We start from the raw sequence: 47,500 nt of genomic DNA on the forward strand, positions 1-47,500 counted from the left end.
TAACTATAACGGTCCTAAGGTAGCGAAATTCCTTGTCGGGTAAGTTCCGACCCGCACGAAAGGTGTAACGATTTGGGCACTGTCTCAACCAGAGACTCGGTGAAATTATAGTACCTGTGAAGATGCAGGTTACCCGCGACAGGACGGAAAGACCCCGTGGAGCTTTACTGTAGCCTGATATTGAATTTTGGTACAGTTTGTACAGGATAGGCGGGAGCCATTGAAACCGGAGCGCTAGCTTCGGTGGAGGCGCTGGTGGGATACCGCCCTGACTGTATTGAAATTCTAACCTACGGGTCTTATCGACCCGGGAGACAGTGTCAGGTGGGCAGTTTGACTGGGGCGGTCGCCTCCTAAAGTGTAACGGAGGCGCCCAAAGGTTCCCTCAGAATGGTTGGAAATCATTCGTAGAGTGCAAAGGCATAAGGGAGCTTGACTGCGAGACCTACAAGTCGAGCAGGGACGAAAGTCGGGCTTAGTGATCCGGTGGTTCCGCATGGAAGGGCCATCGCTCAACGGATAAAAGCTACCCCGGGGATAACAGGCTTATCTCCCCCAAGAGTCCACATCGACGGGGAGGTTTGGCACCTCGATGTCGGCTCATCGCATCCTGGGGCTGTAGTCGGTCCCAAGGGTTGGGCTGTTCGCCCATTAAAGCGGTACGCGAGCTGGGTTCAGAACGTCGTGAGACAGTTCGGTCCCTATCCGTCGTGGGCGTAGGAAATTTGAGAGGAGCTGTCCTTAGTACGAGAGGACCGGGATGGACGCACCGCTGGTGTACCAGTTGTTCTGCCAAGGGCATAGCTGGGTAGCTATGTGCGGAAGGGATAAGTGCTGAAAGCATCTAAGCATGAAGCCCCCCTCAAGATGAGATTTCCCATAGCGTAAGCTAGTAAGATCCCTGAAAGATGATCAGGTTGATAGGTTCGAGGTGGAAGCATGGTGACATGTGGAGCTGACGAATACTAATAGATCGAGGACTTAACCATATAATATGTAGCAATGTTATCTAGTTTTGAAGGAATATGCCTTCATAGTTTGGTGATGATGGCAGAGAGGTCACACCCGTTCCCATACCGAACACGGAAGTTAAGCTCTCTAGCGCCGATGGTAGTTGGGACCTTGTCCCTGTGAGAGTAGGACGTCGCCAAGCAACTAAAAACACAAGTCATTTGACTTGTGTTTTTTTGTATTGTTAAAAAGAATGGGAAAGAAGTAATGGAAATACAAACACGTTGCCCAAGAGTTAATCATATTATATAAAAGATGGGTGTATATTTTTCTGTAAATTGTTAAGGATTAGAAGTATAAAATAGGTTCACTTAAATAGGGAGGGAAGATTATGAAATTACAAAGTGAAGTTTGTATTGTTTGTGAGACAAAAAGAAAAGAAGGTATATATGTTTATAATAATTTAATATGCCATGAATGTGAAAAGGATATGGTGAATACAGAGACAGATGATCCGAAATATATATATTATTTAAAGCAGCTTCGAAAATTAGAAGTATCATATTTTTAAATAGGCATATGCCTATTATTTTTTTTGTTCTGTATAATAGATAGAGAATGAATAATAAGGAAGAGATGTAGATGAATCAAAATCGTATGCCTTTATATGAGGCGTTAATAGAGTTTAAAGAAAGAGGGCCGTTATCCTTTCATGTTCCTGGTCATAAGAATGGTTTAAACTTCCCTCAGGAGGCAATAAGAGAGTTTAAAGGTATTCTATCTATTGATGTAACTGAATTAGCAGGACTAGATGATTTGCATAGTCCGTTTGAATGTATAGATGAGGCACAACAATTATTGGCTGAAGTTTATAATACAAAGAGAAGTTATTTTTTAATTAATGGTTCAACAGTCGGGAACTTAGCAATGATTTTGTCTTGTTGCGGGGAACATGATATTGTTCTTGTACAAAGAAATTGTCATAAATCAATTATTAATGGTTTAAAACTTGCGGGAGCAAATCCCATTTTTTTAGATCCATGGATTGATGAAGCTTATAACGTACCAGTGGGAGTTCGTAATGAAATTATTAAGAACGCAATTGGAAAGTATCCAAATGCGAAAGCACTTATTTTAACGCATCCTAATTATTATGGTATGGGGATGGATCTAGAGGCAAGCATCGCTTTTGCACATGCACATAAAATCCCTGTTTTGGTAGATGAGGCACATGGGGCACATCTATGTTTGGGAGAACCATTTCCGAAGTCAGCATTAACATATGGTGCAGATATTGTAGTTCATTCTGCACATAAAACATTACCCGCAATGACAATGGGTTCCTATTTACATATAAATAGTCATTTAGTAGACGAAGATAAGGTTACTACTTATTTAAGTATGCTACAATCTAGTAGTCCATCGTATCCAATTATGGCTTCCTTGGATATAGCACGCTTTACAATGGCGCGTATAAAAGAAGAAGGTCACAGTGAAATTGTTGAGTTTTTACGAAGATTTAAGGAACAATTACGTTCTATTCCCCAAATCACCATTTTAGAATATCCGTTGCAAGATGAGTTAAAGGTCACCGTACAAACTCGTTGTCAGTTATCAGGGTACGAATTACAGTCTGTATTTGAAAAGGTCGGTATATATACAGAGATGGCTGATCCGTACAATGTCCTATTTATTTTACCCTTACAAGTAAATGAGGGATATATGAAGGTTATAGAGATGATCCGAGTAGCATTGCAACATTATGAGGTGAAAGACAAGAGGGAATCTATTCGTTATACTTATAATGGTGAATTCTCTCTTTTACCGTATACGTATAAACAACTAGACGGATATGAAACAAAGATAGTATCTATAGAAGAGGCTGTTGGAATGATAGCGGCGGAAATGGTGATTCCGTATCCACCTGGAATTCCATTAATTATGTATGGAGAGAGAATTACTTCAGAGCATAAAGAGCAAATTATGTATTTAGAAAGAGCAGGAGCTCGTTTTCAAGGTAATACGAAATATATGAAAGTGTATGATATAGAAAGTAGGTTTTAGGATGAAGGGATTATTTGTAACAATTGAGGGCCCAGAAGGTTCAGGTAAAACAACGTTAATTAAAAGCTTATTGCCATATTTTGAACAAAAAGCACAGAAGGTAATGGCGACAAGGGAACCAGGCGGTATTGCAATTTCTGAGGACATTAGGACGATTTTACATAAACAAGAATATACGATGATGGAAGCACGTACAGAAGCGCTTCTTTATGCTGCTGCGCGCAGACAACATTTAGTAGAAAAAGTTATGCCAGCACTTAATGAGAACTACCTCGTGTTATGTGATCGTTTTATAGATAGCTCTTTAGCATACCAAGGCTATGCAAGAGGATTGGGTATGGATAAGGTATTTGAAATAAATCGTTTCGCAACAGAGGACTGTATGCCTAGTTTAACAATTTATCTAGACATTGAGCCTGAGGTTGGTTTGGCTCGGATTGAAAAAGATGCAGGACGTGAAGTAAATCGACTAGATATGGAAGATATCTCTTTCCATAAACGTGTGCGCGAAGGGTATTTACAAGTTGTAGAACGTTTCTCGGATCGTATTGTATTGGTAAATGCTGATCAACCGATGGAAAAACTTATAGAAGAAGTTGTTCAGATTATAGAAGATAAATTGTTATAATAGAAGGAAAGAATGAAATAAGTGAGGTATGCATTATGACGAAGACGTGGGAGCAGCTTTCTGCTATACAACCCATCGGTGTAAAAATGTTGATGAATAGCATTGCAAAAGAGCGTATATCCCACGCTTACTTGTTAGAGGGAGGGAAAGGGACAGGAAAGTTTGCGACAGCAATTCAAATGGCAAAGAGTTTCCTCTGTTCTGAGCGGAATGGAGTAGAGCCCTGTCATGTATGTACAAACTGTAAGCGAATTGATTCAGGTAACCACCCTAACTTACATATTGTAAAACCAGACGGATTATCTATTAAGAAGCAGCAAATTCATGATTTGCAAGAAGAGTTTTCAAAAACAGGATTAGAGGCAAATAAAAAATTATATATTATTGAGCACGCAGATCGTATGACAGCAAATGCGGCAAATACACTTTTGAAATTTTTAGAAGAACCAAGTAGTGATACAACTGCTATTTTACTTACTGAACAAAGTCATCAAATTTTAAATACGATTTTATCTCGCTGCCAAGTTGTTACGTTTAGACCGTTACCTACGGAATCTTTAATTAGAAGATTACAGGATGAAGGGATTACAGCATCTTTATCGACACTTGCTGCTCAACTTACAAATAGTTTTGATGAAGCTTTAGCTTTATGTAGTGATGAATGGTTTGCACAAGCACGAGCTTTAGTGATAAAATTATGTGAAGCGCTCGAAAAAGATAAAACCTCTATTTTTTTTGTACAAGAAAAATGGGGAAAACACTTTGGAGAGAAAGAACAATTACAGCAAGGTTTAGATATGTTACTCCTTATTTATAAGGATTTATTATATGTTCAACTTGGAGAAGAAGATCGTCTTGTTTTTCATGAGCAGAAAGAGATGTTTGAATCGTTTTCCTATGCTCAGAAGCGCATTGTATCAGCTCTCTTTAATATATTAGAGGCAAAAAATAGAATCAACGCTAATGTAAATGCGCAGCTTGTGTTCGAACAGTTAGTGTTGCGGTTGCAGGAGGGATGACCGTTTTGTATGATGTAGTAGGTGTTCGCTTTAAGAAGGCCGGAAAGGTATATTACTTTGATCCAAACCAGTTCGATATCTCTGAAAATGAGTTTGTCATTGTAGAAACGGTAAGAGGTATTGAATACGGAAAAGTAGTTATTACCAAAAAACAAGTTGATGAAAACGACGTTGTATTACCGCTAAAAAAGGTTATTCGTATTGCAAATGAAAATGATCGTACCATTGTTGAAGAGAACAAACATGCTGCCAAAGAAGCATATCAAGTCTGTCAACAAAAGGTAGTAGAGCATAATCTTGATATGAAACTTGTAGATGTAGAGTATACATTCGATCGTAATAAGATTATTTTCTATTTTACTGCGGATGGTCGGATCGATTTCCGCGAACTAGTGAAGGACTTAGCCGCAATTTTTAGAACAAGAATTGAACTAAGACAAATTGGTGTTCGTGATGAAGCGAAGATGCTAGGTGGTATTGGTCCATGTGGTCGTATGCTTTGTTGTTCTACTTTTTTAGGGGATTTTGAACCTGTATCCATTAAAATGGCAAAGGATCAAAATTTATCATTAAATCCTGCAAAAATCTCTGGTTTATGTGGTCGCTTAATGTGTTGCTTAAAATATGAGAATGATGAATATGAGGCAGCAAAGGAACAACTTCCTGATTTAGATCAACGTATACAAACCCCGCATGGTACTGGCCGTGTTATCGGATTAAATATTTTAGAAAGATTAATTCAAGTGGAACTAGTAGACAAGGAACGGATAGTAGAATATACGTTAGATGAGTTAGTGAATAAAGGGGTCGTTTCGAGTCAAACCACAGATTAATGAGGTGGGTGCTTGTGGAGAAAAAAGATATTTTTGAATCGGTTTCTAGTATGGAAGAGCAAATTGGACATTTATATAAACAGTTGGGAGAATTAAAACAGCATCTTGCAGAGTTGTTGGAAGAAAACCAGCATATAAAAATGGAAAATAACAATTTGCGACACCGTTTTGAAGAAGTGCAGAATAAAGAAAAACAAAAAACTCAAAAACGTAAAGAAGTGAAGCCGAAAACAGATATTGGTGAAGGCTATGACAATTTAGCCAGACTATATCAAGAAGGTTTTCATATTTGCAATCTACATTATGGAAGTGTACGTAAAGAGGGAGATTGTTTGTTCTGCCTTTCATTCTTAAATAAAAAGTGAAATTACCTTTCCAATTATAATTGGAAAGGTAATTTTTTATACATGAAATAGGGTAGGTTAAGGGTAAGAAAAGGAGCAGTATATGAATTTATATGAAGATGAACGTTTAGATTACTTATTAGCACAAGACATGAAGATTATACAAAGCCCATCAGTATTTAATTTTTCTTTAGATGCCGTTTTACTCGCAGATTTTGCATGGGTACCAATTCAAAAGGGGAATTTACTTGATTTGTGTACAGGTAACGCGGTTGTTCCCCTTCTATTAAGTACAAGAACAAAAGGAAATATTACTGGTGTGGAAATTCAAGAACGCTTATATGATATGGGAGTAAGAAGTGTTCAATACAATGGGTTGGAAGAAAGAATTCACCTCATACATGGAGATTTGAAAGATATGCCAGAGAAACTTGGGCGTCATCAATATGATGTTGTTACATGCAATCCACCATATTTTCAAACACCTCAAACTTCAGAGAAAAATATGAATGAACATTTAGCGATAGCTCGTCATGAAATTATGTGTACATTAGAAGATGTTGTATCTGCAAGTAGTCAGTTAGTAAAACAAGGTGGGAAAGTAGCGTTTGTACATCGTCCAGGGCGATTACTAGACATTGTCACATTAATGCGTAAATATAAAATTGAACCAAAGCGTGTGCAATTTGTTTATCCTAAGGTTGGAAAAGAAGCAAATACATTGTTAATTGAAGGAATTAAGGATGGAAATGCAGATTTGAAAATTTTACCGCCTCTCGTTGTATATGAGAACAATAACGAATATACAAAGGAGCTACGTTCAATTTTATATGGAGAAGAATAAGCACTTTTTTTATGTGGTAGAGTGCTCTGATGGAAGTTATTATGCTGGATATACAAACCATATAGAAAAGAGAATTCAGACTCATAATAGCGGCAAAGGGGCTAAGTATACACGCGTCAGGCTTCCTGTTGTTTTAAAATATGTAGAGACCCACGATGATAAGCGTACAGCTATGCAAGCGGAGTATTACTTTAAGCAATTAACGAGAAAACAAAAAGAGGCATATATGCAAAAAGGAGAACGCTATGTGGCAACAAAAAAGCTTTCAACAAAATGAAAAGGGAGTTTTATATTTAGTACCAACTCCTATTGGAAATCTAGAAGATATGACATTTCGTGCAATCCGAATTTTAAAAGAAGTTGATTTAATTGCTGCTGAAGATACGAGACAAACGAAAAAACTTTGTAATTATTTTGAAATTGAAACACCTGTCACGAGTTATCATGAGCACAATAAAGAAGTAAGTGGGAAGAAACTGTTAGAGAAATTAGAGGATGGAAAGAATGTAGCACTTGTTAGTGACGCTGGTATGCCGTGTATTTCTGATCCAGGTTACGATATTGTCGTTGAGGCAGTAGCTGAGCAATATCATGTAATTCCGCTTCCTGGAGCAAATGCAGCCCTTACAGCATTAATTGCATCCGGTCTTGAAACAAAGCAGTTTTATTTCTATGGTTTCTTGCAGAGAAACAAAAAGGAACGGAAGATGGAGTTAGAAAAGCTTCGTTATGTACAAACTACAATGATGTTTTATGAAGCACCTCATCGTTTAGATGATACTTTAATTTCGATGCAGGAAGTGTTGGGAAATAGAGAGATTGTATTATGTCGAGAGTTAACGAAAAAATTTGAGGAATTTATTCGAGGAACAATCGAAGAAGCAATTGAGTGGACGAAGCAAAATGAAGTACGTGGTGAGTTTTGTATTTTAGTATCTGGTTCAACAGAAGAACCTGCTCCAGAAGAACAATGGTGGGAATCTCTTTCGGTATATGATCATATTGAATATTATATAAATGAAAAAAGTATGAATTCAAAAGAAGCGATTAAAACAGTCGCTAAAGATCGAGATTTGTCGAAAAGAGATGTATATCAAATCTATCATGTCGATAAAAAATAAGCTTCTCATAATTGAGAAGCTTATTTTGCTGTTTCGATATAATCTTGAAGTTCGTTTAAGATTTGTTCAGCGCCTTCTTTGCTTAAGATGATTTTACCTTCAGCTAAAGAAAGGTTACCGTCAGATACTTCACCAGTTACTTGGCAAGTCATGTTTGGTTTATATTTCTTTAAGATGATTTTTTCGTCATCAACATAGATTTCAAGAGCGTCCTTTTCTGCAATACCTAAAGTACGGCGTAATTCGATTGGAATTACTACACGACCTAATTCATCAACTTTACGAACAATACCAGTAGATTTCATAATTTTTTTCCTCCTAAATAAATAGTTTATAAGTTTCGAGTCTATTTTTAGATTCGTCATTTTTCGACAAAATACCCTATGGACATATGATACCAATCATTTACATTTCCGTCAATTCTTAAATTCTATATTTTTTAAAAAGATTTATAGATTTCTTATTTCTTATATATAATAGATTGAGAGGAAATTCCACAATTATTTACATTATTTTCTGAAAAAATAATAAATTAAAAGTGGATATTGTATATTTTTTTTGAAATATGAGCAATAGATGATAAAGATATTGAGCATTAAGACCTAAATTGAAAATTAGGTTGGCGTAAAGAAGATAAGTTAGATTTGGGCTGCTCGTAAAAGCCCAATTAACGTAGGCTAATAATTAGTGGGGAGGAACAAAAACCCTACTGATTAAAGTTTCACTTTATATATGAGTTTTTGATATACTGTTTATAAATACATATGAGGTTATTCGGGAGGTCCAAAACAATGACAGAGGAAAATAAGTCCTTTTATATTACTACCCCAATTTATTATCCAAGTGGAAAATTACACATTGGACATGCTTATACGACAGTAGCAGGAGATGCGATGGCACGATATAAGCGTATGCAAGGTTATAATGTGCATTATTTAACAGGAACTGATGAGCATGGACAGAAGATCCAAAAGAAAGCAGAAGAGTTAAATATTACGCCACAGGCATATGTTGATAACATTGTTGCAGGAATTAAAGAGCTTTGGGAGAAGATGGATATTTCTTATGATGATTTTATTCGTACAACTGAAGATCGTCATAAAGATGTTGTCGAAAAAATCTTTAAACAATTAGTAGATCAAGGTGACATTTATCTTGATGAATATGAAGGTTGGTATTCTGTACAAGATGAGACGTTCTATACAGAGCATCAATTAGTAGATCCAATTATGGAAGGCGACAAAGTAGTTGGAGGAAAAAGCCCAGATAGTGGTCATGATGTAGAACTTGTTCGTGAAGAATCTTATTTCTTTAGAATGGGTAAATATGTCGACAGACTATTAAAGTTCTATGAAGATAATCCACATTTCATTCAGCCGGAGTCTCGTAAAAATGAAATGATTAATAATTTTATTAAACCGGGATTAGAAGATTTAGCAGTTTCTCGTACTTCATTTGACTGGGGAGTTCGTGTTCCTGGTAACCCAAAACACGTTATTTACGTGTGGGTTGACGCATTATCTAACTATATTACGGCGTTAGGTTATGGAACAGCAAATGAAGAGAAATATAAAAAATTCTGGCCTGCAGATGTGCATTTAGTTGGGAAAGAAATTGTTCGTTTCCATACAATTTATTGGCCGATAATTTTAATGGCATTAGATTTACCTCTTCCGAAGAAAGTCTTTGCTCATGGCTGGATTTTAATGAAGGATGGAAAGATGAGTAAGTCAAAAGGAAACGTAGTAGATCCAGTTACATTAATCGATCGTTACGGATTAGATGCATTACGTTATTACCTACTTCGTGAAGTTCCATTTGGATCTGATGGCGTATTTACACCAGAAGGATTTGTGGAGCGTATTAATTTCGACTTAGCAAATGACTTAGGTAATTTATTAAATCGTACAGTAGCTATGATTGATAAGTACTTTAACAGAGAAATCCCTGCATTTAAAGCAAATGTGACGGAATTTGATGAAACGTTAGTAGCGTTTGCACAAGATACTTTGAAAAAAGTAGAAGAAGCAATGGAGAATATGGAGTTCTCTGTAGCGTTAGGATCTATTTGGCAACTAGTTAGTCGTACGAATAAATATATTGATGAAACACAACCATGGGTATTAGCAAAAGATGAGAATGATCGTGAAAAGTTAGCCTCTGTAATGGCTCATTTAGCAGAAGTACTTCGTCAAACAGGTATTATGCTTATGCCATTCTTAACAGTAGCACCAAGCAAGATGTTTGCTCAGCTTGGCCTTACTGATGAAGCTCATAAATCTTGGGAAAGTCTATCTACAATTGGCTGCATTCCAGCTGGAACAAAAGTAGAAAAAGGAAACCCAATTTTCCCTCGTTTAGAAATGGAAGTGGAAGTAGAGTACATTAAAGAACAAATGAAAAGCTCTGCTCCTAAAGTAGAAGAGAAAAAAGAAGAAGAACCGAAGGCAGAAGAAATTACAATTGATGATTTCTTTAAAGTAGAATTACGCGTAGCTGAAGTACTATCTGCTGAACCTGTGAAAAAAGCAGACAAGCTGTTAAAAATTCAACTAGACTTAGGTACAGAAAAGCGTCAAGTTGTTTCTGGAATTGCAAAATTCTATTCGCCGGAAGACTTAAAAGGTAAAAAGGTTATTTGTGTAACAAACTTAAAACCTGTAAAATTACGCGGTGAATTATCGCAAGGTATGATTTTAGCGGGTGAAGAGAATGGCGTATTGTCATTAGCATCAATTGACCAAAATCTACCAAATGGTACAAAAATCAAGTAATTAAGACAAGAAAAGAGATGTTTCACGTGTAACATGTGTGAAGCGTCTTTTTTCTTTTTACACTCTCTATTTTTGCATTAAGATTGTAGTATTGTTATCGTTAAGTTATTAAAGAACTTATTTTTGTAGAATAAACTTGATTTCAATATAAAAGGAGTTATGTATTATGTTGTTTGATACACATTCACATTTGAATGCAGAGCAATTCGAAGGAGATTTGCAAGAGGTTATTGCCCGAATGAAAGAAGCGGGAGTTACTTATACAGTTGTTGTTGGCTTTGATGAAGTAACGATAAAAAAGGCGATGGAATTAGCTGAAGCCTATGATTTTATTTACGCTGCGGTTGGGTGGCACCCAGTTGATGCGATCGACATGACAGAAGAACATTTAGCTTGGTTAGAAGAACTTGCTTCTCATCCTAAAGTCGTTGCACTTGGAGAAATGGGCTTAGATTATCACTGGGATAAGTCTCCAAAAGAAATACAGAAAGAAGTATTCCGTAAACAAATTGCATTAGCGAAAAAAGTAAAATTGCCGATTATTATACATAACCGCGATGCAACTCAAGATATTGTTGATATTCTAGAAGAAGAGAATGCAGCTGAAGTAGGAGGCATTATGCATTGCTTTAGCGGCAGCGTAGAGGTAGCAGAGCGATGTGTTGATATGAACTTTTTAATTTCGTTAGGTGGACCAGTTACATTTAAAAACGCTAAGAAGCCGAAAGAGGTTGCTACGGAGATTCCATTAGAGAAATTGTTAATAGAGACGGATTGTCCGTATTTAACACCGCATCCATTTCGAGGGAAACGAAATGAACCGAGTTATGTAAAACTCGTGGCAGAAGAAATTGCGAATTTAAAAGGAATTTCTTATGAGGAAGTAGCAGAAATGACAACTAAAAATGCAAAAGTTTTATTTGGTGTTGAATAAAAAAGAATGGGGAAACCTGTTCTTTTTTATTTTGAGAAAAACTAGTAGAAGTGATGAAGAAAATAAATGTGAATGATGAAGTGTTACAATAAGGACAGAGAACAAAGATTTTTCTATTCTATTTTTTAAAATATAAGAATGGGGAAAATAATAATGGAAAAGTCGTCATTTTTTTGTTTTACTAAGTAGAGACGAAATGAGTGTGGAGGCAAGCATGAAAATAAAAGAGATTATCGTTGTAGAAGGTAAAGATGATACAGTTGCGATTAAGCGTGCTGTTGATGCGGATACAATTGAAACGAACGGTTCAGCAATCGGTGATCATGTTATTGAGCAAGTTAAATTAGCGCAGCAAAAAAGGGGCGTTATTATTTTCACAGATCCGGATTATCCTGGAGAGCGTATTCGAAAAATTATTTCTGACAAGGTTCCTGGCTGTAAGCATGCCTTTTTACCGAAGGAAGAAGCGCTTGCTAAAAGGAAAAAGGGTGTTGGGATCGAACACGCTTCTAATGAGTCGATTCGCCGCGCTCTAGAGAATATACATGAAGAAATGGAAGCTTACACAAGTGAAATTAGTTGGAGTGATTTAGTCGATGCAGGCTTAGTGGGCGGAGAAATGGCAAAGAGCCGCAGAGAAAGAATGGGTAAGCTATTAAAGATTGGTTATACAAATGCAAAACAGTTACATAAACGATTACAGATGTTTCAAGTTTCAAAGGAATCATTTGCAGAAGCTTATAAGCAAGTAATACAGGAGGAAAAAAAATGAAGGATATCGCAACGCCAAATCGTACAAAAGACATTGTTGAAAAGTATGGATTTTCATTCAAAAAAAGTTTAGGACAAAACTTTTTAATTGATACAAATGTATTAAATCGTATTGTCGATCATGCAGAAATTGGTTCAGAAAGTGGTGCAATTGAAATTGGACCAGGTATTGGTGCATTAACAGAGCAATTAGCAAAGCGTGCTAAAAAAGTAGTGGCTTTTGAAATTGATCAAAGACTATTACCAATTTTAGATGAGACGTTAGCGCCATATGGTAACGTTACAGTTATTAATAAAGACGTACTAAAAGCAGATGTACATGAAGTATTTAATGAGCAATTTGAAGAAGGGCAAGATGTAATGGTAGTAGCTAACTTACCATACTATATTACAACGCCAATTTTATTTAAATTGCTTGAAGAAAAGTTACCAGTTCGTGGATTTGTTGTTATGATGCAAAAAGAAGTTGGAGATCGTTTAGCTGCTAAACCTGGAACGAAAGAGTATGGTTCTTTATCGATTGCTATTCAGTATTATACAGAAGTTGAAACAGTTATGACTGTACCGCGTACAGTGTTTGTACCACAGCCAAATGTTGATTCTGCAATTATTCGCCTTCTAAAGCGTCCGAAACCGGTTGTAGAGGTGACAGATGAAACATTCTTCTTTGAAGTAGTACGAGCAAGTTTCGCACAGCGCCGTAAAACTTTGATGAATAATTTATCAAATAATTTAAATGGTTTCCCGAAAGATAAGGAATTATTGGATCGAATTTTAACAGAAGTAGGAATTGATCCAAAGCGAAGAGGCGAAACGCTATCTATTGAAGAGTTTGCAACATTAAGTAATGCATTAGTTCTTCATAAATTATCATAAGAATATGAAAGGGACAGTTCAAGTTGAACTGTCCCTTTTGTCACCTTTCTCTCTTTAAATTCATACTTTAAAAACAGGTAAGATGGCCTAATGAGTTTGGAGGTAGGAGAATGGTTTTACATGTTGGAGAATTAGTGGAACGATATTCTCATAAGAGGGATATTCTTTTTCGTATTATAGAAATAAAAGGCGAGATAGCTATATTGTTTGGAGAGGAAATTAGACTGGTGGCGGATGCGCCACTTGAAGATTTAATTAGTATAGATCAAAGAGAACATAAAAAAAGGGTGAAGCGTGAGAAAGAAACAATGGAGCGCACGTATCGTTTGTTTCAACAAGATTATGTACTGATGAAACAAAGGCATGAACATACTTCAACTGGTGGATACACAAGTGAGGTGAATTATTTTCAAATGCCGGGACGTGTATTGCATATAGATGGAGACCCTTTATATTTGCGCAAGTGCTTAGATTTATATAATAAAATTGGCGTTCCTGTTCAAGGTATTCATTGTAAAGAAACGGAGATGCATGAAAAAGTAGTAGACTTAATAGATCACTTTCGCCCAGACATTCTCGTTATTACAGGGCATGATGCATATACAAAATCAAAAGGAGTGAAGGGAGATTTAGCGGCATATAGGCATTCAAGACATTTTGTACAGGCTGTTCGTGAAGTGCGAAAAAAATATCCATCATTGGATCAACTTGTTATTTTTGCTGGGGCATGTCAATCACATTTTGAGGCACTAATTCGTGCAGGGGCCAATTTCGCTAGTTCACCATCTAGAATTAATATTCATGCACTAGATCCTGTATATGTAGTTGGTAAAATTAGTTTTACTTCATTTATGGAGAGAGTCAATGTATGGGATGTCGTACGTAATACAATTACTGGTGAAAAGGGACTAGGTGGAATTGAAACGAGAGGGATTTTACGAACGGGATTACCTTTTCAACATTACGAAGAGTAAGCAGGATACATATGTATCTTGCTTTTTTGTATGGAAGGATTTAAATGAATTTGGATAAAAAGAGGTAAGAACGTGCAGACTACGTAATGATACTTTTACAATATAGTATTTCTTCTATCTATTCAAACGCAGGATGATATTAGCTGTGAATCGCGGTTAATAATTAGGATAGATATATTGTGCTTTAAGTGTTCAATCTAAATTACAGCGAGGTGTAGCGAAGTATATGTCAAAACGTTTAGATGAAATTAAAAGCGAATTAGATCACCATCTTGGACAGCGACTTATGTTAAAAGCAAATAGTGGAAGAAGAAAAACTGTGGAGCAATCAGGTGTACTAGCAGAAACATACCGTTCCGTTTTTGTTGTACAATTAGATCAACAAGAAGATGCGTTGCAACGTGTATCTTATAGTTATGCAGATGTTTTAACAGAGACAGTAGAGTTAACATTTTATGGAGACCCTCATAATGAGGTCATTTTATAATCCGTATATCATTACATATATTCCCATAAATGAAAAGCTATATTATTTTGCATACTAACTATACCGTAGCAAAATAAGGAGGGACTCTGCATTGAGTAGACGAAGAGGTGTCATGTCAAACCAATTTAAAGAAGAGCTAGCAAAAGAGCTTGGCTTTTATGATGTTGTTCAGAAAGAAGGATGGGGCGGAATTCGTGCGAAAGATGCTGGTAACATGGTGAAACGTGCTATAGAAATTGCAGAACAGCAATTAATGAAACGAAACCAGTAGTTGTAAGATACTTTCTATGCTACGGTAGCCGAGGAGACATTCCTCGGCTTTTTGTACTCTAAAAGGTGCCATCATTTTACATAAGTAGTTTCATTCTGAATGCTTTTCGTTATAATTAGGGAAGTGTCATCGTCTTACTATAAATTTATGGTAAAATAAACGATAAAAGATTGAGTACATAGAGTGGGTGAATAGATTGAAGCTACTAGTGAAAGCACCAGCAAAGATTAATCTGTCGTTAGATGTACTGGGAAAAAGACAAGACGGATATCATGAAGTGAAAATGATTATGACAACCATTGATTTAGCAGATCGTCTAGAACTAACGGAATTAGCAGAAGACCGTATTGAAATTTTATCCCATAATCGGTATGTCCCAGACGACCAACGAAATTTAGCTTATCAGGCAGCGAAATTATTAAAAGAGAAGTTTAATGTAAAAAAAGGTGTATCTATTACTATTGAAAAAACGATTCCAGTAGCAGCTGGATTAGCAGGTGGAAGTAGTGATGCAGCAGCCACATTACGTGGTCTTAATAAATTATGGAATTTAGGGCTTACAATTGATGAGTTAGCAGAGCTTGGCGCAGAAATTGGATCAGATGTATCGTTCTGTGTATACGGAGGCACAGCAATTGCCACTGGAAGAGGAGAGAAAATTGAGCATATAAAGACTCCGCCTTCTTGTTGGGTTATTTTAGCGAAACCACATATAGGTGTATCTACTGCTGATGTGTATGGAAATTTAAAGTTAAATCGAGTTACACATCCGAATGTAGATAAAATGGTTGATGTCATAAATTCTGGTGATTATAAAGGAATTTGTGATACTGTTGGTAACGTTTTAGAAGATGTAACATTTGGAATGCATCCTGAAGTTGCCCGTATTAAATCACAGATGAAGCGATTTGGAGCGGATGCTGTATTAATGAGTGGAAGTGGTCCAACTGTATTTGGACTTGTACACCATGATTCACGAATGCATCGCATTTATAACGGATTAAAAGGATTTTGTGAACAAGTCTATGCGGTACGTTTATTAGGAGAGCGAGAAACGCTTGAATAAAGACGTATAATACGTTATGATTTGTTTAGAATATTCGTGATTTGAGGTGAGAGTATGAAAATTAGAAGAAGTACAAGATTAGTCGATATGACTTATTACTTGCTACAAAACCCTCGTCAGCTAGTATCTCTCACTTTTTTTGCTGAAAGGTATCAATCGGCTAAGTCTTCCATTAGTGAAGATTTAGTTATTATTAAGCAAACGTTTGAACAACAAGGGGTCGGCACATTGCAAACGATACCAGGAGCAGCAGGAGGAGTGAAATATATACCGTATATAAGTGAAGAAGAGGCAGATCTAATTATTGATGAGCTTTGTGGCTTATTTGAAAACCCAGATCGTATTTTGCCTGGCGGTTACTTATACATGACAGATTTATTGAGTAATCCTCGCCATATTAATGGCGCAGGTCGTTTGTTTGCTTCTGTTTTTGCTAGGCAACCAATTGATGCAGTTATGACGGTGGCAACGAAGGGGATTCCACTTGCTTATGCAGTGGCAAATTACTTAGATGTACCAGTTGTAATTGCAAGGAAAGATAATAAGGTAACAGAAGGTCCGACTGTTAGTATTAACTATGTGTCGGGTTCTTCTAAACGAATTCAAACAATGACGTTAGCAAAACGCAGTCTTCCAGAAGGGTCGAATGTTTTAATTATTGATGACTTCATGAAAGCTGGCGGAACAATTCAAGGTATGATGAGTATGTTAGAAGAGTTCAAGGCTAATGTTGTTGGTATTGGTGTATTAGTAGAATCCACAGATATTGAAGAACGACTAATTAATAATTTTGTATCATTAATTCGTCTATCGGAAGTTGATGTGAAAGAAAAAACGATTCAAGTGGAAAAAGGGAATTATTCTCTTGCGCCATTTGATGAAGGGCTTGTAGAGGCGGAATAAAAGATAGAGCAGATAGCTCTATCTTTTTTATTTTATTTATAGATTATAAAATAGATGGACAAACTGCCTTTCGTACACTATTTTTAAAGAGTAAAATAAATAATAAAAGGGTGAAAAGTATGAAAGTTGTTCAAACAAGCAAGGCACCACAAGCAATTGGACCTTATTCACAGGGGATTATTGTAAATAACATGTTCTATAGCTCAGGACAAATTCCATTGACGGCAAATGGGGAGCTTGTAACAGGAGATGTAACAGTACAAACAGAACAAGTATTTCAAAATTTACAAGCGGTATTAGAGGAAGCAGGTGCTTCATTTGATACAGTCGTAAAAACAACAGTATTTTTAAAGGACATGGATGATTTTAATGCTGTGAATGAAGTGTATAGCTCTTATTTCTCTACTCATAAACCAGCTCGATCTTGTGTGCAAGTAGCAAAATTACCGAAAGATGTTTCCGTTGAAATTGAAGTAATCGCCCTAGTTAAGTAACCTTTTGTAAGCGATAACCTCCACTAATCTCTATATTCAACTACTTTAAAAATTTTTATCTTAAAAATTTTTAAAAAATTAAAGGGAAAATAGAAAATTTGTGGAATTTATACAAATATATCGCTTATTTAGAAAAGGGTGGTGAACACAAGATGGAAGTGACTGACGTAAGATTACGCCGCGTAAACACAGAAGGCCGCATGAGAGCAATTGCCTCTATTACTCTAGACCATGAATTTGTTGTTCATGATATTCGTGTAATTGATGGTAATAATGGATTATTTGTAGCAATGCCAAGTAAACGTACTCCAGATGGAGAGTTCCGTGACATTGCACATCCAATTAATTCTGGTACACGCTCTAAAATTCAAGATGCGGTTTTAACAGAGTATCATCGTTTAGGCGAGTTAGAAGAGGTTGAGTTTGAAGAAGCGGGTGCTTCGTAAAATTCGAATGAAAAGGGCTTTTGACAAAAAGCCTTATAATTTTGTAGCAAACTCCTGTAAGCATTTACAGGGGTTTGTTTTTTTTTGCTTTATATTTGGAAACTGCATAATTTATTAACATAAAAAGAAGAAACTACTAATTTTTTCAAAATCATTTTAAATAGTATAGCTTATTTCTTAAAAAAGATACTAAAGAGTAAAACATCTTATAAGAATTATGGTAAAATTTAATAGTTAAAATGTGTTTCTTGAAATATATGATGATTTAGGATAATATCTTTAATGGATAAATAGGTTGCGATGGAGGGTCTATATGTCAAACAGATTTGCAGTGATTCTAGCTGCAGGTAAAGGCACACGTATGAAGTCTAAGCTATACAAAGTGCTGCATCCTGTATGTGGAAAACCTATGGTACAACACGTAGTCGATCAAGTATCTCAATTAGGATTGCAGAAACTTGTAACGGTTGTTGGACATGGTGCTGAAATGGTACAAGAACAGCTAGGGAACGTAAGTGAATTTGCATTACAAGCAGAACAACTTGGTACAGCACATGCTGTAGATCAAGCTGCAAGTGTACTTGCAAATGAAGAAGGAACAACTTTAGTTATTTGTGGTGATACGCCTCTAATAACTGCTGAAACAATGGAAGCATTACTTCAGCAACATAAAGAAGCAGGAGCAATGGCGACGGTGCTAACAGCATACATAGAAGAGCCTGCTGGATATGGCCGTATTGTTCGTAATGAGAATGGTCATGTTGAAAAGATTGTTGAGCATAAAGATGCAAATGAGAAAGAATTAGCTATTAAAGAAATCAATACAGGTACGTATTGTTTTGATAATAAGGCTTTATTTGCTTCACTTTCTAAAGTTTCAAATGATAACGTGCAAGGTGAATATTACCTTCCAGATGTTATTGAGATTTTAAAAAATGAAGGTCATATCGTATCAGCTTATCAAACAGAGCAGTTCGACGAAACGTTAGGTGTTAACGACAGAGTCGCTCTATCGCAAGCGGAAATTATTATGAAAAACCGTATCAACCGAAAGAACATGGTAAACGGTGTTACAATTATTGATCCAAGTAACACTTATATTTCTGCTGATGCAGTTATCGGTAGTGATACAGTTCTTCATCCAGGAACAATTATTGAGGGGAACACTGTAATTGGCTCTGATTGTGAAATTGGACCGCATACAGTAATTCGCGATAGTGAAATTGGAGATCGTACGACAATTCGACAATCTACTGTACATGATAGTAAGCTTGGTACAGAAGTATCGGTTGGTCCATTTGCACATATTCGCCCAGATTCAGTTATTGGAGACGAAGTACGCGTTGGAAACTTCGTGGAAATCAAAAAAACTGTCTTTGGTAATAGAAGTAAAGCTTCACACTTGAGTTATATCGGGGATGCACAAGTTGGAGAAGACGTGAATCTTGGTTGTGGTTCAATTACGGTGAACTATGACGGTAAGAATAAATTCAAAACTGTGATTGGTAATGGGGTATTTATTGGATGTAATTCAAACCTTGTTGCTCCAGTAACAGTTGAAGATGGTGCTTATGTGGCAGCAGGCTCTACAATTACAGAGAATGTTCCATCAAAAGCATTATCGGTAGCACGTGCACGTCAAGTTAACAAAGAAGACTATGTTGATCAATTGCTGAATAAGAAAAAATCATAATGTGGAGGGTTAATCTAGATGTCGACTCAATATCTAAATTCTAATTTGAAAGTATTCTCTTTAAACTCTAATAAGGAACTTGCTGAGCAGATTGCAAAGCATATTGGAGTAGGGCTAGGAAAATGTTCTGTTGATCGTTTTAGTGATGGAGAAGTTCAAATTAACATTGAAGAAAGTATCCGTGGTTGCGATGTATTCATTATTCAATCTACAAGCTTCCCAGTAAACGAACATATCATGGAATTACTTATTATGATTGATGCATTAAAACGTGCATCTGCGAAAACAATTAATATTGTTATTCCTTACTATGGTTATGCGCGTCAAGACCGTAAAGCGCGTTCTCGTGAACCAATTACATCGAAACTTGTAGCAAACTTGCTTGAAACAGCAGGTGCAACTCGTGTAATCACTCTAGATTTACATGCTCCACAAATTCAAGGGTTCTTTGATATCCCAATCGACCACTTAATGGGTGTACCGATTCTTTCAGATTACTTTGAAACAAAAGGTCTTAAAGATATCGTAATCGTGTCTCCTGACCATGGTGGTGTAACTCGTGCAAGAAAAATGGCAGATCGTCTAAAAGCGCCAATCGCTATTATTGATAAGCGTCGTCCTCGCCCGAACGTATCAGAGGTAATGAACATTATCGGTAATATTGAAGGTAAAACAGCGATTTTAATTGATGACATCATTGATACAGCTGGTACAATTACATTAGCAGCAAACGCTCTTGTTGAGAACGGTGCTTCTGAAGTATATGCTTGCTGTACACACCCAGTATTATCTGGTCCAGCAATTGAGCGTATTCAAAATTCAAATATTAAAGAGTTAGTTGTAACGAACTCTATCGTATTACCAGAAGAGAAGAAAATCGACAAAGTACATGAACTTTCAGTTGCTCCATTAATCGGAGAAGCAATCATTCGTGTATACGAAGAAGAATCTGTGAGTGTATTATTCAATTAATTGGATAGAATGAGACGTAACCAAAATTGGTTACGTCTTTTCGTATCGAAAAAAGAAAGTAGTGGTACAAGAATGAAATTGATAGTAGGACTTGGGAACCCAGGTAGAGAATATGAATTAACAAGGCATAATATTGGATTTATGGCCATTGATGAACTTGCGAAGCGTTGGAACATTTCTTTGAATGAACAAAAATTTAAAGGTGTATTTGGTGCAGGGTTTGTTAATGGAGAAAAGGTAATCTTATTAAAGCCGCTAACATACATGAACTTATCTGGGGAAAGTATTCGTCCACTCATGGATTATTATAAAATTGATGTTGAGGACTTCGTTGTTATGTACGACGATTTGGACATTCCTGTAGGTAAATTGCGTCTTCGCATGAAAGGTAGTGCTGGTGGACATAATGGTGTAAAGTCAACGATTTCGCACCTAGGAACACAAGAATTTCAACGTATCCGTATGGGAATCGATCGCCCGAAAAATGGAATGAAGGTAGTCGATTATGTATTAGGACGCTTTACATCTGAAGAGATTCCGGATGTTAACCATTCTATTGAAAAAGCAGCGGATGCATGTGAAGAGTGGCTAAATAAGCCTTTTCTCCAAATCATGAATACTTTCAATAGTTAAAAATGAGATTGGGAATATTTCTCTTTTGTTTTACCCATACTAGTAGTAATTGAATTTTTAGGAGGCTAGTATGGAAGGGTATTATTATTGCAGACACTGCGGAGGTAATGTAGGCTCCATTAACGCAGAAAAAGTATATAGCGACGTTTTATTTCAACTAACAGAGCAAGAAGTAGTAGAAATGATTCATTTTCATGAAAATGGAAATATATATATAAAAACGATTTGTGAATCGTGTCAAGAAACGCTCGCATCTTATCCTGAGTATTATGAGTATGAAAAATTTCTGCAATAAAATGTTGTCGCTTTGGCATGTCCAAAGCATTTTTCTGTTTTCCTTTTCCGAAATATTTGCATAAAATAGAATGACTTGCTCTTTATGTTGAGAGGAGTTTTAAAAATGATAGGTTTATTAGAGCAATTTTATAAAAATGAAGAGATACAATCGGTTATTAATGGATTAGAAGATGGGTTAAAAGAACAACTTATATCAGGGATGGCAACGTCTTCTCGTTCGTTATTAATGGCGGCTTTATATAAAAAAACAAAAAAATCACAATTAATCGTGACACATAACTTATACCAAGCACAAAAAGTACATGAAGATTTAGTGGCGTTACTTGGTGAAAAAGATGTGTGGCTATATCCAGTGAATGAACTGATAGCATCGGAAATTGGGGTTGCAAGTCCAGAATTGAAGGCGCAACGTATAGAAGTGTTAAATCGCTTGGCTGCGGGAGAGAATGGAATCATTGTAGCGCCAGTGGCAGGATTGCGTAGATTTTTACCAATAAAAGAATTGTGGAAGCAAAAGCAAGTTGAAATCAATCTAGGGCAAGAGATTGATTTAGATGCGCTCTTGCATACTTTACATCATATTGGCTATGAACGTAAGTCGATGGTAGAAGCTCCAGGGGAGTTCAGTTTGCGTGGGGGAATATTAGATATTTATCCTTTAACTGAAGAACTACCATTTCGTATTGAATTCTTTGATACAGAAGTCGATTCTATTCGATTATTTGATGTGGATGAACAGCGTTCTCAAGGTAAAAAAGAAAGCGTTAGGTTTGGTCCGGCAACAGAGTTTTTATTTTCACAGGAAGAATTAAAATCAGGAATTCAGCATCTTGAAGAAGGTTTAACTAAGACGATGCAAAAACTTTCTGATGATAAACTAAAGACTACAGTGCTTGAGACGGTAAGTCATGAAATTGAGATGTTGAAAAACGGGCAAAGTATAGAACAGATGTTTAAATACTTATCTATTTTCTATAAAGAACCTGCTAGTCTGATAGATTATTTACCAGAAGACGGTGTTGTAATTTTAGACGAGATTTCCCGTATTCAAGAAACAGCATCGCATCTTGAAACAGAAGAGGCGGAATGGTATATATCACTTCTTGGTGAAGGAACAATTATTCAAGATTTATCTTTCTCTCACCCATTCGAGGGGTTTCTTCATCATAAAAAAAGAAGTTTTGTATATTTAACGTTATTCTTGCGTCATATCGCACACACACATCCGCAAAATATTGTTAATGTAACATGTAAAACAATGCAAGATTTCCATGGACAGATGAATTTGTTAAAAACAGAAATTGATAGATGGAATGAAGGGCATTTTACGACTGTTGTACTTGGAACAGATGATGAACGTGTGAAAAAATTACAACATATTTTAAGTGATTATGATATTGAGGCAGATATTGTAGAAGGTACAGATATCTTATTGCCTGGAAGGTTACAAATTGCTGTAGGTGATTTACATGCAGGATTTGAAATGCCGATGCAAAAGCTTGTTGTCATTACTGAAAAGGAGCTTTTTCATAAGAAAGTTAAAAAATCACAACGTAAACAAAAGTTATCGAATGCTGAACGTATTAAAAGTTATTCGGAATTAAAAGTTGGAGATTATGTAGTTCACGTAAATCATGGTATAGGTAAATTTTTAGGTATTGAGACATTAGAGATTAATGGTGTTCACAAAGATTATTTAAATATTAAATATCAAGGTAATGATAAGCTATACGTTCCAATTGAACAAATTGATCAAGTCCAAAAATATGTAGGATCTGAAGGTAAGGATCCGAAAGTTTATAAATTAGGCGGTAATGATTGGAAAAAGGTTAAAACGAAAGTTGAAAAATCTGTACAAGACATTGCGGATGACCTAATTAAACTATATGCTGAGCGCGAAGCTTCAAAAGGCTATGCATATACGCCAGATACGGCAGAACAACAAGAGTTCGAATCCTCTTTCCCATATCAAGAGACAGAGGATCAGTTACGTTCTATTGACGAGATTAAAAAAGATATGGAACGCGGACGCCCGATGGATAGGCTCCTTTGTGGTGACGTAGGGTATGGAAAGACTGAAGTGGCTATTCGTGCGGCATTTAAAGCAATTATGGATGAAAAACAAGTTGCAATTTTAGTACCGACAACGATTCTTGCGCAGCAACACTATGAAACAATTCGAGAGCGTTTTCAAGATTATCCGATCAATATAGGCTTATTAAGTAGATTCCGTACGAGAAAACAACAAAATGAAACAATTAAGGGCTTAAAGGATGGAACAGTAGATATTGTAATCGGAACACATCGTATTTTATCTAAAGATGTTACGTATAAAGATTTAGGGCTTCTTATTATTGATGAAGAACAAAGATTTGGTGTAACACATAAAGAAAAAATTAAACAATTGAAGGCAAATGTTGACGTATTAACATTAACGGCAACTCCGATTCCGCGGACGCTTCATATGTCTATGCTTGGTGTGCGCGACTTATCTGTTATTGAGACACCACCAGAAAATCGTTTCCCAGTCCAAACGTATGTAGTCGAGTATAATCCAGCGTTAATGCGAGAGGCAATAGAGCGAGAGCTTGCAAGAGGTGGTCAAGTTTACTTCCTATATAACCGTGTAGAGGATATTGAAAGAAAAGCAGATGAAATTTCGATGTTAGTTCCAGATGCCCGCGTAACGTACGCACATGGGAAAATGAACGAAAGCGAATTAGAGTCTGTTATGCTATCATTTTTAGAAGGACAGCATGATGTTCTTGTAAGTACAACAATTATTGAGACGGGTGTAGATATTCCGAATGTAAATACGTTAATTGTATTTGATGCAGATCGTATGGGATTATCACAGTTGTATCAGCTTCGTGGGCGTGTTGGACGTTCTAATCGTGTTGCGTATGCATACTTTGCATATAAACGTGACAAAGTGCTGTCAGAGGTTGCAGAGAAGCGTCTACAAGCAATTAAAGAGTTCACGGAACTTGGATCTGGTTTCAAAATTGCGATGAGAGATTTATCTATTCGTGGAGCAGGTAATTTGTTAGGGGCAGAACAGCATGGATTTATTGATTCTGTCGGATTTGATCTATATTCGCAAATGTTAAAAGATGCAATTGAACAGCGTAGAGGAACAGATGGGGCTGAAAATATAGTTAATGTTGAAATTGACTTAGAGGTAGATGCATATTTACCAGATGCTTATATTTCAGATAGTAAGCAAAAAATTATGATGTATAAACAATTTAGAGGTGTTTCTGCAATTGAGGATATTGAAGAATTGCAGGAAGAAATGATCGATAGATTTGGCGATTATCCACAAGAAGTTGGTTATTTATTACAAATTGCAAATATTAAAGTGTTGGCAATGAAAGAACAAATTGAATTAATTAAACAGAATAAATTTGAAGTAACATTCCTGTTTTCTGAACAAGCAAGTCAAAATATTGATGGTGGAAAATTATTCATGCTCGGAAATAGTTTTGGACGTATGATCGGTTTAGGAATGGAAGGATCACAATTGAAAATTGTTATGAAAACAAATGGCTTAGAGACATCGAAGTGGTTAACAATTGCTGAAAATTTATTAAAAGGCTTACCAGATGTAAAAAAAGAAGTAATAAATGCCTAAAATAAGATAAAAAAATACAATTCGACGTGCATAGAAGAACTAATGTGTAAAATACTATGTCTAACAGTTGGTGATTTTTACATGAACAGGTAAATTCACCACTTTGATCATCAGTAGAAAGTGAGGCAGCATTAGAATGAAAGCAACTGGAATCGTACGTCGAATTGATGATTTAGGCAGGGTAGTAATCCCGAAGGAAATTCGTAGAACTTTACGTATTCGAGAAGGAGACCCACTAGAAATATTTGTTGATCGCGATGGAGAGGTAATTTTAAAGAAGTATTCTCCAATTAGTGAGCTAGGTGATTTTGCGAAAGAATATGCTGATGCTTTATATGACAGCTTAGGACATAATGTGCTTGTGTGTGATCGAGATTCTATCATCGCAGTATCAGGCGTATCGAAAAAAGAATACTTAAATAAAAGTGTTGGCGATCTAATTGAAAAAACGATGGAAGAACGAAAGTCTGTTATTATGACGGATGAAAGTGATATTTCCATTATTGATGGTGTAACAGAAAAGGTTCATTCTTATACAGTTGGACCGATTGTTGCAAACGGAGATCCGATTGGAGCCGTCATTATTTTTTCAAAAGAAGCCATTATAAGCGAGATCGAGCATAAAGCGGTTAATACTGCTGCCAGTTTCTTAGCGAAACAAATGGAACAGTAAGGGTATATTGATTTTAGAAGTAGCAATCTTTCCTAATTATGATCTTTCTTTTTGAGAAATCAATTATTTGGAGATATATGTATATTGAATGAAGGTAGCACTTTGCTACCTTTTTTCGTTGAATATTTTTAACATTTAGGAACTCATTATTACCCGTGTTGGTAAGGGAGTTTGTTCTTTTCTTTATGATATAATACGAGAGGTGAGAATAGAAAAAGGAGTTTTCTTGTATGGAAGCGAAGAAGTATCAAGCCTTTTGGCGTGGGGCTATTATATTAACGATTGCAAGTTTCGTTACAAAAGTATTAAGCGCTTTTTACCGTATTCCATATCAAAATATAGCGGGGGATATTGGGTTTTATATTTACCAACAAATTTACCCGTTTTATGGATTTTGTTTAATTTTAGCTACTTATGGATTTCCTGTTATCATTTCGAAAATGGTTGCAGAACGACTAGAGCGGGGAAAACAAAAAGAAGCAGAAGAAATTATTTGTGTATCTTTTTGGTTCTTATTAGGGATTGGTTTTATAGGCTTCTTTACACTGTTTTTTGGGGCCGAAACAATTGCGGTAGCTATGGGCGATATACACTTAGATAAGTTACTACGTGTTATTTCATTTTCATTCTTATTGATGCCATTTTTGTCTGTAGCAAGAGGGTATTTTCAAGGATTCAATAATATGATGCCAACGGCTGTTTCGCAAGTAATAGAACAAACAATTCGAGTTTCTATTATTGTATTTTTATCGCTATTCCTAATTGCTCACGGATTTGATTTATATACAGTTGGTGCAGGGGCTATGTTAGGCTCAATTGCGGGTGGACTTATTGGGATTATTGTACTTATATTGTATATGCGTCAAGATTTTCGTTCTATATTCTTCAAAAGTGCAGCGAGAATTAAGGGTAAAAGGAAGATAGTTAAAATCCTTTTTTGGCAGGGGTTAGCGATTTGTGTTAGTAATTTAGTGCTTATTTTTATACAGATGGCTGATTCAGTGTCCTTTTACAGCTTACTTATTGGTACGGGAGAACAGGCTGAAAATGCAAAGGTATTAAAGGGTGTTTATGATAGAAGTATTCCGCTAATGCAATTAGGTACTGTTGTGACGACTTCTTTCTCGTTGTCACTTATTCCGATTATTACAGCGGCGAAGGAAAGAGGAGATCTTTCCTTTATTCAAGAAAAGGTAAAGTTAGCAATGAAAATAACATTTGTTATTGGACTTGCAGCAGCTATTGGACTAACTTGTATTATTCAACCTACCAATATTATGTTGTTTGAAAACAGTGATGGATCAGATGTTTTATCTATTTTATCGTTATCTATTTTATTTAGTTCATTGTCAATTACGACAGCTTCTATTTTACAAGGATTAGGGCAAACGTTTAAGCCAGCGTTATTTGTTGTATTTGGAGGTTGCTTAAAGTTAGCGTTAAATTATATATTCATGCCTTATTTTGGTGTGAAAGGTGCAGCTTTTGCGACTTTATGTGCGTTAATTATAATCTCTGGATTAAATAGTTTGTTGCTTACGAGAGCTGTATCAGGGTCACTTATCAATAAGCGAAATATGTTAGGGATAGTAATTAGTGGTATCTGTATGGGGTTTGTATTAATGATGTTCACACGTGTGTTACAGATGTCTGGATTAGTAATTAATACGGAACATAGAGGAAGCGCGACGCTTGAAGCGTTGTTAGGTGTAGCCATCGGCGGATTGACATATATGTTTTTTATTTTGAAATTACGTGTATTTACAAAAAAAGAATTAGGAACCGTTATGAAACAAGAGAAAAAAGAAGGTTCATTGAAGAAGAGTGGATAGAGGTGACTGGTTGTGAGTGGAATCATTACTATTTTAGGTTTAGGAGCTGGTGAATTAGATCAGCTAACGATGGGGGTATATCGAAAAATAAAAGAAGCAGACCATCTGTTTGTTAGAACGAAGGAACATCCAGTTATAGAAGAATTGGAGAAAGAAGGCGTACAATATACGTCTTTTGATGCTGTATATGAAGCGCATGATACGTTTGAAATTGTATATGAAACAATTGCGAATAAATTGCTAGAACAAGCTGAAGGTACAGAAATTATCTATGCTGTTCCCGGGCATCCACTTGTAGCAGAAAGAACAGTTCAGCTACTGTTAGAAAAAGGAGAAGTTTCAAATGTTGAAGTGCGAATTGAGGGTGGACAAAGTTTCCTTGATCCTATGTTTGCAAGTCTAAAGATTGATCCGATTGAAGGATTCCAATTACTTGATGCTACATCATTTGAAAGAGGGCAATTAGAACTGCGTCAACATTTAATCTTTTGCCAAGTATATGATGCATTCGTTGCATCTGATGTGAAATTAACATTAATGGAGATGTTACCAGATGATTATGAAGTGTATATCGTAACAGCTGCAGGAACTTCATTTGAACAAGTAAAGAAGGTACCGTTGTACATGTTAGATCATGAAACGGAATTGAATAATTTAACGAGTGTGTACGTGCCGCCAGTTCAGGAGCGTGCGTCCTTGTATCAACAGTTTGATGTTCTTAGAGAAATTATTGCGGAACTTCGTGGTCCAAATGGTTGTCCGTGGGATAAAAAGCAAACACATCAATCATTAAAGAAATATTTAATTGAGGAAGCTTATGAAGTGTTGGAAGCAATCGATGAAGAGGATGATGATCACTTAGTAGAAGAATTAGGTGATATATTATTACAAGTTATGCTTCATGCTCAAATCGGAGAAGATGAAGGTTGGTTCTCTATAGATGATATCATTCGAACTCTATCTGAGAAAATGGTTCGTCGCCATCCGCATGTGTTTGGAAATACGGATGTAAACAGCGCTGATGAAGTGATTGCAAATTGGGAAGAAATTAAAAAACAAGAAAAAGGATTCGTGAAAGAATCTGTTTTAAATGGCGTTCCAAAAAGTTTGCCGCAGTTACTACGCGCCTATGAAATTCAGAAGAAAGCTGGTAAGGTTGGATTTGATTGGGTTGATGTGCAACCGATGATAGAGAAAGTTTTGGAAGAATGGCAAGAGTTCCAACAAGAGGTTACAAATATGGATGAGGAAAAGATGCTGGGTGAGTTTGGTGATTTACTATTTGCATTTGTTAATATAGCTCGTCATTACAAAATAGATCCAGAAGAGGCGTTACGTTCAACTAATGAGAAATTTACTGGTCGTTTTTTATACATGGAGGCAAAAGTAGCTGAAATGAATAAAGAGATGAAAGATTTATCATTAGAACAGTTAGATGTTTTATGGGAAGAAGCGAAACAAACAGAGCGTTAATAGGGGGATTTGATATGCGTCTAGATAAGTTTTTAAAAGTATCACGTTTAATTAAAAGAAGAACATTAGCGAAAGAAGTAGCTGATCAAGGAAGAATATCTATTAATGGTCAAGTGGCAAAAGCGAGTTCTGATGTGAAAGTAGCTGACGAATTAACAATTCGTTTTGGTCAAAAAATAGTGACTGTGAAAATAAATGAATTAAAAGAAACAACTAAAAAAGAAGATGCAGCAAATATGTATAGCTTAGTTCGTGAAGAAAAAGTAAAAGCGGAAGAAGGCTTGTTCTAAAATCATGTATCCCCTCATACATTACTATTAGCTAGTAAAAACCTATGGGGGGATTTACGTGAATAATGGTTACTCACCTACGTCTTCTAATCAACAAAATGTTTCTGTAGAGCATGACATTATTATGCGTGGCAGGCGTATAATTGATATTACCGGTGTGAAGCAGGTAGAGAGTTTTGATAGCGAAGAGTTTTTACTAGAGACCGTAATGGGTTTTTTAACGATTCGTGGTCAAAATTTACAAATGAAAAATTTAGATGTGGAAAAAGGTATTGTGTCGATTAAAGGGAAAGTTAATGAGATGCTGTATATTGATGAAAATCAAGGGGAAAAAACTAAAGGTTTCTTTAGTAAGTTGTTTAAATGAGCTTAACAATTCAGTTGTATACAATGCTTTCAATGATTGGGATGGGTGCTTGGATTGGAGCGTCTTTAGATACATATCAACGTTTTTTAAAGCGCCAAGAACGTAAACGTTGGCTTGTATTTATACATGATATATTATTTTGGATTGTCCAAGCATTATTCGTCTTTTATGTATTGCTTCTCGTAAATGAAGCTGAGCTACGTATATATGTGTTTTTGGCATTATTATGTGGTTTTGCGGCATATCAAAGCTTATTGAAGGCACTATACATGAAGCTGTTAAATTTTCTCATCTATATTTTTATGCAAACAACATATTTTTTTGTTCGAATTATACAGCTACTCATGATAAAACCTGTTATTATTATAGCGCAGCTATTTATTGCATTTATATTATTCTTATTTCGTATACTGCTTTCAATTGGACATGTGTTATGGAAAATGGTGATTTGGATATTACTTTTCATATGGAAAGTTTTTTTCTGGCCTGTTCGATTTATTGCTTCGCTCATATGGAAACTTCTCCCTAATCGTGTTAAACTTTTTATAGTGAAACATATAGGGTTCCTGCAATATATAGCAAAATTGAAGGGACATATCTTCCAACTATGGGAGCATATAAAAAAGAAGTTAGGGGGACCTCGGAAATGAGGGAACTGAGACAAAGAACAATCGAAAAACAGAGTCCAAATCCTGTTAAAGAGCATATAATACAAACGGATGAGAACAGGAAGCGACTTTATCGCCGTTTAGCGGTTTTTCTTGTCTTTACTTTTACAATTATTGCGAGTATTAGTGTAACGTTTTATCAACAAAACAGTTCCATTAAAGCAAAAGAAGCAAAAGTTAAGGACATGAAAAAAGAACTGGATTCATTAACGAATAAAGAAAAAAGTCTAAAAGACGAAGTTCAAAAGTTAAATGATGAAGAGTACGTATTAAAGATTGCTAGAAGGGATTATTTCTTCTCTGGTAAAGGGGAGATAATTTTTCCTGTTTCTAAGTAGAGTATGTCTTATTGACACTATATTTTAGGATTATATATAATAAAGTAAAATTTGACTTTTTAACCACTAAGGAGGAGCATTTTTTTTATGTCAATCGAGGTAGGCAGCAAGTTACAGGGTAAAGTAACAGGTATTACAAATTTTGGGGCTTTTGTGGAGCTGCCAGAGGGCTTAACGGGTCTTGTTCATATTAGTGAAGTTGCTGATAACTATGTAAAAGATATTAACGATCACTTAAAAGTGGGCGACCAAGTAGAAGTAAAAGTTATTAATGTTGAAAAAGATGGAAAGATTGGTTTATCTATCAAAAAAGCGAAAGAACGTGAAAAAACAGAAGGAGATCGTCCACGTGGTGAATACCAACGCGGTGGCGATCAACAACGTTCTGGACGTCCACAACGTAATAATCGCTCTTTCAACAGAGATAATCGCGGTGGCGGTAACGACCGAGCTCCGAAAGAAACATTTGAGCAAAAGATGGCACGCTTCTTAAAAGATAGCGAAGATCGTTTAACTTCTTTAAAGCGTAACACAGAGTCTAAACGTGGTGGCCGTGGCGCGCGTCGCGGATAATAAGGACGTTTAGTTTTTAACATATAGAGAGGTACCCAGAGTAATGTCTCAGGGTGCTTTTTTATATGTAAAAAATATTTTCAAAAAAGTTTTTGAGATGTGTTGACTTTAATTAGTATCTGATGTAAGATACTAATTGTCCGTTAAATAAGACGACATGGCGGTGTAGCTCAGCTGGCTAGAGCGTACGGTTCATACCCGTGAGGTCGGGGGTTCGATCCCCTCCGCCGCTATATTTAATTTAACGGCCCGTTGGTCAAGTGGTTAAGACACCGCCCTTTCACGGCGGTAACACGGGTTCGAATCCCGTACGGGTCATCTAAAAAGATCATGCAAATTTGCATGATCTTTTTTTGTTAAATAAATTAAGATATACAACACTTCTACAAAATCACCCTATATTTTCTGAATGTTTAATTAAAATCTCGAAAATAACTTACATACCCTGTATATCTGTAGAGTTATTTCGAATAAAAAGTCGAACGATTATAAAAGTGAAAACTGTTGTTTTGACAAAAAAACCAACAATCATCTTTTATAATGACAGTAATTAAACTATGCAGGTGGTGTTAAAAATATGCCTAAAGCAGGAAGGAATACTATGAATACAAGTGCATTGGCAATGAATGAGAGTCAGCTTGATGGAATAAAGTGGACGAGTAAGTTGCGAATGAAATTTGAGCAAGTTTTCTTTAGATGGGGATTTATTATTGTTGTTATTGGTTTTCTTTTGGGACGAGCATATATATTAACAAATATTTTACCGTTTGCACTGCCATTTTTTGCTGCTGTTTATGTTATGAAGCGGGATAAGATGCCGCTAGCATTTTTAGCTCTAATGGGAGGAGCTCTTTCAGTATCGATAGATAATTTGTTTTTTACCTTTGCATCTATCTTTACCTTCTTCATTTATAATATCTTCTTTAGTCGATTTACACGTAAAACTGTTGGACTTGTTCCATTTCAAGTATTTATCTCCGCATTAACCGCACACTTAGTTGTTGTATATTTTGCACAACAAACTGTCACCATGTACGATTTACTCGTTAGTACCATTGAGGCTGGGCTTAGTTTTGTATTAACTATGATATTTTTACAAAGTGTCCCACTTTTAGTGGAAAGGAAAGGAAAACAACAGGCATTAGAGACGGAAGAAATTGTTTGTTTGATTATATTACTAGCATCTGTTCTAACGGGTACAACAGATTGGTTTGTATATGATGCTTCTATTCAACATATTTTTACAAGGTATTTAGTGCTAGTATTTGCATTTATTGCGGGTGCTGCCACAGGGTCTACAGTGGGGGTTGTAACAGGACTAATATTAAGTTTAGCAAATGTGTCTAGCTTGTCTCAGCTTAGCCTTCTTGCTTTTTCTGGATTGCTTGGTGGATTGTTAAAAGAAGGAAAGCGTTTAGGTGTTAGTTTAGGTTTATTAATTGGGACAAGCTTAATTACATTATATGTAGACAAACAGACAAATATTGTAACAACTTTAATTGAGTCAGGTGTAGCGATTGTTATCTTCTTATTAACACCGAAGCTTGTTTTGGATCGTATTGCTAAATTTATGCCAGGTACACAAGAGCATTCGCAAGATCAACAACAATATTTAAGAAGGATGCGTGATGTTACAGCAAATAAAATCAACCAATTTGCAAATGTATTTGCTGCTTTATCTAATAGCTTTTCTGTATATGGGTATGTAGAGGAAGAAGATAAAGAGACAGAAGCAGATTTGTTTTTGAGTACAATTACTGCGAAAACATGTCAAACATGCTTTAAAAAGGATCAATGCTGGGTAGTGAATTTTGATAAAACGTACGATTATATGAAACAAATAATGAATGAAACGGAAGAAGGAACCCTGCAACATAATCGTAAATTAGTTCGTGAGTGGGACAAGCATTGTGTGAGAGGGAAAAAAGTGACGGATTTAGTAGCCGGTGAATTAGATCACTTCTATGAGGGACAAAAATTACGAAAACAAATGAAGGAAAATCGTAGAATAGTAGCGGAGCAACTATTAGGTGTATCAAAGGTTATGGAGGATTTTGCTAAGGAGATACAACGAGAGCGTGAAAATCATCAAGTGCAGGAAGAACAGATTATGCAAGCGTTCCGAGATTTTGGTGTCGAAGTAGAGCATGTTGATATTTATTGTTTAGATAGAGGAAGTATTGATATTGAAATGTTAATTCCAGTTGCATCTAATGAACATGGTGAGTGTGAAAAGTTAGTTGCACCGATGCTTTCAGATATCCTTAAAGAAAATATTGTCGTTAAACATGAAGAAAAGTCTTCTTATCCAAATGGCCATAGTTTAATATCATTTGGTTCGGCGAAGACGTATTCTCTTGATACAGGATTGGCTACAGCTGCAAAAGGCGGTGGATTTGTTTCGGGTGACTCTTATGCGATGATGGATTTAAGTGTTGGTAAATATGCACTTGCGATTAGTGATGGTATGGGTAATGGGCAAAGAGCTCATATGGAAAGTAAGGAAACGGTGAAATTATTACAAAAAATACTCCAATCAGGCATTGATGAAGAAATAGCAATTAAGTCTATCAATTCAATTCTTTCTTTGAGAACGACAGAAGAAATGTTTACGACATTAGATTTAGCTATGGTAGATTTGCGGGATGCGAGTGCAAGGTTTTTAAAGATTGGATCAACGCCGAGTTTTGTTAAACGCGCAAATAATATTTTGAAAATTGAAGCAAGTAATTTGCCGATGGGAATCATCGAAGATGTTGAAGTTGATGTGGTGGGTGAACAATTAAAAACGGGCGATATTCTTATTATGATGAGCGATGGGATTTTTGAAGGAGCACAGCATGTGGAGAATCATGAATTGTGGATGAAACGAAAAATTAAAGAATTGCAAACCGAAGACCCGCAAGAAATTGCTGATATCATTATGGAAGAAGTGATTCGCTCTTGTGATGGTTATATAAATGATGATATGACTATTGTAGTGGCAAAAGTGAAGAAAAATATGCCGAAGTGGGCTACGATCCCGATTGTAGGAATGCAAGCGCAGTAAAATGTAAGTGGAATGTTTATCTATAATTTGATTTTAAAAACCTAGGTGAATACCTAGGTTTTTTTGTGGGAAAAGGTAATGTTATTAATTTTGTGAATATACACGGAGGATGTAAGATAAAAATGTAATTTTTGTATATCTTTTTTTTGCACAATGTTTGTAAAAGTTGTACCATTGTAGACAAGGTGACTAAGGTTGCTGTTCTTGTTTAATGAAAGGTGATTGCGAAGTTGAAAGATACATTTGTTGAAAAAGTAGATGACTTTGTAAAGCAGCATGATGTATTAAAGAATGATTCAACAATTGTTGTGGGAGTTTCTGGTGGTCCTGACTCGTTAGCGCTTTTGTATTATTTATTAGAAAAAAGAGCGGAAAAACAGTTGGAAATTGTAGTTGCTCATGTGGATCATATGTTTAGAGGTGATGAATCTTATGAGGATTTACAGTTTGTGCAGGGCCTTTGTGAAGAACTGGGAATTATTTGTGAAACGATAAGGATTAATGTATCACAATATCAACAGCAATACGGAATGAATGCACAGGTTGCTGCGAGAGAATGCAGATATGCATTTTTGGAAAGAATAATGAAGAAATATGATGCGAGATATGTTGCTCTTGGACATCATGGAGATGATCAAGTCGAGACAATTTTAATGCGTCTTGTAAGAGGGAGTACTCCGAAAGGATATGCAGGAATTGCAGTGAAGCGTCCTTTTCATAATGGATATTTAATTAGGCCGTTACTTGGCGTAACGAAGGAAGAAATTGTTGATTACTGTAATAAGCTAAATTTAATGCCACGTATAGATCCGAGTAATAAAAAGGAAGTATATACAAGGAATCGATTACGTAAATATGTCCTTCCTCATTTGAAAGAAGAAAATCCACAAATGCATGAGAAATTCCAAAAATTTAGCGTGCAGATGCAAGAGGATGAGGCTTATTTGCAGGAATTAGCTTTTGAGAAAATGAATAAAGTAATTACAAAAAAAAGTGATAAACAAATTAGCTTATCAATTCCTGCCTTTGAATCCATGTCTATGCCTTTACAAAGAAGAGGGATTCAACTAATATTAAACTATCTTTATGAATATAAGATTCCATCTTCTCTTTCTTCTATACATATTGACAAGTTGATTGAGTTTTTTAAGCGGACACAACCTTCAGGTTCACTTGATTTTCCGGGTGATTTGAAAATTGTTCGTTCATACGAGGAGTGTAGCTTTAGATTTAAACAAGAAATTGTCTCTCCTTTTTCACAAGATTTATTAGTACCCGGGACCATTACGCTATTGAACGGGGATGAATTTGTAACAGAGGTGAGCGAAGATATACCAAGTAACATGAATGAAACAGTATTTGTTGCTAAGTATAATGATATATCATATCCACTTCGTATTCGTTCTAGAGAAAATGGAGATCGCATGTCAATACAAGGTATGAATGGCACGAAAAAGATAAAAGCTATTTTTATCGAAGCGAAAGTACCGAAAGAAAAAAGAGAAGAATGGCCGGTCGTTTGTGATGCAAGTGGGACTATTATTTGGGTACCCTTGTTGAAACGATCTGCATTTGCAATTTCGAAAGAGATGGCAAAGAAGGATAAATATATGATTATTCACTACAAAAGCAAGGAGTCTTCCGGGAGGATAATGAAATGATGAATCAAGATATCGAAAAAGTATTAATTTCTGAAGAGCAAATACAAGAAAAGGTGCGCGAACTAGGTGCAATTATTGCAGAGGATTATAAAAACACAGTACCTCTTGCAATTGGTGTATTAAAAGGCGCAATGCCATTCATGGCAGATTTATTAAAGAGAACAGATACATATCTTGAAATGGATTTTATGGCTGTATCTAGTTACGGTCACTCTACAGTTTCAACAGGCGAAGTGAAAATTTTAAAAGATCTTGATACTTCTGTAGAAGGTCGCGATATTTTAATCGTCGAAGATATTATTGATAGTGGTCTTACACTAAGTTACTTAGTAGACTTATTCAAATATCGTAAAGCGAAGTCTGTAAAAATTGTTACATTATTAGATAAGCCAACAGGCCGTAAGGTTGATCTGAAAGCGGATTATGTTGGATTTACTGTTCCACATGAATTTGTAGTAGGATATGGATTAGATTATAAAGAGCAATACCGTAATCTTCCTTATGTAGGCGTATTAAAACCAAGCGTTTACTCAAATTAATTAAATATAGGCTTCACAATTGTATAGGAAAGTTTTTCTATGTTACGATTTACTATAGTGTTTATGCCGTGAGAGGAGGTTAGGAATGAATCGTATCTTCCGTAATACCATCTTTTATTTACTGATATTCTTAGTAGTAATTGGAATCGTGAGCTATTTTAATGGTTCGACACAAAAAACGACATCAGTTAGCTACGACAAATTCATTACTAAACTAGAAAGCGGTGAAGTGCGTAATGTGCAACTTCAACCGAAAAATGGTGTATTTGAGGTAAAAGGACAATTTAATAACTCTAGCCAAGGAGAACAATTTGTTACTTATGCACCAAATACTGAGGAATTACAAAAGAAAATTAATGATAAAGCGAAAGGTGCCGAAGTTAAGTATCAACCAGCAGAAGAAACAAGTGCTTGGGTAACATTCTTTACTTCAATCATTCCATTTGTCATCATCTTCATTTTATTCTTCTTCTTATTAAACCAAGCTCAAGGCGGCGGTAGCCGTGTTATGAACTTCGGGAAAAGTAAGGCGAAGTTATATAATGATGAAAAGAAAAAAGTTCGTTTCAGAGATGTTGCTGGTGCGGATGAAGAGAAACAAGAACTTGTTGAGGTAGTTGAATTCTTGAAAGACCCTCGTAAGTTCTCTGAAGTTGGTGCTCGTATTCCAAAGGGTGTCCTATTAGTTGGACCTCCAGGTACAGGTAAAACTTTATTAGCACGTGCTGTTGCAGGTGAGGCTGGCGTTCCATTCTTCTCTATCAGTGGTTCTGACTTCGTAGAGATGTTTGTCGGTGTCGGTGCATCACGTGTACGTGATTTATTTGAAAATGCAAAGAAAAATGCTCCTTGTATCATTTTCATTGATGAAATTGATGCAGTAGGTCGTCAACGTGGCGCAGGTCTTGGTGGTGGTCATGATGAGCGTGAGCAAACATTGAACCAATTACTTGTTGAAATGGATGGATTCGGTGCAAACGAAGGTATTATTATCGTTGCTGCGACAAACCGTCCAGACATTCTTGACCCAGCGTTATTACGTCCAGGTCGTTTTGACCGTCAAATTACAGTAGATCGTCCAGATGTAAATGGCCGTGAAGCTGTACTGAAAGTACATGCGCGTAATAAACCACTTGATGAGCATATTAATTTAAGAGCAATTGCGACTCGTACACCAGGATTCTCTGGTGCGGATCTTGAAAACTTATTAAACGAAGCTGCTTTAGTAGCTGCACGTCAAGATAAGAAGAAAATTGATATGAGTGATATCGATGAAGCGACGGATCGTGTTATTGCAGGTCCAGCTAAGAAAAGTCGTGTTATCTCTGAAAAAGAACGTAATATCGTTGCTTTCCATGAAGCAGGTCATACTGTAATTGGTGTTGTTCTTGATGAAGCAGATGTCGTTCATAAAGTAACAATTGTCCCTCGTGGTCAGGCTGGTGGATATGCGGTAATGCTTCCGAAAGAAGATCGTTACTTCATGACGAAACCAGAGTTACTTGATAAAATCACTGGTTTACTTGGTGGCCGAGTAGCTGAGGAGATTGTATTTGGTGAAGTGAGTACAGGTGCTCATAATGACTTCCAACGTGCGACTGGTATTGCAAGACGTATGGTTACGGAATTTGGTATGAGTGACAAACTTGGACCGATGCAATTTGGTAGCTCGCAAGGTGGTCAAGTGTTCTTAGGAAGAGACTTCCACTCAGAACAAAACTATAGTGATGCGATTGCACATGAAATCGATATGGAAATGCAATCAATTATGAAAGAATGTTATGCTCGTGCAAAACAAATTCTTACTGAAAACCGTGATAAACTAGATATTATCGCACAAACGTTACTTGAAGTAGAAACGTTAGATGCAGAGCAAATCAATCATTTATGTGATTACGGCAGATTGCCAGAACGTCCAACATCTTCAGATGATGTGAAAGTAAACATCAACATGAAGAAAGACGATGAGGATAAAGAAGATAAGTGAGAAGTGAAGGAGTGACTATCGTCACTCCTTTTTTGTTTGTTAAAATCTTTGTTAATTACTATTGAGAACTTAGTGGATAAAGTAATTTAAGTAAAACTAGTATTAAAAATTGAAATAGAGAGCAATCTTTTTGTAAAATGATGAGGATAGGAAAGCTGATTATATAAGTATGTGTGATATGATGTTTTTATAAGTTTTATACATACTGCACAAATATAGATTAAATAAGATAAGTGGTGAGAATATGATTTTTGTATTGGATGTAGGGAACACAAATGCTGTACTAGGTGTGTTTGAAGAGGGGGAACTTCGTCAGCATTGGCGCATGGAAACAGATCGTCATAAGACAGAAGATGAATATGGAATGCTTGTAAAGCAATTGCTTGAGCATGAGGGTCTTTCGTTTGAAGATGTGAAAGGTATTATTGTGTCTTCAGTCGTACCACCAATTATGTTTGCTTTAGAGCGCATGTGTGAAAAATATTTTAAAATTAAACCGCTTGTAGTAGGGCCTGGGATAAAAACAGGACTAAATATTAAATATGAAAATCCGCGTGAAGTAGGCGCAGACCGAATTGTAAATGCAGTAGCAGGAATCCACTTATATGGAAGTCCGCTCATTATTGTTGATTTTGGTACGGCTACTACATATTGTTATATTAACGAAGAAAAACATTATATGGGTGGAGTTATTACGCCAGGAATTATGATTTCAGCAGAGGCTTTATATAGCAGAGCAGCAAAACTTCCTCGTATCGAAATTACAAAACCAAGCAGTGTTGTTGGGAAAAATACAGTAAGTGCGATGCAATCTGGTATTCTTTATGGTTATGTTGGACAAGTGGAAGGTATTGTTAAGCGTATGAAAGAAGAAGCTAGACAAGAACCTAAAGTTATTGCAACAGGCGGATTGGCAAAATTAATTTCCGAAGAATCGAATGTAATTGATATTGTAGATCCGTTTTTAACGTTAAAAGGTTTGTATATGTTATATGAACGTAATGCAAATTTACAGCATGAGAAAGGTGAATAAATACGTATGAAAGATTATTTAGTAAAAGCGTTAGCATTTGATGGAGAAGTGCGTGCGTATAGTGTACGTACAACAAATACAGTAAGTGAGGCGCAAAGACGTCATGATACATGGAGAACAGCTTCAGCGGCACTAGGGCGTTCTTTGACTGCGGGTACAATGATGGGCGCAATGTTAAAGGGTGAGCAAAAGTTAACGATTAAGGTAGAAGGTAACGGTCCAATTGGCCCTATCTTAGTAGATGCTCATGCAAATGGAGATGTACGTGGTTATGTAACGAATCCGCATGTTGATTTTGAAGGAACAGAACAAGGGAAGTTACGTGTATATCAAGCGGTAGGTACAGAGGGGTTTGTAACTGTAATTAAAGATATTGGAATGCGTGAGCCGTTTATTGGTCAATCTCCAATCGTTTCAGGAGAATTAGGAGAAGACTTTACGTATTATTTTGCAGTTTCTGAACAAACGCCTTCTTCTGTAGGTGTTGGTGTTCTTGTAAATGGAGATGATAGCATATTAGCGGCAGGTGGATTCATCCTTCAAATTATGCCGGGTGCGCAAGATGAAACGATTTCATTTATTGAAGACCGTTTACAAAAGATTCCACCTGTATCAACGTTGATTGAACAAGGTCTTTCTCCGGAAGAGCTACTATATGCAGTTCTTGGAGAAGATAAAGTAAAAGTATTAGAAACAATGGATGTTCAATTTAATTGCACATGCTCACGCGAGCGTATTGAGAGTGTATTAATTAGTTTAGGTAAAACAGAGTTAGAGCAAGTTCGTGAAGAAGAGGAAGAGACAGAAGTTCACTGTCATTTCTGTAATGAACGATACAAGTTCTCTAAAGAAGATATTACAAATTTAATCGAGAATTTGTAATAAGGGAATTAAGAGGAGCAATCCTCTTAATGAATTGACAAACAGGGAATTTTCTGACAAAATCTAAATATAGATAAAACCAATAAAAATACTCGGTGTTAGGAGTGACAGGAATGCGAGTGGCACAATCAGTTTCAGAATTAATCGGGAAAACGCCGATCGTTAAGTTGAACCGCATCGTAGAATCAGACAGCGCAGATATATACTTAAAATTAGAATTTATGAATCCGGGGAGTAGTGTTAAAGATCGTATCGCATTAGCTATGATTGAAGATGCTGAAAAAAAGGGATTATTAAAAGAGGACGATACAATCATTGAGCCGACAAGTGGTAACACAGGAATTGGTTTAGCGATGGTAGCGGCTGCTAAAGGATATAATGCAATCTTAGTAATGCCAGAAACAATGAGTATTGAGCGTCGTAATTTATTACGTGCTTACGGTGCGGAATTAGTATTGACTCCAGGGCCTGAAGGAATGGGTGGAGCAATTCGTAAAGCGACTGAATTAGCAAAAGAACATGGCTACTTTATACCACAACAGTTCAAAAACCAATCGAATCCAGAAATTCACCGTTTAACAACAGGTCCAGAAATTATTGAACAAATGGGCGACCAATTAGATGCGTTTATTGCAGGTATTGGTACAGGTGGAACGATTACTGGTGCTGGTGAAGTACTGAAGGAAGCGTATAAAGATATTAAAATTTATGCAGTAGAACCTGCAGATTCACCAGTATTATCTGGTGGGAAGCCAGGTCCACATAAAATCCAAGGAATTGGGGCGGGATTTGTTCCGGAGACGTTGGATGTAGAAGTATATGATGAAATTATTCAAGTGAAAACAGAGCAAGCATTTGAATATGCGAGAAGAGTGGCTAAAGAGGAAGGTATTTTAGTTGGTATCTCTTCAGGCGCAGTTATTTATGCAGCAACAGAGGTTGCGAAAAAGTTAGGTAAAGGGAAAAAGGTACTTGTTATTATCCCGAGTAACGGTGAACGTTATTTAAGTACACCACTTTATCAATTTGAATCCTAATTAAACGCGATTGAAAAAGCATCCTTGAAAAAGGGTGCTTTTTCTTTTGGGATTGGAAATAGGAAAAGAGTGAATGACTAGAAAACTTCATGTAAAATAAGAGGTAGTATAATTAAATTATTTTCACTAGCCTTCGAGTATAATCAATCTCTATATAAATAACTTATGTAGTTTGAGCTGGTTTATCTAAGAGGGTGGGATAAAAGAAGACGGGGTGTTGATATGCAACGAAGAAAATCTTTAGCGCTTTCTATTCCATATCAGTTAGATTTCTTTAAGCAATATAAATTTCTTTCTCAGGGTAAATCGCAACATATTTTGTTAGAAAGCGGCCGTGGCGGTCGTTATAACATTGTAGGGCTGAACCCAGTAGCGGTAATCCGAGGGAAGGGTGAAACGTTACATATAAGTGAAAGTGGTAAGGAAACAATAAAACGAGGGAATCCGTTAGATTTAATGCAAGAATATATGGAACAATGGAAGACGGACTATAACCCAGAGTATCCGCCTTTTCAAGGTGGTGCAATTGGCTATTTCAGTTATGACTGTATCCGTTATATTGAAAAGCTGCCTTCTCTTGCGGAAGATGATATTGATATACCTGACATCTTCTTTTTATTATTTGATGACGTATTTGTCTATGATCAAAAAGAACAAGTGTTATGGGTTATTACGCATTATGTAGATAAATATGAAGAGGCGAAAGAACGGCTAAATGAGTGGAAGAGTCTTTGGATGACAGAAGCGCCTGAAGTGACCGTGCCCTTTGAAAGTCCTGAAAAGAAAAGTGAAGCAGTTGCTTTTACTGAAGCTGGCTTTATGAAGGCAGTTGAATGTATTCAAGAATATATTGGAGCGGGTGATGTGTTCCAAGTAAACTTGTCGACGAGACAAGAAAGAACGTTACAGACACACCCACTAGAAATTTATACAAGTCTTCGTGAAATTAATCCATCTCCATATATGGGTTACCTGGAGCTTGGGGATTTTCAAATCGTTAGTGGATCGCCAGAGTTGTTAATTAAGAAACAAGGAACTGAAGTAAGTACAAGACCAATTGCTGGAACGAGATCTAGAGGCGCGGATGAGCAAGAGGATGAAGAATTAGCAAGAGAATTAATTGAGAACGAAAAAGAAAGAGCAGAGCATGTAATGCTTGTGGATTTAGAAAGAAATGATTTAGGACGTGTTTGTAAATATGGCACTGTAGAAGTAGATGAATTTATGGTAATTGAGAAATACTCACATGTTATGCATATTGTTTCTAATGTGCGTGGTGAGGTGGAAGAAGATAAAGATGCTTTTGATTTAGTGAAGGCTGTATTCCCTGGGGGAACAATTACTGGTGCCCCAAAAATACGTACGATGGAAATTATTGAGGAATTAGAACCTGTTCGAAGAGGGATTTATACAGGTTCAATCGGTTGGATTGGTTATTCTGGAGATACAGAATTGAATATTGTAATTAGAACACTTCTTGCTAAAGATGGAAAAGCTCATGTACAAGCAGGGGCGGGAATTGTAATTGATTCAAATCCGGAAAATGAATATAAAGAGTCGTTAAAAAAGGCGATTGCTTTATGGCGTGCAAAAGAACGTAGTGAAGAAACGGTTAGGTGAGAGAAATGATATTAATGATTGATAATTATGATTCTTTTACATTTAATTTAGTGCAGTTTCTTGGAGAACTTGGACAAGAGCTCGTTGTTAAACGTAACGATGAAGTGACTATTTCAGATATTGAGAATATGAAACCAGATTTTCTAATGATTTCTCCAGGTCCGTGCAGTCCTAATGAAGCTGGGATTAGTATGGAAGTTATTAAATACTTTGCTGGAAAGATTCCGATTTTTGGTGTTTGTCTAGGGCATCAATCCATTGCACAAGTGTTTGGTGGAGAGGTTGTCCGTGCAGACCGATTAATGCATGGAAAAACGTCGCTTATGCATCATGATGGAAAGACGATTTTTTCGGATATTCCTAATCCGTTTACTGCGACGCGCTATCATTCCCTTATTGTTAAGAAAGAGACGTTACCCGATTGCTTAGAGGTAACATCTTGGACAGAGGAAGGGGAAATTATGGCACTTCGTCATAAGACATTACCGATAGAGGGTGTGCAATTCCATCCAGAATCTATTATGACTTCTCATGGGAAAGAGCTGTTGCAGAATTTCATTCGTAAATACAGTCCAAGTGTGACATTATGTTAATTTACGTAAATGGTCAGTATGTAGAAGCAAGTGAAGCGAGAATTTCTCCTTATGATCATGGTTATTTATATGGTCTTGGAGTTTTTGAAACGTTTCGTATTTATAATGGTCATCCTTTCTTATTGGATGATCATTATAACCGTTTAATAGAGGCGCTGGATACATTGCAAATTAAATGGACAATGACAAAAAAAGATGTGATGCTTATTTTGAAAGATTTACTCGCTAAGAATGAATTGAAGCATGCATATGTACGTTTTAATGTATCGGCGGGTATAGATGAAATAGGATTACAAACGGAAATGTATGAAGAGCCTTCTGTTATTGTTTTTATAAAACCTTTAACAGCTCCAGGGGATGTAGTGGAAAAAGAAGGTGTTATTCTAAAACAAGTGCGAAATACACCGGAAGGGACATTTCGCCTGAAGTCTCATCACTATTTAAATAATATTTTAGGGAAGCGTGAAATTGGAAATGTTGTGAGTAAGGAAGGTATTTTCCTCACTGAAGCAGGTTATGTTGCAGAGGGCATTGTTTCGAATCTATTTTTTGTGAAAGGTGATGTTTTATATACACCTTCGTTAGAGACAGGGATTTTAAATGGTATCACTCGTGCGTTTATTATAAAGAGTGCTGAAGAATTAAATATAGAAGTAAAGGAAGGTTTCTTTACAAAAGATGAGCTACTTTCAGCGGATGAAGTCTTCGTAACAAACTCCATTCAAGAAATTGTTCCGCTTTATCGTATAGAAGCGCAGGATTTCCCGGGTAAAGTAGGAGTGGTTACAAAAAGTTTAATGTACCTTTATGGAATGCAAAGAGAGAAATTATGGAGCAGAAATGAATTACGAAGAGGAGATGTGTAGTTTGAAGTGGGATTATGATTTGCGCTGCGGCGAATATACATTGAATTTAAATGAAAAAACATTAATTATGGGGATTTTAAATGTAACACCAGATTCGTTTTCTGATGGTGGGAGTTACAACGAGGTAGATGCTGCGGTACGTCACGCAAAAGAAATGCAAGGTCAAGGTGCTCATATTATTGATATTGGTGGCGAATCTACTCGCCCAGGTTTTGCTAAAGTATCAGTAGAAGAAGAAATAAAGCGAGTTGTCCCGATGATTCAAGCAGTTTCAAAAGAAGTAAAATTGCCTATATCTATCGATACATATAAAGCTGAAGTTGCAAAGCAAGCAATTGAGGCTGGTGCTCATATTATTAATGATATTTGGGGAGCGAAGGCGGAGCCAAAAATTGCTGAAGTCGCAGCTCATTATGATGTACCCATCATTTTAATGCATAACCGCGATAATATGAATTATCGTAATTTAATGGCGGATATGATTGCTGATTTGTATGACAGTATTAAAATTGCTAAAAATGCTGGTGTGCCAGATGAGAATATTATTTTAGATCCAGGTATCGGTTTTGCTAAAACACCTGAGCAGAACTTAGAGGCGATGCGTAATTTAGAACAGTTAAATGTGCTAGGTTATCCAGTTCTCTTAGGTACTTCGAGAAAGTCCTTTATTGGGCACGTATTGGATTTGCCAGTGGAGGAACGCCTTGAGGGAACAGGAGCTACCGTTTGTCTTGGTATTGAAAAGGGCTGTGAGTTTGTTCGTGTCCATGATGTGAAAGAAATGGCGCGTATGGCTAAAATGATGGATGCGATGATTGGTAAGGGGGTAAGGTAATTGGATAAAATTTATATCCATGATATGGAGTTTTATGGTTATCATGGTGTGTTCCCAGAGGAGAATAAATTAGGTCAGAGATTTAAAGTTGACTTAACGGTGGAGTTGGATTTAAAGCGTGCAGGGGAAAGTGATGACTTAGAGCATTCGGTCAATTATGGAGAGCTTTTCGAATTATGTAGAAAAGTTGTTGAGGATAGAAAGTATAAGCTTGTGGAGAGTATCGCTGAAAATATTGCTGCAGATATATTAAAACAATATGAAAGTATTTCACGCTGTACAATTAAGGTAATTAAGCCGGATCCACCGATACCGGGTCATTATCGTGCTGTAGCAGTAGAAATTACGAGAGAACGTCCATGAACAATATAGCTTACATTGCATTAGGGTCAAATATTGGAGAGCGTTATACGTATCTAACTGAAGCGATTCAGTTTTTAAATAAAAATCCTTATATTCAGGTTGATGATATTTCATCTGTATATGAAACTGAGCCAGTTGGCTATACTGACCAAAGTTGCTTTTTAAATTTAGTTATAAAAATTTCTACCAATTTATCACCACAAGAGTTATTGAAAGTAACACAAAAAGTAGAAAATGACCTAGGAAGAAAAAGGGAAATTAGGTGGGGGCCGAGGACTATCGACCTTGACATTTTACTTTATAATCAAGAGAATATTGAAGCAGAGAATCTTATTGTTCCGCATCCGCGGATGTTTGAAAGAGCTTTTGTTATCGTTCCGTTGTTAGAGATTAATCAAGACATAAAACAAAACATTTCACGTTCACAAGTAGAAGAAATGAAAAGGCGAGAGGGAGTAACGGTATGGAAGCAGAAAAATGGGGAAGACGCATTCGTGCTTTTCGAAAGTTAAAAGGCTATACACAAGAAGGTTTTGCTAAAGAACTAGGGGTATCTGTATCTGTTTTAGGTGAGGTTGAGAGAGGGAATAGATCGCCTTCTCAAGATTTTGTAGTAGAAGTTGCTAAGGCATTAAATGTTTCGATAGAGGAATTAATGCCAAAGTGATTGTACAGGAAGGAGTAGGTTGATTGTTAAAGATTGCAAATATCGAGATGAAAAATCCGGTTGTACTAGCACCGATGGCGGGAGTGTGTAACTCTGCATTCCGTTTAACAGTAAAAGAATTTGGTGCCGGCTTAGTTTGTGCTGAAATGGTAAGTGATAAGGCAATATTACTTAATAATAAAAGAACATTAGATATGTTATATATCGACGAGAGAGAAAAGCCATTAAGTTTACAAATTTTTGGTGGAGAGAAAGAAACTCTTGTAGATGCTGCGAAATATGTAGATAAATATACGACAGCAGACATAATTGATATTAATATGGGTTGTCCAGTGCCGAAAATCATTAAATGTGATGCGGGGGCAAGGTGGCTTTTAGATCCGAATAAAATATATGAAATGGTAGCAGCGGTTGTAGATGCTGTAGAAAAGCCGGTTACAGTTAAAATGCGTATCGGTTGGGATGAAGAACATATTTTCGCAATAGAAAATGCTAGGGCTGTTGAGCTTGCTGGTGGCCAAGCTGTGGCGGTTCACGGACGTACACGAGTGCAAATGTATGAAGGAAAAGCGGATTGGGATATTATTAAACAAGTAAAACAATCTGTAAATATCCCGGTTATCGGAAATGGTGATGTCGCAACGCCGCAAGATGCAAAGCGTATGCTTGATGAAATTGGTGTAGATGGTGTTATGATTGGTCGTGCGGCTCTTGGAGATCCGTGGATGATTTATCGTACGGTAAAGTATTTGGAGACAGGTGAATTAATGCCGGAACCAACAGTGCGCGAGAAAATTGATGTATGTATGTTACATCTAGATCGTCTTATTGACTTAAAGAACGAAAGTGTCGCTGTAAGAGAGATGAGAAAACATGCAGCTTGGTATTTAAAAGGTGTTCGTGGTAATGCGAGTGTACGTAATGGTATTAATGCTTGTAACACACGGGAAGACCTTGCGAATGTGTTAGGTACATTTGTAGAAGAAGTGGAAGCGAAACAACAAACAATTTACGTTGGTTAATAATGGACATAGGAGATTGACATTCTTCTATACACTTCCTATAATTACGTGAAAGAAAGAAGAGCTGCCAGTTAGTTGCTGGCAGTTTTTCTAGTTGAGTAGA

49 protein-coding genes, 2 tRNA genes and 2 rRNA genes (1 of these 53 only partly in view) are annotated in these 47,500 nt (G+C 36.4%); 52 read left to right on the forward strand and 1 reads right to left on the reverse strand.

The annotated features are described in order from the left end of the window. The 11 genes from V7S45_RS00165 to rsmI form a co-directional block, all read left to right on the forward strand. Positions 1 to 989: ribosomal RNA gene (locus V7S45_RS00165) — 23S ribosomal RNA — on the forward strand (it extends 1,933 nt beyond the left edge of the window). Between the two features lie 48 nt (positions 990 to 1,037). Next, a 5S ribosomal RNA gene (gene rrf, locus V7S45_RS00170) occupies positions 1,038 to 1,153 on the forward strand. A 189-nt stretch (positions 1,154 to 1,342) separates the two neighbouring features. Continuing rightward, complete coding sequence (locus V7S45_RS00175) at positions 1,343 to 1,522, forward strand: sigma factor G inhibitor Gin (RefSeq protein ID WP_000776278.1); 180 nt, start codon at positions 1,343 to 1,345, stop codon at positions 1,520 to 1,522. Positions 1,523 to 1,593: 71 nt separating this feature from the next. Continuing rightward, the gene (locus V7S45_RS00180; protein WP_017657146.1) at positions 1,594 to 3,015 is read left to right on the forward strand and encodes an aminotransferase class I/II-fold pyridoxal phosphate-dependent enzyme; all 1,422 of its coding nucleotides are present in this window, start codon (positions 1,594 to 1,596) and stop codon (positions 3,013 to 3,015) included. A 1-nt stretch (position 3,016) separates the two neighbouring features. After that, positions 3,017 to 3,643, forward strand: coding sequence for a dTMP kinase (gene tmk / locus V7S45_RS00185; RefSeq protein ID WP_000677218.1), 627 nt, complete (start codon positions 3,017 to 3,019; stop codon positions 3,641 to 3,643). Positions 3,644 to 3,678: 35 nt separating this feature from the next. Further along, positions 3,679 to 4,662: a DNA polymerase III subunit delta' gene (holB, locus tag V7S45_RS00190; protein ID WP_000169564.1), complete on the forward strand. Its 984-nt coding sequence runs from the start codon at positions 3,679 to 3,681 to the stop codon at positions 4,660 to 4,662. 5 nt (positions 4,663 to 4,667) lie between these two features. Further along, the gene (locus tag V7S45_RS00195) at positions 4,668 to 5,495 is read left to right on the forward strand and encodes a stage 0 sporulation family protein (protein ID WP_000272429.1); all 828 of its coding nucleotides are present in this window, start codon (positions 4,668 to 4,670) and stop codon (positions 5,493 to 5,495) included. Positions 5,496 to 5,509: 14 nt separating this feature from the next. After that, the gene (yabA, locus tag V7S45_RS00200) at positions 5,510 to 5,860 is read left to right on the forward strand and encodes a DNA replication initiation control protein YabA (protein ID WP_000412063.1); all 351 of its coding nucleotides are present in this window, start codon (positions 5,510 to 5,512) and stop codon (positions 5,858 to 5,860) included. 82 nt (positions 5,861 to 5,942) lie between these two features. Next, positions 5,943 to 6,683, forward strand: coding sequence for a tRNA1(Val) (adenine(37)-N6)-methyltransferase (locus V7S45_RS00205; RefSeq protein WP_001055366.1), 741 nt, complete (start codon positions 5,943 to 5,945; stop codon positions 6,681 to 6,683). Next, complete coding sequence (locus V7S45_RS00210) at positions 6,670 to 6,960, forward strand: GIY-YIG nuclease family protein (protein WP_000414350.1); 291 nt, start codon at positions 6,670 to 6,672, stop codon at positions 6,958 to 6,960. The genes V7S45_RS00205 and V7S45_RS00210 overlap by 14 nt, the downstream gene beginning before the upstream one ends. Further along, positions 6,929 to 7,804 carry a 16S rRNA (cytidine(1402)-2'-O)-methyltransferase gene (gene rsmI, locus V7S45_RS00215; RefSeq protein ID WP_025686737.1) on the forward strand — a complete coding sequence of 292 codons (876 nt, stop codon included), beginning with the start codon at positions 6,929 to 6,931 and terminating at the stop codon, positions 7,802 to 7,804. The genes V7S45_RS00210 and rsmI overlap by 32 nt, the downstream gene beginning before the upstream one ends. 20 nt (positions 7,805 to 7,824) lie before the next feature. Here the strand turns inward: rsmI and V7S45_RS00220 are convergent, their stop codons facing one another. Continuing rightward, positions 7,825 to 8,109, reverse strand: a complete 285-nt coding sequence (locus tag V7S45_RS00220) for an AbrB/MazE/SpoVT family DNA-binding domain-containing protein (protein ID WP_000843036.1) — start codon at positions 8,107 to 8,109, stop codon at positions 7,825 to 7,827. Between the two features lie 459 nt (positions 8,110 to 8,568). Between V7S45_RS00220 and metG the strand changes: the two genes are divergently transcribed. From metG to dusB, 41 genes are all read left to right on the forward strand, one after another. Further along, positions 8,569 to 10,578 (forward strand): methionine--tRNA ligase, encoded by a 2,010-nt coding sequence (gene metG / locus V7S45_RS00225; RefSeq protein WP_088346484.1) that lies wholly within the window; start codon positions 8,569 to 8,571, stop codon positions 10,576 to 10,578. A gap of 166 nt (positions 10,579 to 10,744) precedes the next feature. Next, positions 10,745 to 11,512, forward strand: coding sequence for a TatD family hydrolase (locus V7S45_RS00230; RefSeq protein ID WP_000895851.1), 768 nt, complete (start codon positions 10,745 to 10,747; stop codon positions 11,510 to 11,512). Positions 11,513 to 11,726: 214 nt separating this feature from the next. Then, positions 11,727 to 12,284 (forward strand): ribonuclease M5, encoded by a 558-nt coding sequence (gene rnmV / locus V7S45_RS00235; protein ID WP_000692835.1) that lies wholly within the window; start codon positions 11,727 to 11,729, stop codon positions 12,282 to 12,284. Next, a complete protein-coding gene (rsmA, locus tag V7S45_RS00240; RefSeq protein ID WP_000651548.1) occupies positions 12,281 to 13,159 on the forward strand; it encodes a 16S rRNA (adenine(1518)-N(6)/adenine(1519)-N(6))-dimethyltransferase RsmA in 879 nt (292 codons plus the stop codon). Before rnmV ends, rsmA begins: the two co-directional genes overlap by 4 nt. A 110-nt stretch (positions 13,160 to 13,269) precedes the next feature. Then, the gene (yabG, locus tag V7S45_RS00245; RefSeq protein WP_000242868.1) at positions 13,270 to 14,133 is read left to right on the forward strand and encodes a sporulation peptidase YabG; all 864 of its coding nucleotides are present in this window, start codon (positions 13,270 to 13,272) and stop codon (positions 14,131 to 14,133) included. A gap of 226 nt (positions 14,134 to 14,359) precedes the next feature. Then, positions 14,360 to 14,620 (forward strand): Veg family protein, encoded by a 261-nt coding sequence (locus V7S45_RS00250; RefSeq protein ID WP_000044347.1) that lies wholly within the window; start codon positions 14,360 to 14,362, stop codon positions 14,618 to 14,620. A gap of 112 nt (positions 14,621 to 14,732) precedes the next feature. Next, the gene (locus V7S45_RS00255; protein ID WP_000070633.1) at positions 14,733 to 14,891 is read left to right on the forward strand and encodes a small, acid-soluble spore protein, alpha/beta type; all 159 of its coding nucleotides are present in this window, start codon (positions 14,733 to 14,735) and stop codon (positions 14,889 to 14,891) included. 196 nt (positions 14,892 to 15,087) lie between these two features. Then, positions 15,088 to 15,957 carry a 4-(cytidine 5'-diphospho)-2-C-methyl-D-erythritol kinase gene (gene ispE, locus V7S45_RS00260; RefSeq protein ID WP_000772104.1) on the forward strand — a complete coding sequence of 290 codons (870 nt, stop codon included), beginning with the start codon at positions 15,088 to 15,090 and terminating at the stop codon, positions 15,955 to 15,957. 54 nt (positions 15,958 to 16,011) lie between these two features. After that, positions 16,012 to 16,860, forward strand: coding sequence for a pur operon repressor (gene purR / locus V7S45_RS00265; RefSeq protein WP_000702466.1), 849 nt, complete (start codon positions 16,012 to 16,014; stop codon positions 16,858 to 16,860). 119 nt (positions 16,861 to 16,979) lie between these two features. Continuing rightward, positions 16,980 to 17,354, forward strand: coding sequence for a RidA family protein (locus V7S45_RS00270; RefSeq protein WP_000869815.1), 375 nt, complete (start codon positions 16,980 to 16,982; stop codon positions 17,352 to 17,354). Positions 17,355 to 17,506: 152 nt separating this feature from the next. Then, complete coding sequence (gene spoVG, locus V7S45_RS00275; RefSeq protein WP_000454041.1) at positions 17,507 to 17,800, forward strand: septation regulator SpoVG; 294 nt, start codon at positions 17,507 to 17,509, stop codon at positions 17,798 to 17,800. 313 nt (positions 17,801 to 18,113) lie between these two features. After that, positions 18,114 to 19,493 (forward strand): bifunctional UDP-N-acetylglucosamine diphosphorylase/glucosamine-1-phosphate N-acetyltransferase GlmU, encoded by a 1,380-nt coding sequence (gene glmU, locus V7S45_RS00280; RefSeq protein ID WP_000071041.1) that lies wholly within the window; start codon positions 18,114 to 18,116, stop codon positions 19,491 to 19,493. An 18-nt stretch (positions 19,494 to 19,511) separates the two neighbouring features. Beyond that, positions 19,512 to 20,465 carry a ribose-phosphate diphosphokinase gene (locus V7S45_RS00285; protein WP_000107420.1) on the forward strand — a complete coding sequence of 318 codons (954 nt, stop codon included), beginning with the start codon at positions 19,512 to 19,514 and terminating at the stop codon, positions 20,463 to 20,465. A 72-nt stretch (positions 20,466 to 20,537) separates the two neighbouring features. Then, complete coding sequence (pth, locus tag V7S45_RS00290) at positions 20,538 to 21,098, forward strand: aminoacyl-tRNA hydrolase (RefSeq protein ID WP_000767702.1); 561 nt, start codon at positions 20,538 to 20,540, stop codon at positions 21,096 to 21,098. Between the two features lie 70 nt (positions 21,099 to 21,168). Next, positions 21,169 to 21,393 (forward strand): anti-sigma-F factor Fin family protein, encoded by a 225-nt coding sequence (locus V7S45_RS00295; protein WP_000399438.1) that lies wholly within the window; start codon positions 21,169 to 21,171, stop codon positions 21,391 to 21,393. 105 nt (positions 21,394 to 21,498) lie between these two features. After that, positions 21,499 to 25,029 (forward strand): transcription-repair coupling factor, encoded by a 3,531-nt coding sequence (gene mfd / locus V7S45_RS00300; protein ID WP_000579688.1) that lies wholly within the window; start codon positions 21,499 to 21,501, stop codon positions 25,027 to 25,029. 136 nt (positions 25,030 to 25,165) lie between these two features. After that, positions 25,166 to 25,702 carry a stage V sporulation protein T gene (gene spoVT / locus V7S45_RS00305; RefSeq protein WP_000648302.1) on the forward strand — a complete coding sequence of 179 codons (537 nt, stop codon included), beginning with the start codon at positions 25,166 to 25,168 and terminating at the stop codon, positions 25,700 to 25,702. Between the two features lie 230 nt (positions 25,703 to 25,932). Next, on the forward strand, positions 25,933 to 27,534 hold the full coding sequence (locus tag V7S45_RS00310; protein WP_025689141.1) for an oligosaccharide flippase family protein: 1,602 nt from the start codon (positions 25,933 to 25,935) through the stop codon (positions 27,532 to 27,534). Between the two features lie 12 nt (positions 27,535 to 27,546). After that, complete coding sequence (mazG, locus tag V7S45_RS00315) at positions 27,547 to 29,007, forward strand: nucleoside triphosphate pyrophosphohydrolase (protein ID WP_025689138.1); 1,461 nt, start codon at positions 27,547 to 27,549, stop codon at positions 29,005 to 29,007. Between the two features lie 14 nt (positions 29,008 to 29,021). Continuing rightward, positions 29,022 to 29,297 (forward strand): RNA-binding S4 domain-containing protein, encoded by a 276-nt coding sequence (locus V7S45_RS00320; protein ID WP_001234876.1) that lies wholly within the window; start codon positions 29,022 to 29,024, stop codon positions 29,295 to 29,297. 58 nt (positions 29,298 to 29,355) lie between these two features. Then, the gene (yabP, locus tag V7S45_RS00325) at positions 29,356 to 29,664 is read left to right on the forward strand and encodes a sporulation protein YabP (protein WP_001059104.1); all 309 of its coding nucleotides are present in this window, start codon (positions 29,356 to 29,358) and stop codon (positions 29,662 to 29,664) included. Further along, positions 29,661 to 30,314 carry a spore cortex biosynthesis protein YabQ gene (gene yabQ / locus V7S45_RS00330; protein WP_000059772.1) on the forward strand — a complete coding sequence of 218 codons (654 nt, stop codon included), beginning with the start codon at positions 29,661 to 29,663 and terminating at the stop codon, positions 30,312 to 30,314. Before yabP ends, yabQ begins: the two co-directional genes overlap by 4 nt. After that, complete coding sequence (gene divIC / locus V7S45_RS00335; protein ID WP_001208739.1) at positions 30,311 to 30,670, forward strand: cell division protein DivIC; 360 nt, start codon at positions 30,311 to 30,313, stop codon at positions 30,668 to 30,670. The genes yabQ and divIC overlap by 4 nt, the downstream gene beginning before the upstream one ends. A gap of 87 nt (positions 30,671 to 30,757) precedes the next feature. Further along, positions 30,758 to 31,243, forward strand: a complete 486-nt coding sequence (locus V7S45_RS00340) for a S1 domain-containing RNA-binding protein (protein ID WP_000021451.1) — start codon at positions 30,758 to 30,760, stop codon at positions 31,241 to 31,243. A gap of 159 nt (positions 31,244 to 31,402) precedes the next feature. Further along, positions 31,403 to 31,476, forward strand: a tRNA-Met gene (locus V7S45_RS00345). A gap of 13 nt (positions 31,477 to 31,489) precedes the next feature. Continuing rightward, positions 31,490 to 31,561: transfer RNA gene (locus V7S45_RS00350), tRNA-Glu, on the forward strand. Positions 31,562 to 31,820: 259 nt separating this feature from the next. Further along, positions 31,821 to 34,292 (forward strand): stage II sporulation protein E, encoded by a 2,472-nt coding sequence (gene spoIIE / locus V7S45_RS00355; protein WP_001123541.1) that lies wholly within the window; start codon positions 31,821 to 31,823, stop codon positions 34,290 to 34,292. 230 nt (positions 34,293 to 34,522) lie between these two features. Then, a complete protein-coding gene (tilS, locus tag V7S45_RS00360) occupies positions 34,523 to 35,953 on the forward strand; it encodes a tRNA lysidine(34) synthetase TilS (protein ID WP_000655463.1) in 1,431 nt (476 codons plus the stop codon). Beyond that, the gene (gene hpt, locus V7S45_RS00365) at positions 35,950 to 36,492 is read left to right on the forward strand and encodes a hypoxanthine phosphoribosyltransferase (protein ID WP_000981842.1); all 543 of its coding nucleotides are present in this window, start codon (positions 35,950 to 35,952) and stop codon (positions 36,490 to 36,492) included. The genes tilS and hpt overlap by 4 nt, the downstream gene beginning before the upstream one ends. An 85-nt stretch (positions 36,493 to 36,577) precedes the next feature. Beyond that, the gene (ftsH, locus tag V7S45_RS00370) at positions 36,578 to 38,479 is read left to right on the forward strand and encodes an ATP-dependent zinc metalloprotease FtsH (RefSeq protein WP_001079674.1); all 1,902 of its coding nucleotides are present in this window, start codon (positions 36,578 to 36,580) and stop codon (positions 38,477 to 38,479) included. Positions 38,480 to 38,723: 244 nt separating this feature from the next. Then, positions 38,724 to 39,512 carry a type III pantothenate kinase gene (locus tag V7S45_RS00375; RefSeq protein WP_000578368.1) on the forward strand — a complete coding sequence of 263 codons (789 nt, stop codon included), beginning with the start codon at positions 38,724 to 38,726 and terminating at the stop codon, positions 39,510 to 39,512. Positions 39,513 to 39,518: 6 nt separating this feature from the next. Next, positions 39,519 to 40,394: a redox-regulated molecular chaperone HslO gene (hslO, locus tag V7S45_RS00380; protein ID WP_000656372.1), complete on the forward strand. Its 876-nt coding sequence runs from the start codon at positions 39,519 to 39,521 to the stop codon at positions 40,392 to 40,394. A gap of 113 nt (positions 40,395 to 40,507) precedes the next feature. After that, a complete protein-coding gene (gene cysK, locus V7S45_RS00385) occupies positions 40,508 to 41,431 on the forward strand; it encodes a cysteine synthase A (RefSeq protein ID WP_025689126.1) in 924 nt (307 codons plus the stop codon). A 222-nt stretch (positions 41,432 to 41,653) separates the two neighbouring features. After that, the gene (pabB, locus tag V7S45_RS00390; RefSeq protein WP_001189728.1) at positions 41,654 to 43,051 is read left to right on the forward strand and encodes an aminodeoxychorismate synthase component I; all 1,398 of its coding nucleotides are present in this window, start codon (positions 41,654 to 41,656) and stop codon (positions 43,049 to 43,051) included. A 5-nt stretch (positions 43,052 to 43,056) separates the two neighbouring features. Then, positions 43,057 to 43,644 carry an aminodeoxychorismate/anthranilate synthase component II gene (gene pabA / locus V7S45_RS00395; protein ID WP_000602294.1) on the forward strand — a complete coding sequence of 196 codons (588 nt, stop codon included), beginning with the start codon at positions 43,057 to 43,059 and terminating at the stop codon, positions 43,642 to 43,644. Beyond that, positions 43,638 to 44,510 (forward strand): aminodeoxychorismate lyase, encoded by an 873-nt coding sequence (pabC, locus tag V7S45_RS00400; protein WP_342761624.1) that lies wholly within the window; start codon positions 43,638 to 43,640, stop codon positions 44,508 to 44,510. The genes pabA and pabC overlap by 7 nt, the downstream gene beginning before the upstream one ends. Then, the gene (folP, locus tag V7S45_RS00405; RefSeq protein ID WP_002164656.1) at positions 44,485 to 45,345 is read left to right on the forward strand and encodes a dihydropteroate synthase; all 861 of its coding nucleotides are present in this window, start codon (positions 44,485 to 44,487) and stop codon (positions 45,343 to 45,345) included. Before pabC ends, folP begins: the two co-directional genes overlap by 26 nt. After that, positions 45,346 to 45,708, forward strand: coding sequence for a dihydroneopterin aldolase (folB, locus tag V7S45_RS00410; protein WP_000358062.1), 363 nt, complete (start codon positions 45,346 to 45,348; stop codon positions 45,706 to 45,708). Beyond that, complete coding sequence (folK, locus tag V7S45_RS00415; RefSeq protein WP_001059450.1) at positions 45,705 to 46,220, forward strand: 2-amino-4-hydroxy-6-hydroxymethyldihydropteridine diphosphokinase; 516 nt, start codon at positions 45,705 to 45,707, stop codon at positions 46,218 to 46,220. Before folB ends, folK begins: the two co-directional genes overlap by 4 nt. Further along, the gene (locus V7S45_RS00420; RefSeq protein WP_000387031.1) at positions 46,172 to 46,375 is read left to right on the forward strand and encodes a helix-turn-helix transcriptional regulator; all 204 of its coding nucleotides are present in this window, start codon (positions 46,172 to 46,174) and stop codon (positions 46,373 to 46,375) included. Before folK ends, V7S45_RS00420 begins: the two co-directional genes overlap by 49 nt. 23 nt (positions 46,376 to 46,398) lie before the next feature. After that, positions 46,399 to 47,397 carry a tRNA dihydrouridine synthase DusB gene (gene dusB / locus V7S45_RS00425; protein ID WP_342761625.1) on the forward strand — a complete coding sequence of 333 codons (999 nt, stop codon included), beginning with the start codon at positions 46,399 to 46,401 and terminating at the stop codon, positions 47,395 to 47,397. Positions 47,398 to 47,500: the final 103 nt, after the last annotated feature.

Origin of the sequence: Bacillus sp. BR3(2024) (genome assembly GCF_039134555.1) — a bacterium.
Lineage (GTDB): Bacteria > Bacillota > Bacilli > Bacillales > Bacillaceae_G > Bacillus_A > Bacillus_A cereus.

Excerpts from the sequence above, each read along its gene's own strand:
- V7S45_RS00175 (WP_000776278.1), top strand. The coding sequence starts at position 1,343 with ATGAAATTACAAAGTGAAGTTTGTATTGTTTGTGAGACAAAAAGAAAA.
- V7S45_RS00180 (WP_017657146.1), top strand. The coding sequence starts at position 1,594 with ATGAATCAAAATCGTATGCCTTTATATGAGGCGTTAATAGAGTTTAAA.
- tmk (WP_000677218.1), top strand. The coding sequence starts at position 3,017 with ATGAAGGGATTATTTGTAACAATTGAGGGCCCAGAAGGTTCAGGTAAA.
- holB (WP_000169564.1), top strand. The coding sequence starts at position 3,679 with ATGACGAAGACGTGGGAGCAGCTTTCTGCTATACAACCCATCGGTGTA.
- V7S45_RS00205 (WP_001055366.1), top strand. The coding sequence starts at position 5,943 with ATGAATTTATATGAAGATGAACGTTTAGATTACTTATTAGCACAAGAC.
- V7S45_RS00210 (WP_000414350.1), top strand. The coding sequence starts at position 6,670 with ATGGAGAAGAATAAGCACTTTTTTTATGTGGTAGAGTGCTCTGATGGA.
- rsmI (WP_025686737.1), top strand. The coding sequence starts at position 6,929 with ATGTGGCAACAAAAAAGCTTTCAACAAAATGAAAAGGGAGTTTTATAT.
- V7S45_RS00220 (WP_000843036.1), bottom strand. The coding sequence starts at position 8,109 with ATGAAATCTACTGGTATTGTTCGTAAAGTTGATGAATTAGGTCGTGTA.
- metG (WP_088346484.1), top strand. The coding sequence starts at position 8,569 with ATGAGGTTATTCGGGAGGTCCAAAACAATGACAGAGGAAAATAAGTCC.
- V7S45_RS00230 (WP_000895851.1), top strand. The coding sequence starts at position 10,745 with ATGTTGTTTGATACACATTCACATTTGAATGCAGAGCAATTCGAAGGA.
- rnmV (WP_000692835.1), top strand. The coding sequence starts at position 11,727 with ATGAAAATAAAAGAGATTATCGTTGTAGAAGGTAAAGATGATACAGTT.
- rsmA (WP_000651548.1), top strand. The coding sequence starts at position 12,281 with ATGAAGGATATCGCAACGCCAAATCGTACAAAAGACATTGTTGAAAAG.
- yabG (WP_000242868.1), top strand. The coding sequence starts at position 13,270 with ATGGTTTTACATGTTGGAGAATTAGTGGAACGATATTCTCATAAGAGG.
- V7S45_RS00250 (WP_000044347.1), top strand. The coding sequence starts at position 14,360 with ATGTCAAAACGTTTAGATGAAATTAAAAGCGAATTAGATCACCATCTT.
- V7S45_RS00255 (WP_000070633.1), top strand. The coding sequence starts at position 14,733 with ATGTCAAACCAATTTAAAGAAGAGCTAGCAAAAGAGCTTGGCTTTTAT.
- purR (WP_000702466.1), top strand. The coding sequence starts at position 16,012 with ATGAAAATTAGAAGAAGTACAAGATTAGTCGATATGACTTATTACTTG.
- V7S45_RS00270 (WP_000869815.1), top strand. The coding sequence starts at position 16,980 with ATGAAAGTTGTTCAAACAAGCAAGGCACCACAAGCAATTGGACCTTAT.
- spoVG (WP_000454041.1), top strand. The coding sequence starts at position 17,507 with ATGGAAGTGACTGACGTAAGATTACGCCGCGTAAACACAGAAGGCCGC.
- glmU (WP_000071041.1), top strand. The coding sequence starts at position 18,114 with ATGTCAAACAGATTTGCAGTGATTCTAGCTGCAGGTAAAGGCACACGT.
- V7S45_RS00285 (WP_000107420.1), top strand. The coding sequence starts at position 19,512 with ATGTCGACTCAATATCTAAATTCTAATTTGAAAGTATTCTCTTTAAAC.
- pth (WP_000767702.1), top strand. The coding sequence starts at position 20,538 with ATGAAATTGATAGTAGGACTTGGGAACCCAGGTAGAGAATATGAATTA.
- V7S45_RS00295 (WP_000399438.1), top strand. The coding sequence starts at position 21,169 with ATGGAAGGGTATTATTATTGCAGACACTGCGGAGGTAATGTAGGCTCC.
- mfd (WP_000579688.1), top strand. The coding sequence starts at position 21,499 with ATGATAGGTTTATTAGAGCAATTTTATAAAAATGAAGAGATACAATCG.
- spoVT (WP_000648302.1), top strand. The coding sequence starts at position 25,166 with ATGAAAGCAACTGGAATCGTACGTCGAATTGATGATTTAGGCAGGGTA.
- V7S45_RS00310 (WP_025689141.1), top strand. The coding sequence starts at position 25,933 with ATGGAAGCGAAGAAGTATCAAGCCTTTTGGCGTGGGGCTATTATATTA.
- V7S45_RS00320 (WP_001234876.1), top strand. The coding sequence starts at position 29,022 with ATGCGTCTAGATAAGTTTTTAAAAGTATCACGTTTAATTAAAAGAAGA.
- yabQ (WP_000059772.1), top strand. The coding sequence starts at position 29,661 with ATGAGCTTAACAATTCAGTTGTATACAATGCTTTCAATGATTGGGATG.
- divIC (WP_001208739.1), top strand. The coding sequence starts at position 30,311 with ATGAGGGAACTGAGACAAAGAACAATCGAAAAACAGAGTCCAAATCCT.
- V7S45_RS00340 (WP_000021451.1), top strand. The coding sequence starts at position 30,758 with ATGTCAATCGAGGTAGGCAGCAAGTTACAGGGTAAAGTAACAGGTATT.
- spoIIE (WP_001123541.1), top strand. The coding sequence starts at position 31,821 with ATGCCTAAAGCAGGAAGGAATACTATGAATACAAGTGCATTGGCAATG.
- hpt (WP_000981842.1), top strand. The coding sequence starts at position 35,950 with ATGATGAATCAAGATATCGAAAAAGTATTAATTTCTGAAGAGCAAATA.
- ftsH (WP_001079674.1), top strand. The coding sequence starts at position 36,578 with ATGAATCGTATCTTCCGTAATACCATCTTTTATTTACTGATATTCTTA.
- V7S45_RS00375 (WP_000578368.1), top strand. The coding sequence starts at position 38,724 with ATGATTTTTGTATTGGATGTAGGGAACACAAATGCTGTACTAGGTGTG.
- hslO (WP_000656372.1), top strand. The coding sequence starts at position 39,519 with ATGAAAGATTATTTAGTAAAAGCGTTAGCATTTGATGGAGAAGTGCGT.
- cysK (WP_025689126.1), top strand. The coding sequence starts at position 40,508 with ATGCGAGTGGCACAATCAGTTTCAGAATTAATCGGGAAAACGCCGATC.
- pabB (WP_001189728.1), top strand. The coding sequence starts at position 41,654 with ATGCAACGAAGAAAATCTTTAGCGCTTTCTATTCCATATCAGTTAGAT.
- pabA (WP_000602294.1), top strand. The coding sequence starts at position 43,057 with ATGATATTAATGATTGATAATTATGATTCTTTTACATTTAATTTAGTG.
- pabC (WP_342761624.1), top strand. The coding sequence starts at position 43,638 with ATGTTAATTTACGTAAATGGTCAGTATGTAGAAGCAAGTGAAGCGAGA.
- folP (WP_002164656.1), top strand. The coding sequence starts at position 44,485 with ATGAATTACGAAGAGGAGATGTGTAGTTTGAAGTGGGATTATGATTTG.
- folK (WP_001059450.1), top strand. The coding sequence starts at position 45,705 with ATGAACAATATAGCTTACATTGCATTAGGGTCAAATATTGGAGAGCGT.
- V7S45_RS00420 (WP_000387031.1), top strand. The coding sequence starts at position 46,172 with ATGGAAGCAGAAAAATGGGGAAGACGCATTCGTGCTTTTCGAAAGTTA.